Here is a 57,671-nt window from a genome sequence, read left to right as displayed (position 1 = left end):
CGAACTGACTATCGGTCTCGAAATCGCCATCGATACTTTGGTAGTTGAAGTTGTCGGCGATAAAGAAATTCAATCTAGAATTCGGACTGTATTCGATGACACCAGCGGCCCAATTTCCACGGTCTTGTTGGCTCCAAAGGTGTTGTAGTGCGAAGCGAAAGGATTGTCCTTTTCCGAAACGATAGGTTGCTTCTCCCACACCGGTAATGGCTTTAATGTCGCCTTGTACACCAAGTGGTCCACCAAGTGAAACCCCTTTGTCTATAATGACACTTTGAAATGTTGCCACGGTGCTCCAAGCACTGCTCCAGCGATTCTTAACTTCAAAATTTATATCGCGGAAATAGCGGTCGCCATCACCTATAAATTTTACATCGTACGAAAGGTCTTCGTTGAATTCAGTCTCTAAACCACCCCAATAGGAGAAGTTACCGGCAATCTTGGTATTCACTTTCCCGAATGGGCTCTCTTTCGGGAAGGAATAATAGACATCTACCTGTGCTCCAACTTCACCAGCACGTTGCTCGAACCCTTCGGTTAGCAAGCGCGGTTGTGCATTGTATACATAAATATTGGTAAGCATATAATCCTGTTGCTTGGTAAGGGCAGGAGTGTAGTTAATAAGCTGTTGGTTGAACTGGTTTCCTTCGACGGTACGATCGGAATAAAAACTAAAGTTTTCCAATCTTCTAAAAGTAGCGTTTATTCCTAGTCCGCGTTGTGCATACCCCATATTTACCTGAAGTGCTGTTCCATCGTATAAACGATCTGAGTCGAATAAGCCTTCATTGGCAATGACATCTTCTTCCTTATAGCCTACTTCAACACCTCCGTAAAACTTATCGATAACAAAATCTGCTCTAGCGCTGTAGGCATTTACGGTAGAAGGAATCGTGTCGTTGGCATTGGTGTCTTGGTAACGGCCTACATAGCTTACGCCAGCGCGAAGATCTACCTCACCCGTTTTCAATGCTGAACCTAGGTCGAATGCTGCATCCAAACCCTGAATAACGCCTTCAGAAAGTTCGAAGCCTACACGTTGTTGTCCATATACGCCCGTAAGGTCGATAAAATCGGTCGGTGAAAATTTCACCCGAAGTCCGTGCAACGCACTATTGATACCTAACTGACGGTCTTCCCACGTTCTTAATAAGAGACCATTTCCAAATTGTTCATAAAAGTAACCACCCGTTACATCAAGACTTTTGTCTCGATAATTCAGAAAATAAGTGGCAATGCCGTTGCCGCCATCGTAGTCGGGGGCATATCCTAACAATGCGTTTGGTAAGTAGGATTCGTACTGAACGCCTGCGGAAAAATCGCCGTAGGCATAATTCAATTGAAAATAGTTATTGGATCGGAAGGCCTCGTCGGGAGCGATGAATGGGAGTCCGTCATCGTCTAGAAGCCATTGGGAATTCGATTCTAGGCCACCATAGAAATAGCCTTTGTCTTGTGCGAAAAGCAATGAGCTTCCCAGAAGGGCAATGCCCACTAAGAATTTTTTCATGAGGTAGGTTAGTTAGATTGTATTAAAAAAGGAGTTTACTTAGAGTGTTCTTGCACTTTTTCGTATAGTTCGTATTCGGCGCCCGGATTATATCCCGAATGGCGGTATACAATTTTACCGTCCTTTACCAATAATGTGAGCGGAACGGTAGCAGCACCCAATGCTCTTTTAAGATCGTTGTTGGTGTCCAGCAAAATTGTGTAATCCCAAGCCTTCCCATTAATTAGTGGCTTTACGCGCTTTACGGTTCGACTATCGTCTACCGAAACAGCGATTAACTCGACATTAGTCTCGTCTTGCCAATCTTCATATACTTCATTGATGGCATCCAATTCTTTTAAACAGGGAACGCACCATGTGGCCCAAAGCGACACTATTTTAACATTGCCATCGCTTGCCAATTCATTAAGTGTTGTAGTGGCGCCATCAAGTGTTTCTAAGCGAACATTCGGTAATTCATCTTGTGCATATGTGAACGTAGCCATACACAATGTGAGAAGGATAAGTATTTGTTTCATGGAAAAATTGTTTGATTGCGAAAGTATCAATAATTAATTAAAAGTCATATTATTTTACAATAATCACTTTACTTTTCTGTTCCTTTGTAAGTGAAACGTAAAAATCGTTCCAAAATTGATATTTTTACAATTCTATTGAAAATTTTTAAACCTTATGAAAATTACAAAGCTTATTCCCCTTTTACTATTGACATTTTTGGCGGTTGTCGCCTGTAGTAAGGATGAGGATTTTTCAGGCAATGACGAGGCTGTTACAATCGTAGACGAGAATGCCGGCCTTGTTGTTCGTAGTAGCTCACTTCGTAATCAAGAAATACCATTTCGTGTTTTTAATTCGAGTGAAGAGGAGGTAACAGATGTTGCTACTTTTTATGTAGATGAAGCTGAAATAGAGGGCTCGATATTTACTTCAGCCGATGAAGGTACATTCGAAGTATATGCGCAATACGAAGAAGATGGTGCTACTATTGAAACCGAACCTACCCCATTTTCTGTTATTATACCAAAGCGGAAAATAACGATAGAGGATTATACAGGAACTTGGTGTGGCTATTGCCCCCGAGTTACGGCATCAATTGAAGAGGTTCACGAGGAGACAGAGCACATTAGTGTGGTTGCGATTCATAACGACGATGAAATGGCGCTTCCATTTGAACAAGATTTGCGCGCTGAGTTTGATGTAACGGGCTTCCCTGCAGGTCGAATTAATAGAACCGTTAATTGGATTAACCCGCATGATCCTCAAGATGTGCTTAGCATTGCTGGTCAACCAGCACCCATGGCTATCGGAATCGAGTCGCAACTGTCAGGAAATGATTTAGCGGTAAAGGTGACCGTTGCTTCAGAAAATGAACTTTCAAATGCCAAAATGGTGGTGTATTTGGTTGAAGACGGGCTGCTGTATAATCAGGTGAACTATTACGACAATGACGAAAGTAGTCCGTATTTTGGACAAGGAAATCCAATTGTAGATTTCGAGCATAACGATGTGTTGCGTGCTAGTCTTAGTAATATTTTTGGTGATGCACTACCTGCCATTGCAGCGCTAGAGGAATACGCTAAGAATTATAGTATTTCACTATCTAGCGAATACAATACGGCCAACCTGCGTTTGGTGGTTATGTTGGTAGACGAGAACAATACAGCCATGAACTCGCAGTATGCCGCCATCGACTCGGCAAAAGGATTTGAATAGTCTATAGTATTAATTCTTCGTAAAATAAAAAAGCCCAGCTACTTTAGCTGGGCTTTTCATATGGATTAAAGTCTTATCCTAGGAATGGGTATCGATAATCGGTTGGCGAAACAAAGGTTTCTTTCACCATACGTGGCGATATCCATCGGTAGAGGTTCAACTTGCTACCTGCCTTATCGTTGGTTCCACTTGCTCGTGCACCACCGAATGGCTGCTGACCAACAACCGCGCCCGTGGGCTTATCGTTGATATAGAAGTTGCCGGCTGCGTTTTCCAAAATCTTTACGGCTACATCCAAGGCATATCGATCTTCACTGAAAACAGCACCCGTTAAGGCATATTCTCCTGTTTCTTCTACCAAGTGCAAAGTTTCTTCCCAGGCATCATCTTCATATAGATAAATAGTGACTACCGGGCCGAAAAGCTCGGTGCACATAGTAGTATACTTTGGATTGGATGTAACGATAACCGTTGGATCAACAAAGTATCCTTTCGATTTATCGTAATTTCCACCCGCAATGATTTCGGCATCCTTGTCCTTTTTCGCTTGGTCGATATACTTCGCAAGCTTGTCGAAGGAACCTTCGTGAATAACTGCCGTAATGAAATTGTCCATATTTTCAGGAGAGCCCATCTTGAAAGAATTGATATCGCCTACCAAATAATCCTTTACATCACTCCAAATGCTTTTAGGGATGTAGCATCTACTAGCGGCACTACATTTTTGACCCTGGAATTCGAATGCACCTCTTGAAATAGCTGTCGCTACCTGAAGTGGATTAGACGATTTATGCGCAACGATAAAGTCCTTTCCACCTGTTTCTCCAACAATTCGTGGATAGGTTTTGTAGTTGTGGATATTGTTTCCAATCTGTTGCCATAAATTGCGGAATACCGTAGTGGAGCCCGTGAAGTGAAGGCCGCTAAAATCAGGACTGTTTAAAAGCGTTTCACTAATCATCACCGGATCGCCCATGACCATATTGATAACACCGGGAGGTACACCTGCTTCTTTGAAGACATCTAAAACCACCTTGGCAGAATACACTTGACTATCGCTGGGTTTCCATATAACAACGTTCCCCATTAAAGCAGCACTGGCAGGAAGGTTTCCCGCAATTGCCGTAAAGTTGAAAGGTGTAATGGCGTATACAAATCCTTCTAACGGACGATACTCCAAACGGTTCCATGCGCCTGAAGTACTTTCAGGTTGTTCGCTATAGATTTCCGTCATAAACTGAACGTTGAATCTTAGAAAGTCAATCAACTCGCAAGCTGCATCAATTTCCGCTTGATAGATGTTTTTGGACTGCCCCAGCATGGTAGCAGCGTTTATTTTTGCTCGATACGGACCAGCGATCAACTCAGCGGCACGTAAAAAGATAGCCGCACGATTTTCCCATGGCATGCTCGCCCATTTTTGTCGTGCTTCCAATGCAGTGTCAATGGCTTGCTCTACATGCTTTTTCTTCGCCTTATGATAGGTTCCCAAACTATGCTGGTGATCGTGTGGAGGAGACATGGTTTCGGTATCGCCGGTTGCAATATCTTCGCCATTGATGTAAAGCGGCACATCTACTGTGCTATTGTACATTTCCTTATATGCTTTTAAGACCCGCTCGCGTTCTGGTGAACCCGGCGCATAGTCCATAACAGGCTCATTTACGGCAATCGGTACTTCAAAGAATCCTTTGTCCATATGTTTATTTTTTTAGATTATCGATTAGAAACTCCTAAAACGATAGGAATTCAGAGCGCAAAGGTACGTTTTTTCAGCGATTTGCCATGTAACTACAGTCACAGTCTGAAACATCTATTGTATCGAATCTAGCTGAACAAGCTATCACTCCATTTACATTTCATTACTCCCTAAATAATGAGTATTTTTAAGGAACACCAATTGTTAAAGTAGGCGAAACCATGTGTACATTAACGTTCATACCGAAACCAAATGATGGTTTTATCTTGACATCCAATCGAGATGAAGCACCGGAGCGCGATACCATTCCTCCACAGCTCTATAAAGAGGAGGGTGTTCAATTGCTGTATCCAAAAGATGCGGTTGCGGGAGGAACGTGGTTGGGCGTAAGTGCGAAACAACGGGTTGTGTGTTTGCTTAACGGAGGTTTCGAGCCGCATGAACGTAAAGACGACTATAGGATGAGCAGAGGAGTTATTGTAAAAGACGTGCTGGTCTCCTCAGATGCCATGCAAACCTTAAAGGAATATGATTTTGAAGGAATCGAGCCTTTTACGCTGGTGTGGGCCGATTGGAGAGAACAGCTGCATTTATATGAATGCGTATGGGACGAAGTAGAGGCGCATTTTTCTGAAAAGCCTATCGCGCCACAGATTTGGTCTTCTTCCTTATTGTACACCCAAGAAATGAAACAAAAACGTGAAGATTGGTTTTCAAGTTTTTTGTTTGAAAACCTAAAGCCCACGCCCCCTGAATTGTGGGAGTTTCACCATACGGCAGGTGAGGGATCTTCTCACTTCGATTTGGTGATGGACCGGAACTTTGTTAAGACAAAAAGTATTACTCAAATTGTGAAAGAAGATGCAGTAAGAATGAAATATAAGGATCTTCATTCAGATGTTAATAAAACAATCGAACTTTCCTAATTTACTGCGAATTCAGCATGAAGTTTGAACCGCGGAACCGCTACTCTAAATTCTTCTTCCGTCAAGGTATTTCGCATTACGTAATGTCCTTTCATCGAGCCGTGGGGCGCTTTTAATAAACAGCCGCTGCTGTAAACATGGTGTGTGTCTGGCTTCAGCACGGGCTGTACGCCTACGACACCTTTACCTTCGACGGTTTCCGTTTTCTTTAGGGCATCCTTAATTTTCCAATAGCGTGAAATAAGTTGAACGGTGTCCTTTCCTTGGTTTTCAATGGTAATAGTATACGAAAAGGCATAGCCCACTTGAGCGTTCGTACGAACCGTTCCCTCAAAACGGGTCTGAACCGAAACCTTTATGCCATGCGTAACCTTTTGTACCATACTAGTAGAATGCTGCCGAAGCAGAAAAGAAAATAAGGGCTGCAATCGTAGCGCTTACCCAAAATACAATGTTTAAAAATACAAATTTTAATATTGTAACAATTCTGGACTGTTTGTAGAAATTGCGTAAGGCCTTGTAAAAGTAAAAAGGGCCAATGATAATGAAGAGGATGCTTGCAAAAATATCATTTCCTATAAGCAGGTCTGGTAGGGTAGAAATTAGCATTCCCAAAAAGACAAAACTGAAAATATGAAACAGGAAAATGATATGCTCTATATAGGTGAATTTTTTCCTGGAATACAATAACCAAAAAGCGATCGCAAAGAAGGGCGTAAAGAAAAACACAAAGAATGGTGTTTTGTTCATCAAATAGTTAACAAAGCCTGTGGGATTTTCTTCTACACGTTCAATCGATTCATTCTTTTTGTACAGCCAACGGTTGTAAAAAGTATCTTCGTGTTGAAGACTATCCAATGCTATATGCGAATCCTTAATTTCGTGCGATTTATAGAAATCGCGATACGTTTCAAATCGTTTAGCGTTTCGTTTAAGGAAGCTCATGCGTTGCAAGGAATCTTCACTAAAGTAAACAATCTCTTCCTCCTCCGTATCTTCGGGAATAGTATCCCTTACGTTCTCATTTTGTTTATCAACTACAGTATCGCTAATAATTGCTGTTTCTTTTTCAGGTGAATCAGTGGTCGCTTGTGCCAAAGCGATAGAATCTCCAAATGCACCAGTCATTTCTTCGTTTTCACCTTCATCCAACAAATAGCGATCGTCGCCATACGAATAACTGACTCCTGCTTCATCTTTAGTTTCTGTTTTGAAGAAATTGTTCTCTTCAGGCAGAAATGTATTGATAAGTCCTTGTAAAATGAAATAGATGATCGAAACACTCAAAAAGAACCGAAACGGATTGGCATAACGCATTCGTTGCCCCCGCACATAGTTTCGGGTTATCGTTCCGGGTTTGAAGAGAAGGTCCTTTACCGTATGCCGCAGCCGCGAGTCGTAACTAACGATACTATTTATGAATTCGCCAAAAAAGTCGAAAGCCGAAAGCTGTTTCGTACTATTAAGCTGCGAGCAGTAAGGGCAATAACGATCGCTGAGGTCCAACGGATGGCCACAGTTCAAACATTCGGTGCCTCGATATTTTTGCGCTAGGCGTTTACTGCTAGCAACAATTTTATTTTTTTGTCCCATGCAACTGGGATTTTCAGGTTAGTTGTTAGTAATGGTGGTCGAGTTTGCTTTTCCCATGCCTATAAGTCGATCGAAACGAGCTCCTAAATTTCGGTAATATACGAGTACTGTATACGCATTTTCAGTCTGCCAAAAATTACCACTAATAGCGCCTTCGTCTATAGAGCCATCTCGATTTACCAATACATATTTATAATCGTAATATCCCTGCTTAAAAAGCCGGCTGTTTCGGTACGTATCACTCTGGGGGTCGTACCTCATATATGTCGAGCCATCGATGGTGAAATTGTTGAAGGCTCCATAAATATGAATTTCCTTTTCACCTATATCCTCAAAATACTGAAGATTGAAATGCATGCGGACATAATCGGCTTCAATCGAATTGCTGTTTTGGGCATCGATGTTGCGAATGACGAAATTCCCGTTAACGTCCGGATTATAGGTGTACACCCGATCGGCTCTTGAAATATCGGTAAAAATATAATTCTCGTATAAATCTGTTAAATCAACGCCGCGAATTCGGTTGGTGGCCGCTCGAATATCCTTATTGTCGAAACTGAGGTATTCGTTTCCACCCCAGAAAGAGGCTTCCGTATCATAGCGGTAGATTAATTCGTTGCCAATGGTATATTGGGGCTTCAGGTCTTTGATGCCTGTTTTGAGGTTGTTGTTTTGAATTACAAGTGTATTAACCGTTTGCTTAGGATTCACCAAAAGAAGGGATGGCGAATTAATACTGAATTGAACCACTTGTTTCTCCTGAATATATTTTATATCGCGCATACGCTTCACTTCAACCCTAACATTCGCTATTTGCTCCATTACCATAAACTTGCGGGAAAATATTGGGCGTCTATTTTTGTCATAAATAGTAATAAGATAATTACCGCTTTTGGTTACAGCCCGGGTTTCGCGATTGGGAATCGTAAGATAATAATGTGAAAAAATTTGAAGCGTGTTTAAGGAATTTTCATAGGTTTCAATGCGAACATCATCGAAGCCATTTAAATACTCCCCTTTCGACAAGTCGCTTTCAGTCCAATCAAAATTATGATGGGTAATCTCATAGTAGTAATCGTCTTCTTGTCCGTTCAGCGCATCGAACGACATCTCGAAGCTTTCACCCAACCGCATAATCGGCAATTGGCCTTCTACAGAACTTCCCCTGAATTTAATAGTCCGGATGTAATCTGGCGCAGGGAGTTCTTGAACCTGTGCCAACGCAACGGTGGTAAATAAAAGCCCTAGGCTAAGCAGGAGAGCGAAATATTTCATAGGAATATCGTTTATGGGCTAAAGATAATCAAATTTTGTGCCTCGCATTTTTTAGGAGAACGGATAGTTCATAGCTACGTAAATTTATAGGTTTTTTATTGTGTGGTGGTGGTATAAATTTATAAATTTGCACACCCGAAAAATACCTCTATAGAGGTGTGTGGGAAAACCATAATCGTAACATAACTATCCTATGTCAAAAGACATTAAGATTAAAAAAGGTCTTGACATCCGTTTAAAAGGAGTGGCGGAAAAAACACTTTCCAATGCGCCGCGTTCGCGAACCTTCGCGATAAGACCTTCGGACTTCCACCTAGTAAAACCTAAAATGGTTGTAAAGGAAGGTGGAAAACTTAAAGCAGGAGATACCGTTTTTTATTCCAAAGAGCACGAAGCTATTAAGTTTGTTTCACCGGTTAGCGGAACACTAACCAAAATTGAGCGTGGAGCAAAACGTGTCATTTTGCGCATCATCATAGAAGCCGATACGCAGGATGAATATACCGACTTCGGAACGCTGGATGCAGGTAGCGCAGATACTGAGGCTATCAAAAATAGATTGCTAGAAGCGGGTTGCTGGCCATTTATTCAACAACGGCCCTATGCTGTTATCGCAGATCCGGAGACCGCTCCTAGAGATATCTTTATTTCCGCGCATGCTACAGCTCCGCTAGCAGCTGATTACGATTTCACCTTACAAGGAAAAGAAAAGGAATTGCAGGCAGCGATTACGGCACTTTCAAAGTTAACCGAAGGAAAAATCCATGTCGGGGTTGGCAAGAACGGTCAATCTCCATTGGAAGGTCTCAATGGCGTGGAGCTTCACAAAGTTTCAGGTCCGCATCCATCTGGCAACGTAGGAACCCTTATCGGAAAGATTGCACCAGTGAACCGCGGTGAAACCGTTTGGACAATCACTCCGCAGGATTTGGTGATTATGGGTGAATTGTTCTTGACCGGAAAATTCAATGCAGAACGTATTATTGCATTGGCGGGTTCTTCGGTAAAGGCGCCAAAATATTACAAAACTAAAATCGGTTCGGAAGTTTCAACCTTTATTTACGACTCGGGTCTGAATGAAGAAAATGTACGTGTTATTAGTGGAAATGTTCTTTCTGGTACCGAGATTTCTCCGAAAGGGTATTTAGGCTATTACGACGATGTAGTAACGGTAATTCCTGAAGGCGACGACTATGAATTCTTTGGATGGAACAAGCCGGTTTTCAATAAGGTTTCTGCATCGCGAGCGCTAACCTTCTCTTGGATGCAGCCGAACAAAAAATACGAACTCGATACAAACACGAATGGCGAGCACCGAGCTTTTGTGGTAACTGGAAACTACGAAGAAGTATTTCCGCTCGACATCTATCCTTTACAGACCTTAAAGGCTTGTATGGTTCAGGATTTGGACCAAATGGAAGCCTTGGGAATGTACGAGGTGGCACCAGAGGATTTTGCACTAACGGAATTCATCTGTGTTTCAAAACAACCACACCAACAAATCATTCGTAACGGATTGGATTTAATGTACAAAGAAATAGGATAACGCTATGGGATTGAAACAAAAATTACATACGCTTAAGGAGAAATATAAGGGTAAGAAAATGGCTCCGGCCTTTAACGCCTTGCATACCTTCTTGTATCTGCCCAATGAAACCACCCATGGTGGAACACATATTAAAGCAGCAGACGACCTGAAGCGTACTATGAATACCGTAATCTTGGCACTGGTACCATGCTTGATTTTCGGAATATTTAACGCTGGGTACCAACATTATGCTGCACTCGACAATACTTTGCGGGCAGCACCCTTGGCAAATTTCTTCACCTGGGATAACTTCTGGATGGGGTGTATGACCGTCCTTCCATTGGTAATTGTCTCCTATGTGGTTGGTTTGGCCGTAGAATTTTTATTCGCCGTCATCAAAGGTCACGAGGTGGAAGAAGGATATTTGGTAACGGGAATGTTAGTGCCGCTTATTGTGCCGGTCGATATTCCGTTGTGGATGTTGGCAGTAGCCGTTATCTTCGGAGTGGTCATCGGAAAAGAGGTGTTTGGGGGTACCGGAATGAATATCCTAAACCCAGCCCTTACCATTCGGGCATTCTTGTTTTTCGCTTATCCAACTTGGATGAGTGGCGATAAGGTATGGGTACATGGTGCCGCAGAGCGAGCACAAGAAATTGCAAATGGAGCAAACGTAGACGCTATTTCAGGAGAAACAATCTTAGGTAGCTATGCGCAAAACCAAGAAGTAGTGTACAGTCTTTCCGATATGTTCTGGGGCTTTATTCCAGGATCTGTGGGAGAGACCTCTAAGATATTGATCATTTTAGGAGCTGCCATCTTGATTTTTTCCAAAATAGGAAGTTGGCGAATCATCTTCAGTACACTAATTGGCGCCCTGACCATGGGATTGATCTTCAACGGAGTGGTGAATATGGGATGGATTGGCGAGTCTTCTAATTTCTACGGGTTAATGAGTGTTCCGTTCTGGCAACACTTAATTATTGGAAGTATCCTGTTCGGGGCCGTATATATGGCTACCGACCCAGTAACGGCTTCACAAACGAATAAGGGGAAATGGATTTACGGATTCTTGATTGGATTGATCTCTATCCTGATTCGCGTATTTAACCCAGCCTATCCTGAAGGAGTATTCCTAGCAATTTTGTTGATGAACGTGTTCGCACCAACTATCGACCACTATGTGTTGCAAGGAAATATTAAGAAACGAATGAAACGTCTAAAAGTTAAAACTGCGTAAGCATGGCGATTAACACAGATAAAAACAGCTATACCGTCATTTTTGCCATTATCATGGTAATCGTGGTGGGCTCGATACTAGCCGGTTTTGCAAATGGGTTGAAACCTACCATCAAAGCTAACGAGCGATACGAAAAGCAACAAAACATCTTATATGCAATGGGTGTGAACGAAAATGAAGGTGCTAACGATGTGGCCTTTATTCCAACCGATCGCGTAGAGGACACGTTTAAGGAATATATCACGCGTCAGTTGGTGATTCAAGGTGGTGAAGTTACCGAAGACGACGAAGCCTACCTAATCGATATTGATAAGGAGAAAACCAAGGCTAAGAAAGACGATAGTTACGAGCGTCGTTTGCCATTGTTTATCGGTGAAATGGAAGGAAAAGAAGTATACGTAATTCCGGTTCGAGGAAAAGGACTTTGGGATGCTATCTGGGGTTATGTAGCCGTAGATAAAGGTATGACCGTCCAAGGGGTGTATTTCGATCACAAAGGGGAAACACCTGGTCTTGGAGCTGAAATCAAGCAGCGCTATTTTATGGACGACTTTACTGGTGAAAGCTTCCTAGATGGTGAAGCCTTTGAAGGAATTGACGTAGCAAAAGGAAACAACGATCCTAAGAATACCGATACGAGCGACAATGAAGTAGATGCACTTGCCGGAGCTACGATTACTGGTGACGGGGTATCTGCGATGTTGCGACAGGACATTAGAATGTACGTGCCTTATTTTAAATCATTAAACTAAAAAGTATGGGCCTTTTATCTAAAAAAGACAGCAAACTTATCATGGATCCCTTGGCGGATAACAACCCGATTACTATTCAGGTATTGGGTATCTGTTCTGCCTTGGCGATTACCGCACAATTGAAGCCCTCTATCGTAATGGCCATCTCGGTGATGTTCGTTATGGGGGTTGGAAACATTGTGATTTCCTTAATGCGAAATATCATTCCATCGAAAATACGAATCATCGTTCAGCTAATCGTAGTGGCAACACTCGTAATTATCGTTGATCAGGTGTTGAAGGCCTTCGCCTACGAACTGAGTAAAGAGCTTTCGGTATTTATCGGTCTGATTATTACAAACTGTATCATCATGGGACGTTTTGAGGCGTTCGCACTCGGAAATGGTGTGTGGCGTTCATTCCTTGATGGTATCGGTAACGCAGCAGGATATGGAGTCATCTTGATCGTCGTTGGATTCTTTCGGGAATTGCTTGGATCTGGAACCTTATTCGGCTTCCCAGTGCTAGGAAGTCCTGTCGATAAAACAGGATTGTATGCTATTGGATACGAAAACAACGGATTTATGGTATTGCCTCCTATGGCCTTGATCGTAGTAGGAATCATTATCTGGGTACAGCGTAGCCGTAATAAAGACCTTATAGAAGAAAATTAATAAATTCTGAATTCTGATTACTGAATTCATAATTAACAACATATGGAACATTTAGAGTTATTTTTTAAATCGGTTTTTGTGGACAATATGGTGTTCGCATATTTCCTAGGTATGTGTTCATACCTTGCGGTTTCAAAAAAGGTGAGTACCGCTGTAGGATTGGGAGCTGCCGTAATTTTCGTATTAACGGTTACCGTTCCACTAAACTGGTTATTAGACCAATATATCTTGCAAGAAGGAGCATTGGCTTGGTTAGGCCCAGAATATGCCGACTACGACCTTAGCTTCCTTTCTTTTATTCTTTTCATCGCAACCATCGCTACCATGGTACAGTTGGTAGAGATTGTGGTTGAAAAGTTTTCGCCTTCCCTATATAACTCATTAGGTATTTTCCTTCCCCTGATCGCCGTTAACTGTGCGATTTTAGGAGGATCCCTTTTCATGCAGTCGCGAGACATCGCGAGCTTCGACCTTGCATTGAATTACGGTTTTAGCTCTGGAATCGGTTGGTTCTTGGCTATCTTGGCTATTGCTGCTATCCGTGAAAAAATTCGCTACTCGAATGTGCCTGCTCCGTTGAGAGGACTGGGAATTACGTTTATCATTACAGGCCTGATGGCGATTGGATTTATGAGTTTCGGAGGAATGTTGACCGGTGGTGGTGAAGAAACTACTTCACTGGAAGGAAGTGGAAATAATGTCGGAATGCAAGTAGAAAGCAATAACGAATCAACAGAAACTGTAGAGGTTTCAACACTAATATCAGAATAGTATGTTTTTAGCAAGTACATTGGGGGTTATCGTCGCTACGGTAGTAGCTTTCTTGGTGCTCATCTTATTGTTGGTGGCCCTGTTGCTGTTTACCAAGCAGAAACTTTCCCCATCTGGTCCAGTGACCATTACTATTAATGATGAAAAGAAAATCGAAGTACCTTCGGGTGGTACATTACTTTCAACCCTTGGGGGTGAAAAGGTATTCTTGCCTTCAGCCTGTGGAGGTGGTGGAACCTGTATTCAGTGTGAATGCCACGTTTTGGAAGGTGGAGGTGAAGCACTTCCAACCGAAACGCCACACTTCACTCGTAAAGAGTTGAAGGATGGTGCTCGTTTGGCTTGTCAGGTGAAGGTGAAGCAGGATATGAACATTCATATTCCTGAAGAAGTCTTCGGTATTAAGAAATGGGAAGCTACCGTTGTTCGAAACTATAACGTGGCCTCCTTTATCAAGGAATTTGTAGTTGAAATTCCTGAAGACATGAATTATAAGGCGGGTGGATATATTCAGATTGAGATTCCACCCTGTGAAGTGAAGTTCGAGGACATTGATATCACGGCACACCCTGAAGAACATGAAACCCCTGATAAGTTTCAGGATGAGTGGGACAAATTTAACCTATGGCCATTGGTGATGAAAAATACCGAGTTGGTCGAGCGCGCCTATTCTATGGCTTCATACCCGGCGGAAGGACGTGAAATTATGCTGAACGTACGTGTCGCTACGCCACCATGGGATCGCGATAAGAACCAATGGATGAATGTGAACCCAGGTATTGCGTCTTCTTATATCTTCAACTGTAAGAAAGGAGATAAGGTAACGATTTCTGGTCCGTTTGGTGAATTCTTCATCAACCATAGCGAAGCGGAAATGCTTTACGTAGGAGGTGGTGCTGGAATGGCGCCGATGCGTTCGCACTTATATCACTTGTTCAAAACCTTGAAAACAGGTAGAAAAGTGACGTATTGGTACGGAGGGCGTTCAAAACGTGAATTGTTCTATATTGAACACTTCCGTGAACTGGAACGCGAATTCCCTAACTTCAAGTTCTATATGGCACTTTCAGAACCGATGGAAGAGGATAACTGGAAGGTGAAGAAAGATATTAATGATGAAGCAGGCGATGGTTTTGTCGGATTTATCCACCAAGTGGTAATCGACAACTACCTAAATCATCACGAAGAACCAGAAGAAATTGAATTATATTTCTGCGGTCCTCCATTAATGAACAAAGCTGTTCAGAAGATGGGAGAAGACTTTGGAATCCCAGATGAAAATATCCGATTTGATGATTTTGGAGGATAAGCATCTATTCAGAATACAATATGAAAAAGCCGATTTGACTATCAAATCGGTTTTTTTATGCGCTATCTTAAATATTCCTATACATTTTTATGATAGTTTTAACAGAATAGGTAGCTTTGGGACAACCAAATAAATAATTTAAAACTATTCTGATGAAGAGCGCGAAACTATTGCTATTCATAGCAATGCTTGGCCTAAGTGTTTCTGCTGTGGCCCAAACCGAAACCCAGACCCTAAAACAGACCCCTCAAAAGCGGACAATGGTTGTACAGCAACGTACACCAAGTGTTCAAGTTGATGCAGGAAATAGACAATTAACACCAGAGAATCAAGCCTTTTATACTGATAATGGTGTCGTTAGATGTGCAACAGTAGAATACAATGAATGGCTTCGAGAACAGTATCCTAATCGTTCTACCGAGCAGGAATTCGAAGATTGGTTAGCACCTTTAGTAGAAGAATATAAAACGGAACAAGCGAATAGATCCAGCATGCCACCGGTTTATTATATTCCGGTAATTTTTCACGTTATAACAAGTGGCTCCGGCGCTACAAATCTCTCAGAATTTCTTATTAACGAGCAAATCGATCAGCTAAATATCGATTTAGCGAATATGGCCGGAAGTTCCTATGGAGTCGCCGCCGATGCTGAAATTATCTTTGTTCCAGCCGTAATAGATCCATTAGGAAATCCTCTTCCAGAACCGGGCATTAATCGTATCACTACGTATGGAGCAGGGCCACATTCGGACACCTACTTCGATAGTACCATCAAGCCAAATACTATTTGGGACCGAACGCAATATGCGAATGTTTGGACAGGTAATTTATCTGGTTTGTTAGGGTACGCGCAATTTCCAGATAATTCAACGTTACCGGGTATGCCTACCGATGGCGGACCGTCTTCAACCGATGGAGTTGTTATCCTACATACTTCAGTAGGCTCGGTTGCGAATCCAAATCCTGCAGGTGGCGTATATGCTGAAGGTAGAACGTTAACACATGAAATAGGACACTGGATCGGACTACGTCATATTTGGGGTGATGGCGGCTGTAGCGTAGACGATTATTGTAACGATACGCCAGTTGCTGGAAATGCGACCTCTGGATGCCCGGGGTCTAAGGACTCCTGTTCTGGTGGAGGTCCTGATATGATTGAAAATTATATGGACTATTCCTACGACTCCTGTATGGATACGTTTACAGCTGATCAGGTAGCGCGAATGCGAACTGTAATGGAAAACTCTCCGGGGCGTTTAGAATTACCGAATTCGCCGGCACTTGGAAATCAAGGACCAGAAATAGCCTTTACTATCACGGATGGTACTGTTCTGGAGGGTACGGCTTGCGGAACGATTAATGTGAATGTCCCACTTTCTATCTCTGAGGCTCCCTCTGCGGATGCAACAGTCAATTTTACGGCTACCGACGGTACGGCGACATCAGCCGATTATGGCATTGTAACCGGTAGTATTGTGTTTCCAGCAGGGAGCACAGCCGATCAAAATTTTACTTTCTCTTTAGAACCTGATGGTTGGATAGAAAGCGATGAAACTTTTTCTATAAATTTTACGGTTTCAACAGCTGGAGATGCAGAAGCTTCCTTAACAGCTAATACTCTTAATGTTACTATTGAAAATGACGATAGTGTACCCTTTGCAGGAGGAACAGGAACGCTCCTTTTCGAGGATTTCGAGGCGCCTTCTGGATGGTCGATTATCGACAATGATGGCGACGGAAATAATTGGACCATTCTCGGCGATCAGGGTTGGACACCACATCAGTATAGTGGTAATTGGGCAGCGAGCTTTTCTTGGGATAGTGTTCCGCTATCTCCAGATAACTTTATCATCAGTCCTGCATTTACAATTCCTCCATCAAGTTCAGCAGCCAGCGTAAGTTACATTATTGGTTCTGGAGATGATGGAACATACTTTAAAGAACATTATTCGGTCTATTTCACTACCGATGCTTCCTCTGTAGCGGCTATAACGGCTGGTGTGGTACTCGAAAACGACAGGGAAGTTCCGGCCAATGGTACCGAGCTTCGCTCACATGATTTAACAGCTTATGCCGGGCAAACGGGCTATTTCGTAGTACGCCACCACAACGTGACAGATGAATTCATTCTAGGGTTGGATAATGTGGAGGTGACTTACACTGCATCTGTGGCTGTTCAAACAACAGATAATTCTGCAGATCCTTATGCAGTGGATATTTTCGATGCGGGAACCGTTCATCCAGAGGATCCTAATTCGGGCGATGATATGGCAACTTTAGTGAATGCCACAAGCTTCGATTACGGGTGTACTGCAGTAGCTGTTACACGTGCAGGAAGCAGTGCGCAAGGCTATAATGGAAGTACGGGTAACAACCGTGTTACCGATAAACGCTATAGCATTGCCACCTCCAATACTACTACTAGTGGTGCCACCGATATAAGCTTCTTCTTTACCGAAGCAGAAATTGCAGGTTGGGAAACTACTACCGGCAATGACAGAGCCGATCTATATATGGCTCGTGAAGTAGAGGGAGCGATTGTAGAACTTGTTCCGGCTACAATTGGATCTATTGGTACGGAAGTTTCATTAAATGGTAGCTTTTCAGCTTTTGAAGGCGATTATTATTTCGGACTATCAACTGCTTTTGGCAGCTGTATAGGAACGACTACCTATAGTGGGGGAAATTGGGATAATGGAGCTCCAGATGCTACCATGACGGCCATTATTGAAGGAAACTACAGTACAGCCAGTAGTAACTTGGAAGCTTGCGAATTATTCGTGAATAGTGGCTCGCTTACTATTCCGGCCGCTACTTACGCTCAAGTTCAAAACAATATAACGATTGCCTCCGGTGCTACTATTACAATTGAACACGAAGGAAGTTTGGTGCAAATTGATGATGCGGCAACAGTTATTAATAATGGAACTATTTCGGTATTAAAGAATACCCCTATGATCGGAAATCGTGGTTTCATGATTGTTAGTAGTCCTATGACCGCTGAAACTCGTGATGGTGTTCATAATACCGCTATTCAGGTACGAAACCATATTACCGCTAATTTTGTTCCAAATCCGGGGGTTGCATCCGCATTCCCAGCGGCTGAAAATTTTGCCGATGATAATGGCGATAACTGGCAACAGTTTTCTGGAATACTTTCTGCCGGGGAAGGATTTTTGGTGATGCCACAAGCAACACCTACTATTGGAGCTCCTTCGGCTTATACTTTCAACTATACTCAAGGTACGCTAAACAATGGAGTGGTGAACTTCAATATAGAGTATAACGGAACTCAAAACGCCAGTCCGAATATTCTAGGAAATCCTTACGCTTCTGCTATCGATGCGGACATTTTCCTAGCCCAGAATAGTATGATCGATGTGCTTTATTTCTGGGAACATCTTTCTGAGCCTACGTCTTCTTACCCAGGGTATAATGCTCATAATTATAGTATGGGTGATATCTCAATGTATAATGGAATTGGCGGGGTAGCAGCAGCAAACGGTGGATCTGCGCCAACACAATACGTAGCATCGGGACAAGGCTTCGCAACAAAGGTAACTACAAGCGGAACCGCTGTCTTTAACAATAGTATGCGTGTCACAGGAAATAATGACCAATATCGCACGCCGGCAAATACCGTTGAAAGATTATGGCTAGAAGTTGAAAATACAGCCTATAACCTAAGGGGCAATACGCTAATTGGGTTTACCGATGCTGCAACAGATGGTTTTGATACTTCTTTCGACGCGAATAGATTACCTACTCCAATATCACTGTATAGCTATTTGGAGACGGGCGAGGAGCTTGGAATCCAAGGTCGACGAGCTTTTGAAGTTGAAGATGAAGTGATGCTCGGCTTTTCTACACAAGTTGAAGAGGATACGATATATCGAATTCGTTTGGGTGTAGTTGAAGGCACACACTTGGAAACAGCTTCGATTTATCTTATCGACCACTTGCAGCAAACAGTTACACCACTTACTTCAACAGACTATGAATTTGTGGCAAAGGAAGGCGATTATAAAGGACGCTTTACGCTTGTCTTTAAAGCGCCTGAATTAAATATTGAAAACAATGCTCTAAATGCTATTGCCGTATTCCCTAATCCATTCAGTTCTTCCTTTACCATTGCTTCACCTACTGCAGCAATAGAAGAAGTTGAAGTACGGGACGTACAAGGGCGATTAGTATTCCAAACACAGATTGAAATGGAGCAAAACGTTCAGTTGACTATCACAGATATAACATCGGGTGTGTATTTTATTCATATCAAAACGATACACGGAAATATAGTCAAGCGTCTGGTTCGACAATAGCCCCATAAAACATATACGCCAATAAAGCCACCTACAAAAAGGTGGCTTTTTCTATGAAATAATTTAGATAGAAGGACAGTTAATAATAGTATGAAAAAAATAGTATTGGCATTGGTTTTAGTGCTGCTCATCGCATATCTATTTTTCCCACAGCAAACTAAGACGTTTCAAAATGTTGCAAAAAGCTATATTCTACCTTCCAGTAATCTTTCGGAAGAAGGCCGTACAGTTCGTAGCCGGGTTACGCTTCCTGAGGGATGGACACGTTTTCAATTTGAAGAGGGAAGTTTTCAGGAATATCTTCAGAAGTTTCCTTTAAAGGAATTCGATTCAAAAATTATTAATTATGATGGTACGGTTTATCCGTATCAGAAAGGGCATGTTGGGGTTTTGGAGGTGTCTGTTCCGGATAACGGACTTCAACAGTGTGCAGATGCCTTAATACGATTACGAGCAGAGTATCTGTGGGAAAAGGGAAGACAGCACGAAATTGCATTCAATTTTACTTCGGGTCATCGCTGTTCTTGGAAGGCGTATGCGGAAGGGTTTCGTCCAAAAGTGAAGGGAAATAGTGTTTCCTTTCATAAAACAGCCACTCCTGATGCTTCCAAAGAAAATTTTTATCGCTACCTCAACCTAGTGTATACCTATGCTGGAACACAGTCGTTATACGATGAATTGAAGAAAGTGAAGAACGTCTCAGATCTTACTGTTGGCGACATGCTTGTATATCCTGGTTTTCCTGGGCACATTATTATAATAGTGGATATGGCGTATTCGGCAACGGGTAAAAAAATGGTTATTTTTGCACAGGGAAATACACCCGCACAGAGTGTGCACATACTTAGGAATATGAACAATTCCGATAGCAGTCCTTGGTATGAAGCACAGGTGCAAGGGGCGTTACGAACCCCAGCATATTTATTTGAAGAAACAACAGCAATACGCTTTAACCCATGAGTCTACCCTTAACAGAACAAGAATTACACAACCTAGCCATGAATATCGTAGGAAAGGAACTAGAGGAGGCTGGTTTTGAGTTCTTAGGAGTAAATTCAAAACTAAAAAGAGATCCACAATTTGTCGCTTTGAAGAACAAGGAGCTCCATTTTGTTATTGTACGTGCTGTTTCCTATCCAGATGAAGCCGATACCTACGACCCTGTTTTTATGCAAACGATAAAACAGCATGCCGATAAGTTTGAGGCGAAAACATACTATGCTGGAGTAGGATTGGGGCACGGTAGCGATTATGCGCAACCAGTCATCAAAAATGAATCCTATACCATGGTTTTTAACGGACTACAAGAAATTACATGAAATACTTCGGATTTTTTATCGTAACCCTGCTATTGCTTTCCTGTAATCAGCAACAAGATTCGCTACATATTATTCAAGGTGAAGCCTTCGGAACCGTTTATTCCATCAAATATTATGATGAAGGGAAGTCTGATATAAAAGCGGGTGTAGACGCTATCGTAACAAAAGTGAATGAATCGGTAAGTACGTACCTTCCGGATAGCGATATTTCAAAAATTAATCGCGGCGACAGTACTATCGTTATCGACAGTATTTTTAGGGAAGTATATTTGCTTTCGGAGGAAGTGTATCGAAAGTCGGATGGATATTTTGACCCTACCATCGGGGTGCTTCGGAATGCCTACGGATTTGGCGACGAAAAAGCCTTGAGAAAAATTGATAGTACTACGCTGGATTCGCTCATGCAATTTGTAGGGTTCGACAAGGTGAAACTAAAGCAAGATGGTACGATACAAAAAGCTTCGCCTGAAATCTATTTCGATTTTAATGCCATCGCGAAAGGATATGGAATCGATAGGATTGGGGCATATCTCGATGAGGAAGGTATTTCCAATTACTTAATTGAATTGGGAGGCGAGTTACTGGCAAAGGGAATCCATCTAGAAAAAGAATCGCCATGGAAAGTGGGGATCGAAAAAGTAGATTCCGAATTGGGAAATCGTGCCTATTCGGTAGCTATTCCATTGGAGGATAAGGCTATGGCATCTTCTGGAAATTATCGAAAATATAGAATTGATTCGGTAACTGGGCAGAAGTTCGTTCACACTATAGATCCCACGACCGGATCTGCCCTGCAAAGTGATGTAACGAGTGCTACGGTGTTGGCAAAAACCTGTGCGGAAGCCGATGCTTATGCCACCACCTTTATGGCATTGGGGTTGGAAAAATCCAAGCTATTTCTTAGTACCTTACCCCACATCGACGCCTATCTTACCTACAACGACACTGAAGGAAAGCAGCAAGTATTTGTTTCCCCTGGGTTTCAGAAATTGCTTTAAACGGTTAACGCTTTAAAGCGAAATGGCCTCTGATCGTCCTTCCATCTTCCAAAAACAATGTAAACCAATAGTCGTCGGACGGTTGAAGAATATTGTCATAATTTCTGCCATCCCAACCTTCTGTATTTGGAGGTAAATTCTTCAACACGCGTCCATAGCGATTAAAAATTCTGATTTCCGTAGCTGGAAACAATTCGATGTTTCGGATATACCAGGTATCGTGTGCACCATCGTTGTTTGGAGTGAAGAAATTTGGATAATCCAACACGAGCACTTCTTCCGATACCACTCCACAACCATTTTTGTCGCGTACGTAGATTCTATGAATACCAGTTTCCACGGGTTTAAAAGTAGGATCGTTTTGATAGTTGGCTTCATTGTCGAGTGCATATTCATAATCACCTTCTCCTACAGCCGTAACGGTAATCGAATTATCGTAGCGTGTAAAATCCTTCACCCTTACACCTTCTATGGTCGCGATATTCGAAACTGAAACGGATGTACTAATGGTTTCCGAACATCCATATTCGTTCGTTACGGTAACCGTATAGGTGCCGCCTTCTTCTACAAAAATGGCGCCTGCATTAGGACCTGAAGCTCCCGTATTCCATTCGTAATTTGCAAACCCACCTCTAACCTTTATTTTGAGTGGCTCCGTATCGTTTAAGCAATACTGATAGGTATCCTGTTCGAAATATGGTTCTGGTGTTGGGGTAACGATAAGTTTAAACTCCGTATAATCGCGGCAGCCCGTTTCATTCTCAATGAAGCTAACGTAAATGGTTTGTGGCGATTGGGTATTTTCAATACTAGTTGGTAACGGATTTTGTCCCAAAAACCGATCTTCCTCCGTTGCATAGTATCTGATAGTGAAATCTTCTGTGGCATTTTCACCTAAAATGATAGCAGTAAGGGGTGCAAGGGAAAATGTTTCAACACCATCATTATTGGTGTCGCATGCAGTAAGGTCTTCAGGATTAACAGCTGAAATAATTCTGTTGATTCGTCCTTCAAATGAAGTGGTATTGTAACAATCTGAATCCTCTTCCGAAGTAACCCTTACAAAATAGGTCTGTGGTGTTTCGGTCAATGTTATCGATTCACCTAAGGGGTTGCTATTCAAATCAGCATCTTCCTGGGTAGCGTGAAAGGAAAAAATGTACCCTGTAGGATCTGCAATTACCTCATCGATGATGGAAGTTATGCTATATTCCAATTCGAAACCGTAAGTACAAAGAATAACTTCAGAAGGTTCCAGCAATGTAGGGCCTCCAGTGCTTAATTCGAAGCTCGTGTAATTGGTACAACCATTGGGAGAGGTTACCCTAGCATAAATTGTTTGCGGATTGCTAATTGTCATATATGGACTCGACAGTGAATTAATGCCGATATTGGCATCATTAAGGGAGGTGTGATAGGTTACCGTAACATTTTGTTGACCATCGGCTACTGTAGGAGTAAATGCTTCAAGATTAAATTCAGTAAGACCATCTTGGGTGCCATCCGAATCGCATTTCGACTGATCTTCGACGGCTCCAGCCGTAACGCTATTCGGAAGTTGTGCAGTTCCAGTATAAAATAAACTGAATCCGCCCGAGCCAACCGCTCTATCTACCAAAAGATAATAGACATCGCCAACGCTGGCATCTATAAACTGTAAATATCCGTTTCCATCTTCCCCAGGACCTTCGGTAACATCGGTCTCATTCATGTTTAGTCCGGTTTCTGGTGGAACGCCAGCGTTGTCCGGATTTGTACTAGAACAGCGAATGGCGGCCCCGAGTTCCGTACAGTCAACTACAGGTCCGAAAATAGCAAAGTCGTAGTCGGCTCCATCGTCAGGTACAATGTCAAAAGTGAAACTACCGCTTCCAACTATGGTGAATTTAAACCAAATGCTGTGTTGGTCGAAATTGTAACAGCTAGGGATTTCATTTCCAGGTAAAGAGAACTCATCGAACCCAGTACCACTAGGGTCTAAGCCAATACTGGAATCGCCACAAATTACGAGGGCGTTAACACAATCATTTGGGTTTTGGGCATAGCTATGAAGTATTCCTATGCCGAGGAAAAGAATGAAAAAGAATCTCATATGTGAGGTTAGTCTAAAATCGTTGATGGACAAAGAAACAATTTATTTTTTACAAACGGGGAGTAATTCACCTTTTGCCAACCGATATCGGTCAATTTCCCCCTTTGAAAACTGCGATGTGTAATCTATTGCGTTCGCGGTAAAACCTACAGTTCCTAAAATATCGAAATAATCCTTTCCATATACGCGAACATGATCGTATTGCCCGAAAATTTTTGCCCGTTCCTTCGGGTCTGTAATTGTTGGGTCCTCAAAAGTCTTCTCACGGTCGTTCTCAAGGGGAACCTGTAAGATCGCAGTGCCGCCAGGTTTGAGAATGCGGTACAGTTCCCGCATTGCTTGTCGGTCGTCTGGAATATGCTCTAGCACATGATTACAAATAATAAAGTCGTAGCTGTTCTCTTTAAATGGAAGATTGCAGATATCGGCTTTTACATCGGCAATTGGAGAGTTAAGGTCGGTGGTTGTATAGTCTAGGTTCTTCAGTTGTTGAAACCGTTTTAAAAAAGCTTGTTCAGGTGCAAAGTGCAACACCTTCAACGATGCGGTGAAGAAATCGGTTTCGTTCTTGAGATAGAGCCAGCACAGTCGGTGCCTTTCAAGTGATAATGTTCCAGGAGCCAAAACATTTTCGCGTACCCGCTCATAACCATAGGGTAAGAATTTGCGATAAGACTTTCCGTCTATCGGATCGGTATAACGATTTCCTCTTAGAAAAAAAGCCACGAACGGACGTGCCACGTAACTCAATCGAATGAGCATAGGTCTGGGAAATAGATTAAGAATGTTTCTGAAAAGTGCACTCATGCTTCAAAAATCGTATCGAAAGGCTTTCCTAGAACTCATGCGGTAATTGAAATAGCTAAGATTCTTTTAGGATGCCGTTACAGGCTTCCGAAATTCATCTTCTTCAGTGCTTTTTATGCCTAATGCTTCATAAATATAGTCGAAAGTTGAAAGCAGCTGCGGCTTACCATCGACGATGGCAACATCGTGTTCGAAATGTACACTTGGCTGTCGATCTCTCGTTAGGATGGTCCAACCATCGGCTAATTGCTGAATGCGCTTTGTACCAAGATTAATCATCGGTTCGATGGCAACGGTCATGCCTTCCACGAATTTTTTTCCACGTCCGCGTTTACCGTAGTTCGGCATTTCAGGGTCTTCATGCATCGTTCGTCCAATTCCGTGTCCGACCAATTCACGTACCACGCCATAGCCATGTTTTTCGCAATGTTGCTGAATAGCATATCCAACATCACCCACTCGATTATTCACCTTGAATTCACGTATTCCGAGGTATAATGCTTCTTTTGTGACCTTCAATAATTTCTTAATTTCTGGAGCGACTTCACCTACTTCAAACGTATAGGCGTGGTCTCCGTAAAACCCATCTTTCACCGCTCCACAATCGATGGAAATGATATCCCCTTCTTCATAGGGTTTATCGTTGGGGATACCATGAACCACTTGCTCGTTGGGGCTCATGCATAAAGAATTTGGAAAATCATACAGTCCTAAAAAGCCCGGTTCTGCACCGTGATCGCGAATGAATTCCTCCGCCATTTTATCTAATTTCAAAGAGGTAGCGCCGGGTTTCACTTCACTAGCAAGCATTCCCAGCGTTTTTGAGACGATCTGGGCGGCATTGCGCATCAATTCTATTTCTTCAGCAGATTTTGGTATTATCATGATGTTGTTTTAAAAAGAGAGCCACCGCTTCTTCGATTTCTTTTGTGGTTGCTTTTTTTCTTCGCCAATTAAGAGGTGGTGAATTTCACCCCATCCCATTAAGCCTCCAATATTACGGTCGTCTATAAATAGATCCGCCTGAATTTTCCGGCTGTATTTTGGGTCAAATTCTTCTTCAGGGAAACTCTTGTTTACCGCATAAAACTTAATGCCTTGCTCTTCACAGAAAGCGACCGCTTCTTTCAAATGCCTACCACTGCGGTACGTCCACAGAATTAATCGATGTCCATTATCCCGCAATTTCTGTAGGGTTTCAACAGCAAAAAGTTTTGGCTTACCAATATTGGGATACTCGTCCTCCACTATGGTACCATCAAAATCGACCGCAATTGTGAGCAAATCTTTCATCTTATTCTTAAAAAATCAAAAGCAAGCGCAAAAGTACGAATATACAATGAGTTATTCCTCGTAGGGGTCTTTATATTCCGCTCCGCTAAGAATGGCATAAATGTCTTCTTCCAAAGTGTTTTGTGCATACTCTACAAAACGATCCATTTCTTCTCCATTCTTACTAAAAATAATGGTAGGGACGTAAGCGATATTGTATTCCTCTTCAATATTGGAGGGTGTCGTCTTCATGTCATCAACTGCATAGACCGTAAACTTGTCGTAATCGAAATCGGCTGCATCCAAAATTTTGTATAGATGTGGGATTTCACGCTGACTGTCGCTACACCAGGTTCCCATAAATACGGTAATGGAAACATCTTGTAACAAGGGTTCAATTTTGTTTACCATAGAACTGTCTACGGGTTGAACGTCGTAGGTACTCGTGAACCATCCAGAAAACGGTTCTTGTTGTAATCCGTTTCGGTTTATGCGTCCCAACATAATCGTATCGTATTCTTCATTTGGAACGATTTCGTTTAAGGGGTCGGCCATAGCAGCTTTTGCGTCGCTACCGCCCATGGCGTTGGTGCTATCGACTGCCGTTCCCTCCGAACCGTCGGTAGCTTTTTTTTGATTGTTACAGGCCCAAATGGAAAGGACTGCACATAAAACAATGGCGTATTTCATAAAATCTCGGGTTATATAAGTGAATGTTGTGTCATTTCTTCGGGCTGGTCGATGTCCATTAAATGAAGAATCGTAGGGGCAATATCGCCTAGAATTCCATTTTTAACCGATTTGACGTTGCCATCGACAACAATCAACGGCACGGGATTCGTGGTATGCGCCGTATTGGGAGACCCATCTTCGTTTCGCATTTTCTCACAATTACCATGATCGGCCAGTACAAGAACGGCATAATCGTTTTCCATGGCAGTATCGACAATTTGTTTTGTGCACATATCAACCGTTTCACAGGCTTTTATAGCAGCTTCAAAGACCCCAGTATGTCCAACCATGTCTGGGTTCGCAAAATTTAGGCAAATAAAATTGGCTGATTTTTGTTTTAGTTCAGGAACGATTTTGTCCCGAACTTCATAAGCACTCATTTCTGGCTGAAGGTCGTAGGTAGCTACTTTGGGTGAAGGGCATAAAATTCGGTGTTCGCCTTCAAAAGGTTTTTCTCTTCCTCCATTGAAGAAGAATGTAACATGCGGATATTTTTCAGTTTCGGCAATGCGAATTTGGGTTTTTCCATGTTGTGAAAGTACTTCGCCCAATGTATTCTTTAAATGTTCTTTTTTAAATAGAACATCGATACCCTTAAAAGTGTCATCGTAGTTGGTCATCGTTACATAGTGAAGCGGTAAGCGCTTCATGCCGTATTTTGAAAAATCTTTCTGGCTTAGCACTTGCGTTAATTGTCGTCCTCTATCAGTCCGAAAATTAAAGAAAACAACCACATCTTCGCTGTCAATGGTAGCGATAGGCTTCCCGTTCTTGGTGTGCACAATGGGTTTTATAAACTCGTCGGTAACGTCATTTTCGTAGCTTTTTTCTACTGCGGAAGTGATATCTTCAGCATCTTTTCCCTTTCCGTGGACCAATAATTCATAGGCCTCTCGAACGCGTTCCCACCTTTGGTCACGGTCCATGGCGTAATACCGCCCAATAACCGTTGCGATTTCTCCAGTCGTTTTGTCCAGGTGCTGTTGAAGGTTTTGTATATGGCCAAGTCCCGATTTTGGATCGACATCCCTTCCGTCGGTAAATGCATGTACGTAAACGTTTTCAAGTCCTGCTACTGAAGCAGCCGTAAGCAAACCTTTAAGATGGTCGATATGGGAATGTACGCCACCATCGGAAACCAAGCCGATAAAATGAAGTTTCTTTCCTTCTTTTTTGGCTTCTGAAAAGGCCTTTTGTAGCACTTCGTTTTTTTGAAGCGTGCCATCTTCAACAGCCTTATCGATTTTCGCTAAGTCCTGATATACGATTCTGCCCGCACCAAGATTCATGTGTCCTACTTCACTGTTTCCCATCTGTCCTTTTGGTAAGCCGACGTTTTCACCGTGAGTGAGTAATTGGGTATTAGGAAAACGATTATATAACGAATCGATATAAGGAGTGTTTGCTGCTGCTATCGCCGAGTTTTCGGGGTTTTCAGGAATTCCCCAGCCATCGAGAATAAGAAGCATTACGTTTTTGCTCATGATAACTAATTATGATTGCAAAGGTAGGCATTTACGAGGGAAAGCATATGAATGCTAATAGCTGAAAATGATCTACTTCTCCTCCGAATTCAAGAGCGATAGCGTCTTGTCGTACTGTTTTAGTAAATCTTCTTCCTTAATTACCACATCGGTCATCGATATAGATAGAAAGCGAAAGATCTTTTCAATCGATTCCTTGCTCTCGTCAAAGTCCATGGTAATAAGTCCCTGTAACATCAACATTCCGAATTCGTTATAGGAGTCTTGATGGGTGTAGGTGGTATTTAATGCTTGAATTTTATCGATAGATAGTTCGTTGATGATTCCTGTTTGAATACCGGTTTCAAAGGCACTACGAGGAAGTGTCATAGTATTGGTGCCTCTAAAAAACCCAGGGCCACTTATCGGCTTTGGGTGTTGAAGGTAATACCGAACACTGTCGCGTACCATACGGTGGTAATCTACTACCTGTTCTAACCGATTTTTGTTTGATGTCAATTCTGCTGAAATATTCTTGACAAGAGCATTTCGTTTTTCATTAGTTTGTTTTTCTGAAGAACAATCGGTAACTAGAAAACCCAAATAAACCCCTATCATAACAGGAATGATTTGTAATAGAAGTGATCCAAGGTGCTTCATAGAAGCAAGATATTCAAAATTTGGAAGTTACGGAAACTCATATTAAAACTGTTTCAGAATAGTAGCGTTTTAAAAAGGAGGTGATTCCAAAAATGAGAAACAAGCACGATACCGATGCTAGTACGGCGCGAATGGCATCGTAGATGAAGAAGCGGTCTAAATAGCCTTGAATTTCTTCGATAGGACGAACGCTAATATCCTTTGCGCCCAATTCACCCAAAATTGGATATATCAATAAAAAGGTGCCTAATCCTATTAAAAAATAGCATAGGAAATGAATCAGTAAAAGATTGCGAGCATTGCGATAGCGCCAAACAAGAATAATTGTAACAAGAAAGACGGGAATTGTAATCTGTCCCATCAACTGGAAAAAAGTGCCGGGATTTGCCTTGGAATAAAATAGATTTGTTGCTTCCAAGGAATAGGGAAGGTTTGAAATCCAGTTTGGGTATTGCGTGATAATAGTGAAAAGCATACCTCCAAAAAAGAAAAATGCCAGGGTGGCATATAGCCACAAGAAGAAAAGTCGAATTTCTTTCATATAGACATGTTTAAAACGTAATGTATTTCTAGTATCTTAGGATGATACATTAATGCACATTAGGGGAGAGTACTGCCAGTGCAAATGCTTTTAAAGATACTTCAAAAAATTGATATTCAGCAGGGTGCCATAAAAAAAACGAACCTAATTAGGTTCGTTTTTAAATTTCGGATGATAGTTTACAGTTAACTATCCATAATCATTACCGACTTCGCATTTACAAACTCTTTTACGCCAAAGCCACCATGCTCTCTGCCGTATCCGGAATCCTTTACACCACCAAAAGGCATATTCGGTTGTGCCAATCCAAAACCGTTTATAAATACCATTCCGGTGTCAAAATGTTTTTGGGCCAATTCCTTTGCTTTTTCGATATTCTTACTAAAAATTGCACCTCCTAATCCAAAGCGACTATCATTAGCGATGCGCATAGCATCTTCGGTATCTTTCGCACGAATCAAGGATGCTACTGGTCCAAAAAGCTCATCGTCGTAAGCCGGTTGCCCGGGCTCGACGTTTTCCAATACGGTAGCGGGATAATAGAAACCTTTTCGCTCCGGTATTTTACCACCACAAAGAATTTTCGCTCCTTTATCCACGCTTTTTTCGACCTGTTCATGGAGGGTTTTACGAAGGTCTTCCCTTGCCATAGGTCCCATTCTGGAATCTGAATCGGTCGGGTCACCATGATTTACGCCTTGCATCCGTTTTACGAAACCTTCCTTAAAATCATCATAGACTTCATCGACCACAATAAACCGCTTGGCAGCTACGCACGTTTCACCATTGTTATACACACGACCTACCACACATTGTTTAATTGCCTTGTCCATATCGGCATCATCTAATACGATGTAGGCGTCGTTACTTCCGAGCTCTAATACGGTTTTCTTCAGCTTTTCACCCGCAACCTTTCCGATATGCGTGCCAGCACCCGCGCTTCCTGTAAGGGTTACGCCACGTACAAGATCATTTTCGATAACGGCATCACTTTGGTCATGATCGATTAATAGAACCGTGAACAGGTGCTCTGGTAGTCCAGCTTCCGTGAATAATTTTTCTAAGAATAATCCTGTACCTGTTACACTTTCAGCATGTTTCAGCAATACGCCATTTCCTGCCATCAAATTTGCAATAGCATAGCGAATTACCTGATATACTGGAAAATTCCATGGCTGAATACCATAAATAACACCAATGGGAGAATAGGTAATGATTCCTTTTCCACCATCCGGCAGCTCGCGCTCTTCATCCTTTAACTCTTCAGGACCAGTTTCTGCGGTATGGTCGCAAATTCCTGCGCAAAGTTCCACTTCTTGACCACTTTGCTTCAGCAATTTTCCCATTTCGGTGGTCATCAATTCAGACAGTTCGTCTTTATTATCGCGTAGGGCTTTTCCGATGGCCTTAATTTTTTCAGCTCGCTCTTTGGCAGGAGTATGTCTCCATTTCAAAAAGGCTTCATGACAGCGTTGTATGGCATCTGAAGCCTGCTTGCTGGTCATTTGGGGATATTCTTTTATAGGGTCACCCGTAGAAGGGTTAATTGTTTTCATCATTTTCATAGTCAATTGTATTTAAAAGTTATTGGGAAACAGGAAATTCAGATTCTCTAGCGTTTGCAGGATAATCTAAATAACCTTTCTTCCCTTGTGTATAAAATGTGTCTTTGTCCCAATCGGTAAGCGGTACTTTTTTAGCAAAGCGTTCTACAAGATCGGGGTTGCTAACATATGGTTTTCCGAAAGCTACCATGTCGGCTTCACCTCTTTCAATAACGGCATTACCGCGTTCTTGGTTGAAATTTGTGTTGATCATTAAAATACCTTCGTAAATAGGTCGGTAGCGTTTTGCGATTTCCGTTTCGGCGAAGGGAACATCGCTTACATCGTTAAACGGTTCGCTAAGGTGAAGGTATGCTAGTTTGTATTCATTTAATTTTTTAATGATATAGTCGAAGGTTGGGATGGTTTCTTCATCCATCGTCATTCCAAAGATTCCGTGAAGCGATGGGTTCAGTCGAAGTCCGATTCTGTTTTCGGGCATTACTTCTTTGATGGCATTGATTACCTCAAAAAGGAATCGCGCTCGATTTTCAATACTACCACCGTATCTATCCGTTCGGTCATTAGAAGTTCTATTGAAAAATTGGTGAAATAAGTAACCGTTACTGCTGTGTATTTCAACACCGTCGAAACCTGCTTCCATCGCATTCTTTGCTGCATTCTGGAAATCCTTTACGGTCTGATCGATATCTTCCTGTGTCATTTCCTTGGGCGTAACCGTTTCCTTGAAACCTTCTGGGGTAAACGATTTACTTTCTGGATTGACTGCTGAGGGAGCGTGTGGTAGTTCGCCATTATGGAAGTCGGGATGAGACATTCGACCGACGTGCCAGAGTTGAATAAAGATGCGACCTCCAGAGTTGTGAACAGCTTCTGTTACTTTTTTCCAGCCCTCAACCTGTGCCTTTGAATGAATTCCAGGTGTATGTATGTAGCCAACAGCACGTTTGGAAACCTGAGAGCCTTCCGTAAGTATGAGTCCTGCGGAAGCACGTTGTTTATAATAGATAGCATGTAATCCTTCTGTGGGAGCTTTTTCTGGATTATCGGCGCGACTTCTGGTCATCGGAGCCATTACTATCCGGTTGGGTAGTTCTAAATCACCCATTTTTATGGGTTGAAGCAGGGGTTGGTCTTTCATTGAATTTTTTAATAAAAATACAACCGAACCCTTGTCTTTACACGCTTAGGGTGTGAAGCTTTTGGTAAAGTTTTGTGAAAGTATTCAAATGAAGGCGTGCTTTATAAGTAAGTACTGTCAAAAGCCTATTAGAGCCACTTGCAAGTTAAAAATGTAACTGTGAAGGTTTAGTGCTTTATTATTCGTTGAATGTTTAGAATAAAGTCGGAAAAGCTGAATGGAATTTCGGTTTGATTGAGCGATAGAATTATGGTAATTTCCTCTTTTGGATTATAAAACATGCCACTTCCCCAAAAACCTAGATGTCCATAATAAGTATTTCCTTCAAAATTGAAAATGTCGATTCCGTATCCATAATGTTCACCCTCAATCATTACGTTTAAGGTTGCTTCATTCGTGAACAATTGATTATCGAAAAGCGCTTGGATAAACGTCTTCAAATCTTCCGTATTCGATACTAGACCGCCTCCGGCCCAATCGAATGAGGTGTTGATATATTCGGTAACGTCCAACCCACCGAGGTAGGCATGCGCTTGTTCAATTCCTGTCGTTTTTTCTTCATAATACTCAAAGTACGTATTCGATAATGCGAGTGGTTCGATGATTCGTTTCCTATAATTTTCAGCTAGGGATTTGCCGCTGATTTTTTCAATACAAAGGCCTAATAAAAAGTAACCAACATCGGAATAAGCATAAGAAGTGCCCGGTTCGAATTTTGCGAGATCGTTGACATGGAATTCATAATATAATTCGAACAACTTTTCTGCGGACCATTGTTTCTGGGGATTGTTCATGACATGTGCATCAAACTTAGATCTTGCATCCTCGAAGATATCGGCTAAACCAGAGGTGTGCGATAGTAACTGTTTTATGGTGATTTGTTTACCAAACGATTTACCACCAAAGCGATGAAGGCTATCAAATTTGATAACGTTATGGTCCTTTAGGTAATGAAAGGCAGGTTTCTTAAGATCGATTAAACCTTCTTCAACCATTTGAAGAATAACGACCGCCGTAAACGTTTTTGTGATACTGGCGGTTTTGAACAGGTGCTCTTTTGAAGCTTGCACCTCCAAATCTATGGCAATACGTCCGAACCCTCGGTGATAAAGAAATTCAGCCACTTCGTTTTCCACATAGCATAGAATATTGACGACCGGTTGGGTCTCATTATCGCTGAGGGAACGAGTGAATAGGCTATCTAACTGTTCTGTTTTTTGCTGACGACTATTTTGGGAAAATAGGATTGATGTAAAAGCTAAAAATAGGAGGGATGCAATATTACTTTTCATTGTAAAACGATTTATATCGCAAAAGTATAGCAGCGATGATGATTGATTTTTGACCTAGATCAATTCCGAATGTTTTTTCCGTATCCTGCTCAATCGTTCCTTGCTAATTCCTAAATAAGAAGCGACATACTGCAAGGGGATACTACGCACTTCATCAGGTTGAATGGTAAGCAATTTTAGATAGCGGGTTTCGGCTGTTTCTACCCGAAAATCAATCGATCGAAGCACCAAAGTTTCGATATAAGTATTGTACATATATAATAAGAAGTCGTGGTAAACACCTTCTTTTTTGGCTACTTGTTCAAATTGGTCTTTGTACACCTTCACCACCGTACCTTTGGAAAGTGCCTCTATCGTATCTTTGCTCGGTTCATTGTTATAAAAGGAATACGGACAGGTGTCATATCGCCTTTAAAGGTAAAGCCAATCGTTACTTCCTTCTCATCTATATAGCGAAAGGTCCTGAAGCTGCCTGAAAGAATGTAAAAGAAAAAATGGCAGCGACCTCCTTCCGAAAGCAAAAGGTCTCCAGGATCGACCTGCTGTGTTCTTCCCTCTTCTATTAATTTAACAATCAAACTGTGGAACTTGGTATTTCCACCATCATAAAATTGATTATTCGGATTTATATACATAGTCCTTATTTGAGCATTCAATTAGCACAAAATTCAGCAAATAATTCTAATAAAGAATATTGTCTAAAATTCGGGCAATATTGCGCTCTTTCAACGACAATAACTTGTCGGAACGGAATACGGCGTACACTTCATTTTTTAACTGACTAAGCTCCGATTCGGAATACTCATGGTTTTCGATGGCGGTTTCAATTTTCTCGAGGCAAGCTTCTTCATCGTCTTGACAGAAATCGCGATATACCTTATCGAATGTTTTAGGATCGAATTTCGACTTTATCAAATCGATTTCTTCTTCTTTTTCAATAGCGTCGGCTTTCGCACAAAGCAACAAGATATAGGCTTTCAACTCAGTCTTTGTCCATTTCGATTCATCAGTTTTCATAGGAATTAATTTTCAGGTTATAATTCAATTAAAGCGTCATCAATACATAATAAATAACGATTATTAATAGGAGTAGAAGACCGATGGCAAGCAAGCGAATGGCGCGTTTCACATTTCTGAATTTCCAAGCGGCTATTTTTGAAATGATAAAAATCTGTTCGCCCAATTGGGAAAACAGTTCGGTTTCATCTAAACTGACCCTATGAAAGGTCTTGGAAAACTGTTTGATATCCCCAAATTTTGAAATCACATCCCCGAAAAAGAACATGTTCTTATCGTATTTTCCTTCAATCTTCGGCATAAAGCATCGTACACAATAAAAAATGGAAACAGCGGTACATAAAAACCAAAGTCCGATGAGCACATATAGAACTATGGTATTGGCACTACTTTGCCCAACTGAACCCATTCCTTGATAAATGAAATTTAGGAGAATACCATAAAACGAGAGGATAAGTCCTGCCTTTAGTTCAGAGGCTTTTATCAGGTTGGTAACATGGTTCATACTTCCCCAATAGTGATCTACAAGTTCTTCGGTATGGGAAGGCGCCGCATTTTCGGTAAGGACTTTTTCAGTTTCTTTTTCAGGGTGGTTGGATTCCATATGCTACGTTATTTATTGTTTATTCCAGAACTTGATAAATGGTTACAGGATTCGCTTTATTTTTAAGTGAAATGCTGCCCACTTTTTCACATTTAAACGACTCTTTCACCTGATGGTAGCATTCCTCTGAAATGATAATCTGGTTCGGTTTGGACGCATCCTGAAAGCGCGCTGCCGTATTTACGGTATCGCCAATAACCGTATAATCCAATCGCTTCAAACTTGCAGAGCCAATGTTTCCACAGACCATTTCACCGCTCTTTATTCCGATGGAAACTTGGGGTTTAAAGTTTTCGGCACCTTCCAACGGGGGTAAGTTGTTTATTTTAGTACAAACTGCCAACGCCGCATCGAGGGCACGATCCAAATGATACTCGCCGCGAAAAACCGCCATAATCGCATCGCCGATAAACTTGTCGATGTAACCTTCTTGGTTCATAATTTCCTGCACCATCGCATCAAAAAAGGTATTTATCATACGAACAACCGTATCGGGTGGTGCTGTTTCGCTGATAGCCGTAAACCCACAGATATCGATAAAGGCAACCGTGCCATCTATGGTTTCGTTGGCCATTAGTTTCGATTCGTATTCCCGATTTCCCATAAAATTCAACACGCTTTCATCTACATACATTTTCAGGATATTATTCTCCTTGATAGCCTGTAGTGTTTCTCGTAAGTGTTGTGCATGCTTCAATGTTTTTTGCATGGTGAGGGTCAGATCCTTGAAGTCTATAGGTTTGGTTATAAAGTCGAAGGCCCCTCGGTTCATGGCCGTACGAATGTTTTCCATATCCCCATAGGCCGATACGATGACCGATTTTATGAGCGGGCTCATTTCGTTTATTTTCGAAAGTAGGGTCAATCCATCCATTTCCGGCATATTAATATCGCTCATTACGATATCCATATCGGGTTGGTTCTGTAATTTTTCAAGTGCGATTTTGCCATTTTCGGCAAAAAAGAATTCATATTCCTGGGCACGAATTTCTTTCCGGAATTTTTGCTTGATTAGCGTTTCCAGATCGGCTTCATCGTCGACTACTAGAATTTTTGCCATACCTATGTTTTTAGTAATTTTTTCTTCAATAGCTTAAAATCAACTGGCTTCGTTAAAAAATCATCGGCTCCCAATCGTTTAGCCGTATTAAAATTATCATCGTCGCCGTAAGCTGTTATCATCATAACCGTGGGAGTGGGTTTATGCGGTCCGCTTTTAATCTTTTCCAATAATTCCAAACCGCTCATTCCAGGCATGTTGATGTCGCTCAGAATCAAAACAGCCTCATGCGTTAAGGAATCCAAAGTATTCAAGGCCTCTTCCCCCGAATAAGCGAACATAAAGGTCACTTCCTGGCTTCTGATTTCCTTTCTGAATCGCTGTAAGAAGAGGTCTTTTACATCTTTTTCGTCGTCTACCACTAGTATTTTCATAATCTTCATTTTAAGATTTTGGAATTTGTATGGTGAATGTGGTGCCTTTTCCTTTTTTAGTTTCCACAGTCAAATTGCCCCCATGTCCTTTGGTTACCACATCGTAACTCATGGATAAGCCAAGACCTGTACCTTTTCCCGTAGGTTTTGTGGTGAAAAAGGGTTGAAAGATCTTATCCAAGATACCTTTCGGAATACCATTGCCGTTGTCCTTCACTTTGATGGCGATATGCTTTTCTTCCTGATGTGTGGAAACCGAAACTTTTGGTTCATAAGAACTCTCTTTGACTTCACTTTTCTTTTCGTTCACGGCGTAAAAGGCATTTGTAATTAAGTTTAATATTACCCTACCTATATCCTGAGGTATCACCATCGCCATTCCTATACCGTCATCAAAATTGGTTTCTATAGTAGCATTGAAGGATTTGTCCTTTGCGCGTAGCCCATGATAGGCAAGACGGAAATATTCATCGGCCAGTTTGTTGATATCGGTGGGTTCCTTCTCTGCCGAGCTGCTTCGACTATGCTGAAGCATTCCCTTTACAATGGCATCGGCACGCTGACCATGATGATGAATCTTTTGAAGGTTTTGTTTAATGTCGGTAAGTAAGAGCTTGACTTCCTTAAAATCCCCATTTGCAATTTCTTCATCTACCTCTTCAATAAGTTCGTTGCTCACTTCCGAAAAATTATTGACGAAGTTGAGAGGGTTTTGAATTTCATGGGCAATGCCAGCGGTGAGTTCTCCTAAGGAGGCCATTTTTTCGGACTGAATCAATTGTCTTTGTGTTTCCTGAAGATCTGTTAGCGTTTTCTCCAACTGACGCTTTTCGGTAAGCAACGCAGCCGATTGCTCCTCCTTAATTAGAAGGTCGCTAAAGCGTTGGTAGGCGAAGGTGAATACGTTTCGGAACCGATCTAAAATATTCTTTTGATCCTTGGTAAGGGCACCAAAATTTGAAATACCAATGGCACCATTTCCGAAGGCATACAAAATATAGGAAACACTATCGGCTTTTAACAACCGCGGATCCTCTGCCTCTCCGTTTTTTCGACGCATCTCTATGAGGTCTTGAAGTTGTCGTCCTTCCAATACCATTTCGGAAAACCCGTCGGTGGTATTGGCAATTACCTGTAATTGTTCTTCCAACGTAGGATCATCGTCATACGACATAAGCGTAATCGTGCCGCCCATTTCATGCGAATAATCGTAATCTAAAAAGGTTTGTGCATCTTCATTGTTTACATCTATAAGTGCATTTCGAATGTCATCGAAACCTAGTTCCAGCAATTGTTCATAGAGTTCCTTTGTGATGGTAAGAAGGTCTTTCGATTCGTTCATGCTAAGCGCCACCGAACGCACTTTCTCCAAGGCTGCTTCAATCTTGGCTTCACGCGCCTGTGCTGCTGCTTTGGTTAAATCGATGTAACGTTTGTAGGCAAAGGTGAAGACATTCCGAAAGCGTTTTAAAATCTTCTTTTGGTCATCGGTCAAAACCCCAAAATTTGAAATTCCGATAGCCCCATTTCCAAAGGAATATAGGTTGTAGGTTAAATGGTCTGTGGAGTGAAGTCGCGGATCATCCCTTTCACCGTTCTTTAACCGTGTTTCGATTAATTCTTGCAGTTCGGCACCATGTAACTCGATTTCAAAAAAGGCATCATTACTAGATTGAACGATCCTTACCTGTTTTTCGATTACGGGGTCACCATAATAGGAGAGTTCGGTAATCGCACTGGACATATCATGCGAATAGTCGTAATCGAGGAATGTTTCATCGTCGTCGTTGTGAATATCGATAATAGCATTGCGGATGTCGGAAAATCCAAGTTCGAGTAATTGCTCGTATAAAATCTTAGCGATATCGAGCATATCGTCAGGTTTTTGAAGGCTTAGTGCCACCGAGCGCACTTTCTCGAGGGAAGCCTCAATTTTTGCCTCCCGCGCTTGCGCCTCGGCTTTCTGAAGGTCGAGGAAGCGGGTGTAGGCCAAATCGAAAACTTTAGCAAAACTGATGAGGGTATCAATAGATTCTTTTGGGGGATCATCAACCTTCCCTGCTAAACTGAAACCGATTTCACCATGACTAGTTCGAGCTATGATAAAGGTTAGTCCGCCAATATGCGCAATATCCTCTTCGGTGGGAGCATTAGGGTCGGCCAACTGATAGTGGCCATGGGTGTTCATATTTTCGATATAGTCCCACGCTTCCTCCGCATCTAGCGCCAATATAAAGGCAGGTTCTGTTCCCGCTTCCCACTTTGCCAAACTTTCAATATCGTCATGAACAAATTTGGGTATCGAAATTACCATTCCGATCCTACTGCCATCTTCGGAAGTCATCGACATATTGTACCTATCCTCCAGCCATCGCATGTGCCAGAAATAATCTGCATCGTGCCCTAATGATATGAATTCATTCCGCATTGCCACCACGATATCAAACAGATCTGAAGATTCCTGCATGGACGTTACTTGCGAACGGACACGTTCCAGCGCGCCTTCAATTTCGAGCGCTCTATTCTTGGCTTCCAACTCAATTGTACGGCGTTTAATGGCTTCCCGAAGTTTTTGATTCTCTTCACTTACCTTATCAAACCCAATGGTTTCACCTTTATCTGTTTTAGCATCGGGTGTAGAGAAATGCTGATAGATAAAGCGCCAGCCTTCCTTATTTTTTTTCAAAATATTTGAAAAGCGGAACCTACCGTAATACGTATAATCAGATTTGTTTAAAAACCAAGCATCAAAAACGTGGGTGATACAGATATGCTCACCAAATTTTTCTAGTATTCGTGTCTCATTTCGAAGGTCGCATTTGCCCGCCAATTGATCAGCCGTATTGGCAAAGAATTGGGTGGTTTCAGTTCGGTTTAAAAACTCCTCGTTATTGGTGGAACCAATGAAATGAAAGGTATCATCAAAATACGCATCGTAGGTAGGAACATCGCCATTTAGATATCCTTGCAGCCAAGTGTCGTACACCTGTAGTACTTCCGATTTTATTTTTTCTGACACTTTCATTATCAGTTAGTTGATGGTAGTGAAATTACGAATTCTGTTCCTTTCCCAAGCTCCGTAGCAACACGTAATTCACCGCCATGGGCTTTTACGATGTCATAACTTAGGCTAAGCCCTAATCCTGTTCCCTGGCCGGTAGGTTTTGTGGTGAAAAAAGGTTGAAAAATCTTCTCTTGGATTTCCTTCGGAATACCATTTCCATTATCCTTAATTGTAATTGAAACTTCTTTGCCATCTTTTTCCATTGCAGTGGCTACGATAACCGTCGGCTTGTAGTTTTTACCTTCCATTTTCTGGCGCTCGCGAACCGCATAAAAGGCATTGGTAAGAAGATTTAGCACCACACGCCCCATATCTTGTGGGATGATTTGGAGTGACGGTAGGTTTGGGTCGAAGTCGGTCTCTAAGGTAGCATTGAAGTTTTTGTCCTTTGCCCGCAAGCCGTGGTAACTCAATCGTAAATATTCATCGCAAAGCTTATTGAGGTCAGTAGCTTCTTTATTACCACTACTGCTCCGGCTATGCAGCAACATCCCTTTTACAATGGCATCGGCTCTTTGCCCGTGATGTTGAATTTTTTCGAGGTTATTCTTGATATCTTCAGAAATGGCGGTTATTTCAACTAGATCGCCTTTTTGAATCTCTTGCTGCATTTCCGTAATGAGTTCCCGACTTACCTCCGAAAAATTATTGACGAAGTTGAGAGGATTTTGGATTTCATGCGCAATCCCTGCGGTGAGTTCACCCAACGATGCCATTTTTTCAGATTGAATAAGTTGCGCTTGGGTAGCTTTTAGTTCATCGAAGGATTGCTGCAGTTTCCTATTAGAGGTTTCGAGGGCCTCCTTTTTTTGTTCCAATTCTGTGTTTAGCGATGCTAATGCCTTTCTCTTTTTACGGATATTGGTTATGGTGAAATACATTCCAAACAGAATGATACCGAGTAAAACTGCAATTCCGATATAGAGCAGTTGAATTTTTCGTTGCCTATCGATAGTAGCCTCTTGTTCTTCTATCGTTGCTTCCTTTTGGGCGGTTTCATACTTTATCTGAAGTTCCGATTCCAATTGCTCGATGGTCTTCTCAAGATTTCGAAACCTAGCTCCTGAAAATAGGCGCTCATATTTTAGCGCTTCTTCAAATTGACCTAAGGCTGCGTAGCTGTCTGATGCATGCATATAATTCTCGAAAAGATTTCTAGTATTTCCACTTTGCTCGATGATTTCTAAGGCTTCTAAGGTATAAGGTAACGCCTCTTCATACCTTTCCTGAAGCCTTTTTACGTGTCCGAGATTTCCGAGCGCAGAAATTAATCCCTGCGTATTGTTTTCGACTTTGGCAAGAGCATAAACTTTTTGATATTCAGCAATGGCCTCATCGAAACGCTCCATGTATTTGTAAATATTCCCGCGGGTATTATAGTTGGGAGCGATGATTTTTTCCGATTTCCCCGCAGCTTTCAGAACCGCAATCCCTTTGTTTATTTCCTCTAGGGCTGCTTCAAATTTTTCAAGGATTAAAAGGTTGTCTGCCTTATAGCGGTGGCTAATAGCGAGTTCTTCCGGCACGTTGTATTTTGACTGAATATCGATTGCTTTTTGGCAATATTCGGCGCCTTCGGCATATTTCTCTTGATAATAAAGAATGTCGCATAAGCGTGTATAGCTTTTTGCGATACCTAGGGAAAGTTGGTTTTTTTCAAATAGCTCGAGCGCCTTGAAATCCTGCTCCATAGCTTCAGTATAATACCCACGTTGCTTATAGGCGTCTTCCATTTCTAAATAGGTTTCGGCTTGAAGACTATCCAATTTCGCCTGTTGATAGATTTGCCTTGCCTTTTCAAAATAATAGAGGCTAGAATCCAGTTCAGGATTTGCCAGATGCCAATACGCAAGATGTCGATACGATTGCCCTAATAATTGATTATCCCGAGCCGCTTCAGAAAGCGCTACTGCGCGATGGACTAACGTATAAAGTTCTGTGGAATCTTGATTATCGCCTTGGAGACGGTCGCTGATATAAGGGATTAGCTTTTCGAGTTTATCGGTTGGGGGTGACTCTTGAGCCGTTGCGATACCATTTATAAATACCCAAAAGCAGCATTGTAGAAAAGAAAGTGAAAATCTCTTAAAATGGTGAAGCGAATCAATACGTATGTAAAATACAGTAGATATGGTCATACTGATACTCGTTTATTCCAAGTAGGTGCTGGAATGGTTTACTATAACTGGTTAGGGAGTACCAGACGTTGGGATATTTAAAGGTACTAAAAAAACTGAAGTGTAATGCTACAATACTTTGAAATTCAGTGTGTAAACACGTTTAAAATAGTGGCAAGAATTATATTGGCATAATGATAATGTGCAACAGTACTATTAGGCTATAGGTCGTTGTTAAAATCGTACCAAGCTGTCACGACACAATAGCCGGATTTTACAGCTACCTCATAAACAGTGTTTTCACCATAATCTTTCCATGTACGGTGATTGATTTTAGCCTTATTCTGTTGAATATTGGAAACTACCATATTCGTCTCCGAATAAGGGTCGAAGGTCTTCCATAAATGACATACCTCATTTCCATCACTATTCTCAAAAAAGTAGATTACTTTCGTACGCACATAGGTGCCACTTCTTCGAGAATACTGTTCCGTATCGTATTTGATATACGACATCCCATCATCGGTTGTACCGACCTCGTATTGGTCTCCAAAATTTTCAACAACTTCAGCTTGGGACCAACCGATTTGCGCGAAGACCAAGGGTGAAGTAAAAAACAAAAAAAGGAAAAGCGTAGTTTTTCTACATATATAGTTCATTTTTACTGATGTTATCGATATTCAACATACCTTTTGAAAATTGTTAGTTAGCGATAACAGTAAGTAGGAGGTACTAGCAAAAATGGGATATATCTAATGTAGTGATTTTTTTTAAAAAATTGTAATTCAATAGTATAAATTATAAAATAACAATTATTTCTTTAATTTTTGTGAATAATTTTGCTATTACTGTATTATAATGACTCTTTTCTTAATAAGTTGCTATTTTAAATGTGCTTGCTAACATTAATATTTGACTCCTTATTTCCAATCTGCAGTAATTCCCCTCGGCGCTTGCCAACTCTCTTGCCAATCCTTATCTTTGCGACTCTTATAAATGCACGATAAATACCATGTTTGATAATTTAAGCGACAAGCTCGATAAGGCAATGCACGTCCTGAAAGGACACGGCCAAATTACCGAAGTAAACGTAGCGGAAACCCTAAAGGAAGTGCGACGTGCACTATTGGATGCCGATGTCAATTTTAAAACGGCAAAGGAATTTACCAATACGGTAAAGGAAAGGGCTTTGGGGCAGGATGTTCTTACATCGCTTCAACCTGGTCAATTGATGGTGAAGCTCGTAAAGGATGAGCTTACCGAATTGATGGGAGGCGAAACGGCTGGTATTGACCTAAGTGGTGCTCCCACCGTTATACTAATGTCGGGACTCCAGGGTAGTGGTAAGACGACATTTTCTGGAAAACTAGCAAATTACCTGAAAAGTAAGAAAACCAAAAAACCATTATTGGTAGCATGCGATGTGTACCGTCCTGCGGCGATCAATCAGTTGCACGTAGTAGGTGGACAGATTAACGTGGATGTTTATAGTGAAGAAGGTAATATGGATCCTGTGGCTATCGCCAAAAATGCGATTCAACATGCGAAAGAAAATGGACACAATGCCGTAATCGTCGATACCGCAGGTCGCTTGGCCATCGATGAAACGATGATGACCGAAATAGCCAATATTCACCAAGCTATTACTCCAAATGAAACGTTGTTCGTGGTCGATTCCATGACAGGTCAGGATGCGGTGAATACGGCCAAAGCCTTTAATGATCGTTTGGATTTCGACGGCGTTGTCCTTACGAAATTGGATGGTGATACTCGCGGTGGTGCTGCGCTTTCCATCAAAAGTGTCGTAAACAAACCAATTAAGTTTATCGGTACGGGTGAAAAAATGGACGCTATCGATGTGTTCCACCCTGCACGTATGGCCGATCGTATTTTGGGGATGGGTGACGTGGTGTCGCTGGTAGAACGTGCACAAGAGCAGTATGATGAAAAGGAAGCCCGTAAACTTCAGAAGAAGATCGCAAAAAACCAGTTTGGGTTCGACGATTTTATGAGTCAGATCCAACAGGTGAAGAAGATGGGTAGTATGAAGGATTTGGTAGGAATGATTCCTGGTGCTGGAAAAGCGTTGAAGGGAGTCGATATCGACGATGATGCTTTCAAAGGAATTGAAGCTATCATTCAGAGTATGACACCTGAAGAACGAAGCACGCCGTCTGTACTAAATGGAAGTCGGAAGAAACGTATTGCTAAAGGTAGTGGGACCTCGGTTCAGGAGGTGAACCAATTGTTGAAGCAATTCAACCAAATGAGCAAAATGATGAAGATGATGCAAGGCGGTGGTGGCCGTAAGATGATGCAGATGATGAAGAATATGAAGTAGTAGGCGGTATGCTATAAGCAGTAAGCTATAAGCTTTAAGCTGTAGGCAGAAAGCGAATAGATTATTTGATATAAAAGTCTAATACGATTATTTTTAATCTCCTTATAGTTCTGAAACTCTGAAACTTTGAAACTTTGCCACTCAATACTACCATCTCAATTCTCAATACTAACATCTCAATACTTACCAAATGACAATCCTCGACGGAAAAAAAGTTAGCAACGATATTAAAAACGAAATCAAGGCTGAGGTGGATGCCATGAAAGCCAATGGCGAGAAAGTACCGCATTTAGCTGCCGTGATTGTTGGAGATGATGGTGCCAGCCTCACGTATGTGAACAGTAAGGTAAAGTCGTGCGAGCGCGTAGGATTTGAAAGCACCATGATTCGCTTGCCACATACTACTAGCGAGTTGGAATTGTTGAAGAAAATTAAGGAATTGAACAATAATGATGATATCGATGGCTTCATTATTCAATTACCACTTCCACCGCAAATAGATACCCAGAAAGTATTGATGGCAGTTGATCCTAGTAAGGATGTCGATGGATTTCACCCTGAAAATTTTGGTAGGATGGCCTTGGATATGAGTACTTTTATTCCCGCAACACCATTTGGAATTCTCGAATTATTAGAGCGTTATAATGTTGATACCAAAGGAAAACATACGGTGGTTATCGGTCGAAGCCATATTGTTGGTCGTCCCATGAGTATCTTGATGAGCCGTAAAGGTTGGCCGGGAAATAGTACGGTAACCCTAACTCATAGTAGCACTAAAAATATCGCGCAGATTACCACGCAGGCCGATATCATTATTTCGGCACTTGGGGTGCCCGATTTCGTCAAAGCTGAAATGGTTCGCGACGATGCCGTCATTATCGACGTGGGTATCACGCGTGTACCCGATGAAAATGCAAAACGTGGTTATGTTTTGAAAGGTGATGTTGATTTCGAAAACGTGAGTAAGAAGGCAAGTTTCATAACGCCTGTTCCAGGTGGTGTCGGACCGATGACAATTGCCATGCTCCTAAAAAATACGCTGCTCGCAAGGGAGCAGCGTAGAGAATAAGTTGATCTTTATGTGGTTTAGCTTTCAGTAGCAGCTTCTGCACGTTGTAAGCGCCAGTCCAAATATTTGTGAAGGTCGCTTTCAATCCATCCCATACCAATACTTAACACTGCTAAATCGTCAATATATCCCAATCCTGGGATAAAATCTGGAATCACATCCATGGGATTCAAAACGTACAGTAGTGCCAATGCAATGCTCGCGATGGTAAACCATGGAACACTAGGGTAACTTCCGCTTCGAACATCCTTCAACATAGAAAGCATAATCTTTCCAAGTTCGGCGTACTTTCGTAATGGACTTGCATTACTTAATTTTCGAGCGATGGCTTCTTCGTTCTCCATAACGATTTCAACATCGTCATCGTTTATCTTATCAACATTTTCCTTGATATTGTCTTCGGTGAATCCTTCATTCATCAGTGCAATATTAGACTGTGAGGAAGTGCTTCCCGAATCGGTGGGTTTCTTTTTTTTCTTATTGAATAGCATAGGTCATTTTTCTTTTATCTTTAGAAAAATAGAAAATCCAATGGAACTACTGTTTTAAAATTTTGTTATAAAATAAGGGAAATCGAAACTGCTATGGCAATCACTATGAATAGATATATCAACCAATACGGTCGAAGTTTTTTAGGATTTCGACCAAATGCTAGCACTGTAAGCCTATAATAGAAAGAGCGATTTTTTGCGATATGATTGTAGCTGTGATCACATGCTTTTTGAAACCAGCGGTATTTGTGATACCACGAATGCCAAATATTGCTTTTTTTACTATGAGTAAAACTTCTGAAAGCGGAATCCGGACCGCTAAAGACGGAACCATCTGTTTCGATGAGGCGGGATGCTTTTTTAAATTCCTTTAAGGGAATGTCAGGAAAATTGGAAGCGACCTCTTGATAGGTTTTATATGTAATGGAAGCTTCGGTAAGTTGTTGCCAGTGCGTGATCCAATACTTGCAGAAGCCACATTCTCCATCCCAGACCATCGTGTTTTCTACCGGTGGGTATTCGGTACGTTCAAACTTCTTGAACATATGCTATAACTTTTCTTCGGGAGTAGCCGGTTTCCCGTATTCTTCACGATAGATACGGACGATAATTAAAAACAAACTGATTAGGAGGGGCCCAAAAATAAGTCCGATAAACCCAAAAAGTGGTACGCCAACCACCACTCCAATAAAAGTGATGAGAGGATGAATATCATCGAGTTTTTTCAAGGCATACATTCGGAAAATATTATCGGTAGAGCCTACTACGATGAAACCATATAATAGAATTCCCCAAGCTTGAAAGGTATCGCCTGCAGATAGGGTAAGAATGAAAACAGGTAAGATTCCGACAAGCGTTCCGATAAAGGGAATCATTGAACCGATGGTAGTAATGACAAACCAAAAGAGTGGATCTTCAATACCAAAAATGAAAAAACCGATTAAGGCTACGACACCTTGTGCCAAGGCAACCAAGGGAATGCCAATGGCATTGGCGCGCACTTTAGCATTGGCTTCATTGCCAATGACCTTTAGGTTTTTATCGCTTATAGGAATATAATTGAACAATGAGGAACGCATCTGTTTCCTGTCTGTAAACATATAGTACAGCATAAAATACATTAACCCAATAGCGATAAACATATCGAATGTACCTCCGGCAAAGCTTTGCAATTGCGTTGATATCCAAGAAGAGATTTCGGAAGTGTTAATCTGTGAGGTGAGATCATATCCCAATCGACCTTCCCAATCATCCAATTGCGCCTTAAACGCTTGGATCACCTCTTCAGAATTCTTCACGGCGTTTCCAATTTTATTTCCAAGCATCAGGATAATACCAGATACGGGAAGTAATATGCCTACGAAAGAAATAAACATCAATAAAGCGGCAGCTAAATCGGGATTCCAACCTTTCTTCTTAGTTAGGTTCTTCATCCAACCACGCATCAATACGTAAATCGTAACGGCTCCCAAAACACCCGACAGGTACGGCATCATTTCACCAAAAATCAGGGCGCCTAAAAATATAATGAGTAGGAGCACAAACAGTTGTCGGATAATATTGGGTGAAATCGATTTCATCTATGTTGTGGCAAAAAGTTGGTCGTTATTCTTGAAGGCCTTAAATTCTAATGCATTACCTGAAGGATCCTTAAAAAACATAGTCATCTGTTCACCCGGTTTTCCTTCAAAGCGAAGATAAGGTTCAATGATAAAGGTAACATTTTTGTTTTTGAGTTGTTCGGAAAAGGTTTTAAATGTATTCCACTCTAGCACGACTCCAAAATGTGGAACGGGAACATTTTTGCCATCGACAGGGTTGATGGCCTCGGAAGTAATTTCTTCTTTTGGTTTATAGTGAATGACCAATTGATGGCCGAAGAAATTGAAATCGACCCAATGGTCGCTGCTTCGTCCTTCTTCACAACCTAATACTTCGCGATAAAATGTGCGACATTCTTCTAGGTTATAAACAGGGATGGCTAGGTGGAAGGGTTGTAAAGACATCAGTTGTTTTCGCGTAAGGCTTCGATTAATTCATCTTTGTTCATTTCGGAACGTCCCTCAATGTCGGCACTTTGAGCTTGTTCGTAAAGTTCGTCCTTGGTCCATTTTTCGTAGGGTTTAGACTGTCCACCTTTTTTTCCGGCATTCTCGGTATTTGCAATTCGGGCTGCTTTCTCTTTACTGTAGCCTTTGTCGCGCAATTCCTCGTATTGGTCTTTGTTTTTTATCCTGTCATCTGCCATTGTTGTCTTTTTTTGTTGAATAGTATTATTCGTCGGTATCCTTTTTTCGCTTTAATATACCGATGCCTGCGAAGAAGAAAATGACGCCTAAAATAATTAACGCCCACGGACTAATTCCGGCGCTCATACTTCCAAATACACTTAAAACTCCTATTACAAGTGCTATGGCACCTAAGATGGTAAAAACAAACCCTAAGATTTTGATCATAATTATCAGTTTGGTTATACCGAAAGTTAAAAAGAAAGCCCCGCGTAACCGCGAGGCTTAACAAAACATTTACAGCCAACCCTTATTCCTGATCGGTCGAAATCTCATAATCGGGTTCTTCAATATCCCATCCAATCATAAAATATTTGATGGTTGCTTCATTTGGAATCTGGCTCGCTTCAATCTTTGCGTCGGGATTGTATCGAAGGTTTTCCGGCAATTGTTTTTTATCGATTGTTAGATATACTTCCGAATCCTTCAAAAATACAATAACCGAATTGATGGCATTTTCCACTTTTTCGACGGTGTAATTATCCTTCACATCTTTAAAAGTGCTAGCTTTCGTAAGTCCTTTTTCAGTTTTATAGCGCGAATCGAATACCTGGATGTTATCAATGTACGATTCAGGATCATTTTCATCTTCGGGGGAAATCAACAATAATTTTTCACCTTCCTTGCTGTAGATTTCAACTTCACCTTGGGTATCAAGAGCGTTTTTCACCCTGCTTAACTTTACGATGGAGTCTTCAGCAAAAATGGAATCGACATGCTTCATTCGCATCTCTTTAGTAATCTTTCCTACGGAATCACCCGTAATTAAAAAAGGATCTTTTTCTTCAGTACAGCTAGCAAGAATAAATCCTGCTATTGCGATAAATAATATGCTTTTCTTCATAGCATTACATTGTTTTTGATGGTTATTTTAAGAGTTTTCCGAGTATACCCAAAACACTTCTGATAACAGTAGGGCTACTCAATACTTTTACAATCGGATTCTGGCGGGTACTTTTTCGAGACGACGACCTACTGCGAACCGCTTTTTTCTCTTTTTCAGCTTTTTCTTTTGCTTCTTCCTTTTCGGCAATATCGATTTTTTCGTTCAAAAGCTCGTAGGCACTCTCTCGGTCGACGGTTTCGTTATATTTGTCGATTAACTTTGAATCGTTTAGTAGGTCCTTCAGTTCTTTATCTTCCAACACATCCATTCTGCTCATCGGAGCACGCATGAGCGTTGCCGCTAATGGAGTGGGAATCCCTTTTTCGTTCAAAGCTGAAACCAAGGCTTCTCCAATACCTAACGAGGTAAGTACTTCATCGGTTTCGTAATAATCTGAAATCGGATAATTTTCCGCTGTAAGCTTAATCGCTTTTCTATCTTTTGCAGTGAACGCCCGTAACGCATGTTGCACTTTTAGTCCAAGCTGACTTAGTACCGCATCCGGTACGTCGGTAGGGTTTTGGGTTACAAAGTATAGGCCAACTCCTTTCGAGCGAATCAATTTTACGATACTTTCAATTTGGTCGAGTAGGGCATCGCTAGCTTCTTTAAAGATAAGGTGAGCCTCGTCAATAAAAATCACTAACTCCGGCCTGCCAGAATCACCTTGTTCTGGAAAAGTTGTGTAGATTTCAGCCAGAAGGCTTAGCATAAAGGTTGAAAAGAGATTCGGCCGATCTTGGATGTCTGTCAATCGAACGATATTAATATACCCACGACCGTTTTCATCGATGCGGAGTAAATCGTCGGTATCGAACGATTTTTCACCAAAAAACAAATCGCCCCCTTGTTGTTCCAATGCTACGATGCGACGAAGTATTGCGCCTGTTGAAGCTGAAGAGATACGACCATATGCTTCAGAAAACTCCTCTTTCCCCTCATTCGTGGCATACTGGAGAATTTTTTTGAAATCCTTCAAATCGAGCAACGGAAGTTTGTTATCGTCGCAATACTTGAAAATGACCGAAATAATACCTGCCTGTGTTTCACTCACGTCCAAAATTCGAGACAATAGGACAGGGCCGAACTCACTAACGGTAGCCCGTAAACGAACACCGTTCTGCTCTGAAAGCGACATTATTTCAACTGGAAACTTCTGAGGCGTGAAGGGGATACCTATTTTTTCGTGGCGTTCATCAATCTTACGATGACCAGGACTAGGCTGTGCGATACCACTGAGGTCTCCCTTCATATCCATTAATAAGACAGGAACACCTTTTTCGGAAAGATTTTCTGCCAGTACCTGTAAGGTTTTGGTCTTCCCAGTTCCCGTAGCACCAGCAATTAGTCCGTGCCGATTCATAGTTTTTAATGGAACTTTTACCAGGGCATTGGTCATGGTTTCGCCATCAAGCATAGCTGCTCCTAGCGTGATAGATTCGCCTTCGGTTTGGTATCCATTGGTGATATGATCAAAAAAAGCTTGTTTGTCTGCCATGATCCAAATTTTGGGTAAAAATACTATTTATACCCAACATACAGCTTGAAATTTGGCGCAATGAAAAAAGCAAGTATGGATCTAGCTTTTCTTTTCGATATAGATATTCGAGCTACCCACGCTACGCAAATTTACGATGTCCCCATTGCCTTCACGTACAATGGCAACTGTTATAACGTCGCCAGTTGTGACAGAGATAGTTTCGGTAATGTGAAGAGAAGCACTTCTATGGCCGCCATTATTTCGCATGTATCCAGTAGAACCGAAAGAACCCACCCCAGTGCCATTCACATTTATTCTTATTTCTGGTGCATTTCTAGCTGTACCAGAGGAGTTAAAAAGTGATACGTTGACTCGAATCTCGTAGCGGCCAGTTTCGTTGATGGTTATCTGATTGCCCCCAACAACATAAAGCGATGTGTTGTCGTTCCATTCCATAGTGCCGAAAACGGGAAGGTCGATTGCTGTATCTGGATTAACGTCTGTGGTGGTATCGGTATTGCTATACTTTACCGAATCTCCCTTTGTATCGGTGGATATTCGGGAAGTAACCGCAGCCCATACGGGAACTGTTGAAATCCCATCATTATACTCAATAGCATTAGTGTCGGTATTAAATAGCAGCAAACCAGTTGCCGGTGATGCAATCGCGTCTCTTTCTGCAGTCGTTAATCTTGGAAGCAATACGCCAGCATCTGTAGAAGAAATATCAAGAATTGCGGAAGTATCAGGAGTCGTGGTTCCGATACCTACTTGAGCTAAAGTCGATATTGTTGTGAATAATCCTAATAGTATAACAGGTAGAATTCTGTATGATAGAAGTTTCATAATAGGGAGCTTTTGGAACAAATCTAATCGGCTTGTCATTTTTTGAGAAGACTTCAAACTTTTATTTGTTAAATTTTCGATAAAATGAAAGATTTTTCGTTCAAATCACATGTATAAAATTGTAAGTTGACTTTTGCTAGGATAAAAAATGCTGTTGCCGTAGGTTTGTGTATTTTTGCGCCATGAATGAAGCCGTGAAACAAAAGGTTGAAAGAGGAGTAATGCTTCCTTTGATGGAGGAGTTTTATACCATACAGGGAGAAGGCTTCCATAAAGGAACGGCTGCCTACTTTATTCGCGTGGGAGGCTGCGATGTAGGCTGCCATTGGTGCGATGTAAAGGAAAGTTGGAACCCAGATATTCATCCACCTTCAGAAATCACTTCAATAGCAGAAAATGCTGCCCACTATTCAAAAACGATTGTCATTACCGGTGGAGAGCCATTAACCTGGGATATGGGTCCTTTAACATCGCTTTTGAAGGAAAAAGGCTTGGATATTCATATCGAAACATCGGGAGCCTATGACCTTACCGGAACATGGGATTGGATTTGTCTTTCGCCAAAAAAAATAAAGCTTCCAAAACCCGACATCTATAACAGGGCTAACGAGTTAAAGGTTATAGTGTATAACAATAGCGATTTCGATTTCGCAGAAGAACAAGCAGAGAAGGTTGCTAAGGATTGCATTCTATATCTTCAACCCGAATGGAGCAAGCGAGACAAAATGATTCCGAAAATAGTGGACTATGTCATGAAACACCCCAAATGGAAGGTGTCACTTCAAACACACAAATACCTTAATATTCCATAAAAAATCCCATCGAAGTGGGATTACTACTATTCAATAGCTAGCGGCATTAATTTGCCAGTATAAAGGGTATTTCCACATAGGTGCTGTCCCATCCAATCATTAAGGTGGTACCGTTGCTTTCCGGCCTAAATACCATCGACAAAGATTCCGTAGGTGCTGCTGCGGTTTTAGCCTCTACATTCATGCGCGCTAGATCCTTTTCTTTCTTATAGCTGTAAGCACCCCAAACATTCGTATCACCGTTGATAATGATCGTCCATTCGTCTTCATTTGGAACCGTGTATAGGGTATAGGTGCGTGGTGTTAAGGTGGTGCCATTAAACTTCATTGTTTTGTACAATGTGAGTTCGGTTGCTTCATTCGCTCCAGTTCGCCATACTTCACCATAAGGAACCAAATCCCCAAAGATATCACGTCCTTTTTTCTGCGGTCGGCTGTAAATCACGCGTGCAATAGGAGGTGTATTTCGATCGGCTCTTGCCATGGTGAGGTCCATCGGGCTTGAGTCCATTTTAGGGAAGGTTTGCGCTTCGGCACTTGAGAAGCTTATTAGTAGAAAAAAGACAGGTAGGAACAATAAATTCTTCATAGTTTTTTTGGTATTAAAGTCGATTAATTAGGATCGAACTTACAGTAAAGAAACGCCTAATTACAATTCATAGTATGCCAATTTCATACCAAAATTGCATGGTTTTCAATTTGTATCCTTTTTACGGACCGTTTTTCCACATTTTTTGTTAATAACTTACCCCTTCCAACTAGCCCAAACCCCCAATAATATAAGGGCTTTTGTTATATTTGTTTGGATTCAAATTTGTTTGAAAAACAACCTAATTTTATGAAGGACGAAAAAAATATTAAAGTGTATGGTGCCGATAGTATCCAGGCACTTGAAGGGATGGAGCACGTACGCATGCGACCCTCCATGTATATTGGCGATGTAGGTGTCCGAGGGCTGCACCATTTGGTGTACGAAGTTGTGGACAACTCCATCGATGAAGCAATGGGAGGCTATTGCGATACCGTGCAGGTCTGGATTAATGAAGATAATTCCATTACGGTAGAGGATAATGGCCGAGGAATTCCAGTCGATTTACATAAAAAAGAAGGTGTGTCTGCGCTTGAGGTTGTTATGACTAAGATTGGTGCCGGTGGTAAGTTTGATAAGGACTCCTATAAGGTTTCAGGTGGTTTGCACGGGGTAGGTGTTTCCGTGGTAAATGCGCTTTCCGAAAACCTTAAAGCCACTGTACATCGCGATGGTAAAATTTGGGAACAGGAATACGAGCGCGGCAAACCGCTATATCCTGTTAAGTCGATTGGTGAAACGGATAAACGTGGGACTATCGTAACTTTCAAACCTGATCCACAAATATTCCAACAAACTCTAAATTATAATTATGATACGCTTTCTAGTCGAATGCGTGAGTTGGCGTTTCTTAACAAAGGACTTACCATTAGCATTACCGATAAGCGTAACGTGGAGGATAATGGTGAATATGTTAGTGAAACGTTCCATAGTGAAGAAGGCCTAAAGGAATTTATCAAATTCTTGGATGAAACCCGTGAACCTGTTATCAAGGAAGTCATTTCTATGGAAGGGGAAAAGAACGACATTCCCGTTGAAGTAGCCATGGTTTACAACACTTCTTTTAATGAAAACCTTCATTCCTACGTTAATAATATCAATACCCATGAGGGAGGAACACACCTAACGGGTTTTCGTCGTGGACTAACAACTACATTGAAGAAGTATGCCGATGCTTCCGGAATGTTGGATAAATTGAAGTTTGATATCTCGGGTGATGATTTTCGGGAAGGATTAACAGCCATCGTTTCGGTGAAGGTTGCCGAGCCACAATTCGAGGGGCAGACCAAAACAAAACTTGGGAATCGCGAAGTATCAGCAGCGGTAAGTCAAGCGGTTTCCGAAATGTTGGAAAATTACCTAGAGGAAAATCCAAACGATGCCAAAACGATCGTGCAAAAAGTTATCCTCGCTGCACAAGCACGTCATGCCGCTAGAAAGGCCCGTGAAATGGTACAGCGTAAAACCGTGATGGGTGGTGCCGGACTTCCTGGTAAGCTGAGCGATTGCTCTGAACAGGATCCGGAACAATGTGAAGTATTCCTTGTCGAGGGTGACTCGGCAGGAGGAACGGCCAAACAAGGTCGTGATCGTAATTTTCAAGCTATTTTACCGTTACGTGGTAAGATTTTGAATGTTGAAAAAGCGATGAGTCACAAAGTTTTCGAAAATGAGGAAATTCGAAACATTTTTACAGCTTTAGGAGTTACCGTTGGTACCGAAGAAGACAGTAAAGCATTAAACCTTGAAAAACTTCGCTATCATAAAATCGTAATTATGTGTGATGCCGATGTCGATGGTAGTCACATTGCAACATTGATTCTTACCTTCTTCTTCCGTTATATGAAGGACTTGATCGAAGCAGGTCACGTGTATATCGCTACGCCTCCACTATACCTGTTGAAAAAAGGTAAGAAATTGGCGTATGCTTGGAGCGATGAAGAACGTGCGAAGCTAAATGAAGAAATGGGCGGCGGCGCGAGTATCCAGCGATATAAGGGTCTTGGTGAGATGAACGCAGAACAACTTTGGGACACTACCATGAATCCTGAGTTCCGAACGTTACGCCAGGTAACCATCGATAATGGAACTGAAGCCGATCGAATTTTCTCAATGTTGATGGGCGATGAGGTGCCACCACGTCGTGAATTCATCGAGAAGAACGCAAAATATGCAAATATCGACGCTTAATACGAAGCGTTAAATCTTTCAGAACAACCCGTGCCAACTCGCACGGGTTTTTTATTTTTCAGAAAACCTAACGTCATGAAAACGAAATCCCTACTTTTTATTTGCACATTAGTTCTCACAATTTATCCGTCGTCTGCCCAGGAAAACCTGGAAGATATACTCGCTGCTGGTGTTGCTGATGCCAAACGCTTTGCATCGGCATATATGGGGCCGGGCTTCGATGGCGCTGTTCACAACACGGCTAACGGATGGGTACAATCTGCAGAGGTTAAGAAGCCATTGAAATTTGATATTTCTGTTGTTGGGAACGCTTCCTTTATCAAGGAAGATCAAAAATCGTTTTTATTGGATGAAAACGACTATAACAATCTATATTTCCGAAACGGACCGAATGCCCAGGGGGTGGCCACCGCCTTTGGAGAAAACGATCCCGATATCTTAGTATATGCTGAAGTAACCGACCCAACGGGACAGTTTACCGAGGAAGTAGAATTCTTTTTACCACAAGGTCTAGCATCTGCCGACCTAAATATTCTACCAACAGCGTTTTTACAAGCACGATTGGGAATCTTCAAGGCGACTGAAGTGAAGTTTCGGTACTTTCCAAAAATAGAACGGGAAGATGTTGAAACTGGTGTTTTGGGTTTTGGACTGCAGCATGAATTTTCACAGTGGTTAGCCCCTGAAAACACTTTTCCAGTGGCGCTTTCAGGAGTTATTGCCTACACCAACCTTAGCGGGAATTATGATTTTACCGATGACGAGATCATCGATGGTGATAACCAAAAATTTAATGTCACTCAGAATAGCTGGTTGTTTCAACTACAAGCTTCAACTAAAATGAAAATCTTCAATGTGTATGGTGGAGTAGGATATGTTTCCGGAACCTCAGAATTTGACGTACTGGGAACATATCGGGTGGAGGCTGGAATCCCGCTTGTGGAAAATACAGCTACCTTTACCGATCCGTTTTCTATCGATCAAAAAACTTCGGGATTACGTGCATCGATAGGAGTTTCCCTTCGTTTAGCATTTTTTGGGCTGCATGCCGATTACAATATTGCGGAATATAATACCGCTTCCGTGGGGGTTCACTTCGGAATTTAATAATTTGTTATCACAATTTCAGGCAGATAATCGTACTTTTGCACTCGGCTACCCCTGTTGGTAGCGACCAATCAATTTCTCATTCAAAAAATATATAGATAATGAAAGTTACAGTAGTAGGAGCAGGTGCTGTAGGTGCAAGTTGTGCCGAGTACATTGCCATTAAAAATTTTGCTAGTGAAGTAGTTTTAGTAGATATTAAGGAAGGATTCGCCGAAGGAAAGGCGATGGACTTGATGCAAACCGCTTCTTTAAATGGTTTCGATACAAGAATCGTAGGGTCGACTAACGATTACAGTAAAACTGCCGATAGCGACATTTGTGTTATCACTAGTGGTGTACCACGAAAGCCTGGAATGACACGTGAAGAGCTTATCGGAACTAATGCCGGTATCGTAAAATCGGTTTCTAGCAGTTTATTGGAACATTCTCCTAATGCCATCATCATCGTGGTAAGCAACCCAATGGACACAATGACCTACTTGGTTCACAAAACAACCGATCTTCCTAAGAACCGAATTATAGGAATGGGTGGCGCATTGGATAGCGCACGTTTTAAGTATCGCTTGGCAGAAGCGCTGGGTGCTCCAATCAGCGATGTCGACGGAATGGTAATCGGTGGTCATAGCGATACCGGAATGGTGCCACTAACCCGTTTGGCTACTCGTAATAGCGTTCCCGTAACTGAATTCATTTCTGAAGATCGCCTAGATCAAGTAAAAGAAGATACGAAGGTTGGAGGGGCAACCCTTACCAAATTATTAGGAACTTCGGCTTGGTATGCGCCAGGTGCCGCCGTAAGCGGATTGGTACAAGCGATTGCTTGCGACCAGAAGAAAATTTTCCCATGTTCTACCTTGTTGGAAGGTGAATACGGATTAAACGATCTTTGCATCGGTGTTCCTGTTGTGTTAGGACGAAACGGTATCGAAAAAATTGTCGATATCGAATTGAACGATGCAGAAAGAGACCACCTAAAGACAAGTGCTGAAGGTGTTAGCAAAACCAATGGTTTGTTGGAGCTATAAAAAGTTTTTCATGTAGTTGAAATAAAAAAGCCTCCGAATTTCGGAGGCTTTTTAGTATACAAGTAGAAAGCATTAGCCGCATTTCGAAGAGCCGCAATCCTTACAGGTCAGGCAACCTTCTTGATAGATAAGTTGCGACGAGTTACAGTTATCGCACTTCTGCTTACGGGCCAATGTACCGTCGGCAACATAGCGTTTCAACGCTCGTGCCACACCATTTTTCCAAGTGTTGATGCTTTCGCTATTTAACTGAAGGCTATTGATAAGCTCGATGGCTTTGTCAATTGGCATACCATGACGGAGCGTACTGGAGATTAACTTTGCATAGTTCCAGAACTCTGGGTCGAATTTATGCGACAGGCCTTCAATCGTGGTCTTATAGCCACGCTTGTTTTGATATTGGAAATCGTAGCGTGACGTACCGTCTTCATTTCGATTTTTGATAATCAACCCTTCATTCACCCAACGAGGAATAAGAATACCATCCTCATCATCGGCTAAACCAGTGAAAATTTCATATGGCTGGTCTTCAATCAAGCCGATAAAAGCAATCCATTTTTCCTTATTATTCTGAAACCGAACCACGTCAGCTTGTAAGATCTGTGGACGTTTGGTCGGGAATTTGGTCAACGTTTCTTCCTCTTCAGTTTTCTTTTCATCATTGGAAATAAGAACCCCGCTTCGAGAACCATCGCGATACACGGTTACACCTTTACAACCGGCCTGCCAGGCTTCCAAATACAGTTCACCTACCAATTCTTCACTTACATCATTCGGAAGGTTAATGGTAACACTGATACTGTGGTCTACCCATTTCTGAACACGACCTTGCATACGCACTTTGTTCAACCAATCCACGTCGTTACTGGTGGCTTGGTAGTATGGCGATTTCTTTACCAAAGCATCCAATTCAGCTTGTGTGTAGTTTTTGTTGGTATCATGACCTTGTGCATGCATCCATTCCTTAAAACGGTGGTGGAACACAACGTATTCTTCCCAAGAATCGCCTACTTCGTCTACAAAATCAACACGAACATTCTTATCGTTCGGGTTCACCTTACGGCGACGCTTATAAACAGGAAGAAATACTGGTTCTATTCCAGACGTCGTCTGCGTCATCAAACTGGTAGTTCCTGTT

At 41.8% G+C, this 57,671-nt stretch carries 55 protein-coding genes (2 of these 55 cut by a window edge); 18 read left to right on the top strand and 37 right to left on the bottom strand.

All coding sequences use genetic code 11. The features are described 5' to 3' along the window. Positions 1-1,510: the 5' portion of a DUF6029 family protein gene (locus I4Q58_RS11440; RefSeq protein WP_203296018.1), read on the bottom strand. Its footprint begins 167 nt before the window's first position; 1,510 of the gene's 1,677 nt are visible here — the first part of the coding sequence; it begins with the start codon at positions 1,508-1,510; its stop codon lies beyond the left edge, outside the window. 35 nt (positions 1,511-1,545) lie between these two features. Beyond that, positions 1,546-2,028 (bottom strand): TlpA family protein disulfide reductase, encoded by a 483-nt coding sequence (locus I4Q58_RS11435; RefSeq protein WP_203296017.1) that lies wholly within the window; start codon positions 2,026-2,028, stop codon positions 1,546-1,548. A 154-nt stretch (positions 2,029-2,182) separates the two neighbouring features. Between I4Q58_RS11435 and I4Q58_RS11430 the strand changes: the two genes are divergently transcribed. Next, positions 2,183-3,223, top strand: a complete 1,041-nt coding sequence (locus tag I4Q58_RS11430) for an Omp28-related outer membrane protein (RefSeq protein WP_203296016.1) — start codon at positions 2,183-2,185, stop codon at positions 3,221-3,223. A gap of 73 nt (positions 3,224-3,296) precedes the next feature. Here the strand turns inward: I4Q58_RS11430 and pruA are convergent, their stop codons facing one another. Next, on the bottom strand, positions 3,297-4,922 hold the full coding sequence (gene pruA / locus I4Q58_RS11425; RefSeq protein ID WP_203296015.1) for an L-glutamate gamma-semialdehyde dehydrogenase: 1,626 nt from the start codon (positions 4,920-4,922) through the stop codon (positions 3,297-3,299). Positions 4,923-5,143: 221 nt separating this feature from the next. On the opposite strand from pruA, the gene I4Q58_RS11420 reads away from it, so the two are divergent. Continuing rightward, a complete protein-coding gene (locus I4Q58_RS11420; protein ID WP_203296014.1) occupies positions 5,144-5,848 on the top strand; it encodes an NRDE family protein in 705 nt (234 codons plus the stop codon). Here the strand turns inward: I4Q58_RS11420 and apaG are convergent. The 3 genes from apaG to I4Q58_RS11405 are packed head-to-tail and all read right to left on the bottom strand — an operon-like array spanning position 5,845 to position 8,716. After that, positions 5,845-6,231 carry a Co2+/Mg2+ efflux protein ApaG gene (gene apaG / locus I4Q58_RS11415; protein ID WP_203296013.1) on the bottom strand — a complete coding sequence of 129 codons (387 nt, stop codon included), beginning with the start codon at positions 6,229-6,231 and terminating at the stop codon, positions 5,845-5,847. The genes I4Q58_RS11420 and apaG overlap by 4 nt on opposite strands. Before the next feature lies 1 nt (position 6,232). Continuing rightward, positions 6,233-7,441 carry a DUF3667 domain-containing protein gene (locus I4Q58_RS11410; RefSeq protein ID WP_203296012.1) on the bottom strand — a complete coding sequence of 403 codons (1,209 nt, stop codon included), beginning with the start codon at positions 7,439-7,441 and terminating at the stop codon, positions 6,233-6,235. A gap of 18 nt (positions 7,442-7,459) precedes the next feature. After that, complete coding sequence (locus I4Q58_RS11405; RefSeq protein ID WP_203296011.1) at positions 7,460-8,716, bottom strand: type IX secretion system plug protein; 1,257 nt, start codon at positions 8,714-8,716, stop codon at positions 7,460-7,462. Positions 8,717-8,909: 193 nt separating this feature from the next. Between I4Q58_RS11405 and I4Q58_RS11400 the strand changes: the two genes are divergently transcribed. The 10 genes from I4Q58_RS11400 (at position 8,910) to I4Q58_RS11355 (ending at position 21,605) form a co-directional block, all read left to right on the top strand. Further along, the gene (locus tag I4Q58_RS11400; RefSeq protein WP_203296010.1) at positions 8,910-10,262 is read left to right on the top strand and encodes a Na(+)-translocating NADH-quinone reductase subunit A; all 1,353 of its coding nucleotides are present in this window, start codon (positions 8,910-8,912) and stop codon (positions 10,260-10,262) included. Positions 10,263-10,266: 4 nt separating this feature from the next. After that, positions 10,267-11,484 (top strand): NADH:ubiquinone reductase (Na(+)-transporting) subunit B, encoded by a 1,218-nt coding sequence (locus tag I4Q58_RS11395; RefSeq protein WP_203296009.1) that lies wholly within the window; start codon positions 10,267-10,269, stop codon positions 11,482-11,484. Between the two features lie 2 nt (positions 11,485-11,486). Then, positions 11,487-12,236, top strand: coding sequence for a Na(+)-translocating NADH-quinone reductase subunit C (locus tag I4Q58_RS11390; RefSeq protein WP_203296008.1), 750 nt, complete (start codon positions 11,487-11,489; stop codon positions 12,234-12,236). A gap of 5 nt (positions 12,237-12,241) precedes the next feature. Next, complete coding sequence (locus tag I4Q58_RS11385; protein ID WP_203296007.1) at positions 12,242-12,889, top strand: NADH:ubiquinone reductase (Na(+)-transporting) subunit D; 648 nt, start codon at positions 12,242-12,244, stop codon at positions 12,887-12,889. A 42-nt stretch (positions 12,890-12,931) separates the two neighbouring features. After that, entirely contained in the window at positions 12,932-13,660 is a 729-nt protein-coding gene (gene nqrE, locus I4Q58_RS11380; RefSeq protein ID WP_203296006.1) for an NADH:ubiquinone reductase (Na(+)-transporting) subunit E, read from the top strand. Between the two features lies 1 nt (position 13,661). Further along, entirely contained in the window at positions 13,662-14,969 is a 1,308-nt protein-coding gene (nqrF, locus tag I4Q58_RS11375) for an NADH:ubiquinone reductase (Na(+)-transporting) subunit F (RefSeq protein WP_203296005.1), read from the top strand. A gap of 152 nt (positions 14,970-15,121) precedes the next feature. Further along, complete coding sequence (locus I4Q58_RS11370) at positions 15,122-19,288, top strand: M43 family zinc metalloprotease (protein WP_203296004.1); 4,167 nt, start codon at positions 15,122-15,124, stop codon at positions 19,286-19,288. A 90-nt stretch (positions 19,289-19,378) separates the two neighbouring features. Continuing rightward, a complete protein-coding gene (locus I4Q58_RS11365; RefSeq protein WP_203296003.1) occupies positions 19,379-20,248 on the top strand; it encodes a DUF4846 domain-containing protein in 870 nt (289 codons plus the stop codon). Beyond that, a complete protein-coding gene (locus I4Q58_RS11360) occupies positions 20,245-20,607 on the top strand; it encodes a Na(+)-translocating NADH-quinone reductase subunit F (RefSeq protein WP_203296002.1) in 363 nt (120 codons plus the stop codon). The genes I4Q58_RS11365 and I4Q58_RS11360 overlap by 4 nt, the downstream gene beginning before the upstream one ends. Continuing rightward, the gene (locus I4Q58_RS11355) at positions 20,604-21,605 is read left to right on the top strand and encodes an FAD:protein FMN transferase (RefSeq protein ID WP_203296001.1); all 1,002 of its coding nucleotides are present in this window, start codon (positions 20,604-20,606) and stop codon (positions 21,603-21,605) included. Before I4Q58_RS11360 ends, I4Q58_RS11355 begins: the two co-directional genes overlap by 4 nt. Before the next feature lie 4 nt (positions 21,606-21,609). On the opposite strand, the gene I4Q58_RS11350 is transcribed toward I4Q58_RS11355, so the two are convergent. From I4Q58_RS11350 to I4Q58_RS11255, 20 genes are all read right to left on the bottom strand, one after another. After that, positions 21,610-23,697, bottom strand: a complete 2,088-nt coding sequence (locus tag I4Q58_RS11350; protein WP_203296000.1) for a T9SS type B sorting domain-containing protein — start codon at positions 23,695-23,697, stop codon at positions 21,610-21,612. 42 nt (positions 23,698-23,739) lie between these two features. Then, positions 23,740-24,504, bottom strand: coding sequence for a class I SAM-dependent methyltransferase (locus I4Q58_RS11345; protein WP_203295999.1), 765 nt, complete (start codon positions 24,502-24,504; stop codon positions 23,740-23,742). Between the two features lie 66 nt (positions 24,505-24,570). Continuing rightward, positions 24,571-25,389 carry a type I methionyl aminopeptidase gene (gene map / locus I4Q58_RS11340; RefSeq protein ID WP_203295998.1) on the bottom strand — a complete coding sequence of 273 codons (819 nt, stop codon included), beginning with the start codon at positions 25,387-25,389 and terminating at the stop codon, positions 24,571-24,573. A gap of 9 nt (positions 25,390-25,398) precedes the next feature. After that, entirely contained in the window at positions 25,399-25,797 is a 399-nt protein-coding gene (locus tag I4Q58_RS11335; RefSeq protein WP_203295997.1) for a BT0820 family HAD-type phosphatase, read from the bottom strand. 51 nt (positions 25,798-25,848) lie between these two features. Next, a complete protein-coding gene (locus I4Q58_RS11330; RefSeq protein ID WP_203295996.1) occupies positions 25,849-26,466 on the bottom strand; it encodes a thioredoxin family protein in 618 nt (205 codons plus the stop codon). Positions 26,467-26,477: 11 nt separating this feature from the next. Then, entirely contained in the window at positions 26,478-27,992 is a 1,515-nt protein-coding gene (gpmI, locus tag I4Q58_RS11325; RefSeq protein WP_203295995.1) for a 2,3-bisphosphoglycerate-independent phosphoglycerate mutase, read from the bottom strand. 72 nt (positions 27,993-28,064) lie between these two features. Next, on the bottom strand, positions 28,065-28,631 hold the full coding sequence (locus I4Q58_RS11320) for a hypothetical protein (RefSeq protein ID WP_203295994.1): 567 nt from the start codon (positions 28,629-28,631) through the stop codon (positions 28,065-28,067). 37 nt (positions 28,632-28,668) lie between these two features. Continuing rightward, a complete protein-coding gene (locus tag I4Q58_RS11315) occupies positions 28,669-29,172 on the bottom strand; it encodes a hypothetical protein (protein ID WP_203295993.1) in 504 nt (167 codons plus the stop codon). Between the two features lie 185 nt (positions 29,173-29,357). Further along, positions 29,358-30,737, bottom strand: a complete 1,380-nt coding sequence (locus I4Q58_RS11310; protein WP_203295992.1) for an NAD-dependent succinate-semialdehyde dehydrogenase — start codon at positions 30,735-30,737, stop codon at positions 29,358-29,360. A gap of 19 nt (positions 30,738-30,756) precedes the next feature. Then, a complete protein-coding gene (locus tag I4Q58_RS11305) occupies positions 30,757-31,878 on the bottom strand; it encodes an alkene reductase (protein WP_203295991.1) in 1,122 nt (373 codons plus the stop codon). Positions 31,879-32,045: 167 nt separating this feature from the next. After that, entirely contained in the window at positions 32,046-33,170 is a 1,125-nt protein-coding gene (locus tag I4Q58_RS11300; protein WP_203295990.1) for a serine hydrolase domain-containing protein, read from the bottom strand. A 54-nt stretch (positions 33,171-33,224) separates the two neighbouring features. Further along, positions 33,225-33,497: a cyclic nucleotide-binding domain-containing protein gene (locus tag I4Q58_RS11295; protein WP_203295989.1), complete on the bottom strand. Its 273-nt coding sequence runs from the start codon at positions 33,495-33,497 to the stop codon at positions 33,225-33,227. Positions 33,498-33,520: 23 nt separating this feature from the next. Beyond that, positions 33,521-33,805, bottom strand: coding sequence for a cyclic nucleotide-binding domain-containing protein (locus I4Q58_RS11290; protein ID WP_203295988.1), 285 nt, complete (start codon positions 33,803-33,805; stop codon positions 33,521-33,523). Between the two features lie 46 nt (positions 33,806-33,851). Beyond that, positions 33,852-34,187 carry a hypothetical protein gene (locus tag I4Q58_RS11285; RefSeq protein ID WP_203295987.1) on the bottom strand — a complete coding sequence of 112 codons (336 nt, stop codon included), beginning with the start codon at positions 34,185-34,187 and terminating at the stop codon, positions 33,852-33,854. Positions 34,188-34,215: 28 nt separating this feature from the next. Beyond that, entirely contained in the window at positions 34,216-34,791 is a 576-nt protein-coding gene (locus I4Q58_RS11280) for a Pycsar system effector family protein (RefSeq protein WP_203295986.1), read from the bottom strand. Positions 34,792-34,810: 19 nt separating this feature from the next. Beyond that, entirely contained in the window at positions 34,811-35,851 is a 1,041-nt protein-coding gene (locus I4Q58_RS11275; protein WP_203295985.1) for an adenylate/guanylate cyclase domain-containing response regulator, read from the bottom strand. 2 nt (positions 35,852-35,853) lie between these two features. After that, positions 35,854-36,225 carry a response regulator gene (locus tag I4Q58_RS11270; protein ID WP_203295984.1) on the bottom strand — a complete coding sequence of 124 codons (372 nt, stop codon included), beginning with the start codon at positions 36,223-36,225 and terminating at the stop codon, positions 35,854-35,856. 10 nt (positions 36,226-36,235) lie between these two features. Next, the gene (locus I4Q58_RS11265; protein ID WP_203295983.1) at positions 36,236-39,250 is read right to left on the bottom strand and encodes an ATP-binding protein; all 3,015 of its coding nucleotides are present in this window, start codon (positions 39,248-39,250) and stop codon (positions 36,236-36,238) included. Positions 39,251-39,252: 2 nt separating this feature from the next. Further along, the gene (locus tag I4Q58_RS11260; protein ID WP_203295982.1) at positions 39,253-41,427 is read right to left on the bottom strand and encodes an ATP-binding protein; all 2,175 of its coding nucleotides are present in this window, start codon (positions 41,425-41,427) and stop codon (positions 39,253-39,255) included. A 200-nt stretch (positions 41,428-41,627) separates the two neighbouring features. Beyond that, positions 41,628-42,065: a hypothetical protein gene (locus I4Q58_RS11255; protein WP_203295981.1), complete on the bottom strand. Its 438-nt coding sequence runs from the start codon at positions 42,063-42,065 to the stop codon at positions 41,628-41,630. Between the two features lie 353 nt (positions 42,066-42,418). Between I4Q58_RS11255 and ffh the strand changes: the two genes are divergently transcribed. Continuing rightward, positions 42,419-43,747 (top strand): signal recognition particle protein, encoded by a 1,329-nt coding sequence (gene ffh, locus I4Q58_RS11250; RefSeq protein WP_203295980.1) that lies wholly within the window; start codon positions 42,419-42,421, stop codon positions 43,745-43,747. Between the two features lie 190 nt (positions 43,748-43,937). Then, complete coding sequence (locus tag I4Q58_RS11245) at positions 43,938-44,816, top strand: bifunctional 5,10-methylenetetrahydrofolate dehydrogenase/5,10-methenyltetrahydrofolate cyclohydrolase (protein ID WP_203295979.1); 879 nt, start codon at positions 43,938-43,940, stop codon at positions 44,814-44,816. Positions 44,817-44,833: 17 nt separating this feature from the next. Here the strand turns inward: I4Q58_RS11245 and I4Q58_RS11240 are convergent, their stop codons facing one another. From I4Q58_RS11240 to I4Q58_RS11200, 9 genes are all read right to left on the bottom strand, one after another. Continuing rightward, positions 44,834-45,307 (bottom strand): YkvA family protein, encoded by a 474-nt coding sequence (locus I4Q58_RS11240; RefSeq protein ID WP_203295978.1) that lies wholly within the window; start codon positions 45,305-45,307, stop codon positions 44,834-44,836. 65 nt (positions 45,308-45,372) lie between these two features. Beyond that, positions 45,373-45,852, bottom strand: coding sequence for a DCC1-like thiol-disulfide oxidoreductase family protein (locus tag I4Q58_RS11235; RefSeq protein WP_203295977.1), 480 nt, complete (start codon positions 45,850-45,852; stop codon positions 45,373-45,375). Between the two features lie 3 nt (positions 45,853-45,855). Further along, entirely contained in the window at positions 45,856-46,887 is a 1,032-nt protein-coding gene (locus I4Q58_RS11230) for an AI-2E family transporter (RefSeq protein ID WP_203295976.1), read from the bottom strand. Then, positions 46,888-47,313, bottom strand: coding sequence for a VOC family protein (locus tag I4Q58_RS11225; RefSeq protein ID WP_394369336.1), 426 nt, complete (start codon positions 47,311-47,313; stop codon positions 46,888-46,890). Continuing rightward, the gene (locus I4Q58_RS11220) at positions 47,313-47,555 is read right to left on the bottom strand and encodes a DUF7218 family protein (protein ID WP_203295975.1); all 243 of its coding nucleotides are present in this window, start codon (positions 47,553-47,555) and stop codon (positions 47,313-47,315) included. Before I4Q58_RS11220 ends, I4Q58_RS11225 begins: the two co-directional genes overlap by 1 nt. Positions 47,556-47,580: 25 nt before the next feature. Then, positions 47,581-47,763, bottom strand: a complete 183-nt coding sequence (locus I4Q58_RS11215) for a hypothetical protein (RefSeq protein WP_203295974.1) — start codon at positions 47,761-47,763, stop codon at positions 47,581-47,583. A gap of 82 nt (positions 47,764-47,845) precedes the next feature. Then, positions 47,846-48,439 (bottom strand): hypothetical protein, encoded by a 594-nt coding sequence (locus I4Q58_RS11210; protein WP_203295973.1) that lies wholly within the window; start codon positions 48,437-48,439, stop codon positions 47,846-47,848. Positions 48,440-48,461: 22 nt separating this feature from the next. Further along, entirely contained in the window at positions 48,462-49,979 is a 1,518-nt protein-coding gene (locus I4Q58_RS11205; protein WP_203295972.1) for a helicase HerA-like domain-containing protein, read from the bottom strand. Between the two features lie 81 nt (positions 49,980-50,060). Continuing rightward, positions 50,061-50,807, bottom strand: a complete 747-nt coding sequence (locus tag I4Q58_RS11200) for a hypothetical protein (protein ID WP_203295971.1) — start codon at positions 50,805-50,807, stop codon at positions 50,061-50,063. Positions 50,808-50,989: 182 nt separating this feature from the next. Between I4Q58_RS11200 and I4Q58_RS11195 the strand changes: the two genes are divergently transcribed. Then, positions 50,990-51,619: a 7-carboxy-7-deazaguanine synthase QueE gene (locus tag I4Q58_RS11195; protein WP_203295970.1), complete on the top strand. Its 630-nt coding sequence runs from the start codon at positions 50,990-50,992 to the stop codon at positions 51,617-51,619. 46 nt (positions 51,620-51,665) lie between these two features. Here I4Q58_RS11195 and I4Q58_RS11190 read toward each other — a convergent pair whose 3' ends face one another. Beyond that, complete coding sequence (locus I4Q58_RS11190) at positions 51,666-52,208, bottom strand: DUF2911 domain-containing protein (RefSeq protein ID WP_203295969.1); 543 nt, start codon at positions 52,206-52,208, stop codon at positions 51,666-51,668. Between the two features lie 249 nt (positions 52,209-52,457). Between I4Q58_RS11190 and gyrB the strand changes: the two genes are divergently transcribed. The 3 genes from gyrB to mdh all read left to right on the top strand — a co-directional run bounded on the left by gyrB (position 52,458) and on the right by mdh (position 56,533). Further along, complete coding sequence (gyrB, locus tag I4Q58_RS11185; RefSeq protein ID WP_203295968.1) at positions 52,458-54,398, top strand: DNA topoisomerase (ATP-hydrolyzing) subunit B; 1,941 nt, start codon at positions 52,458-52,460, stop codon at positions 54,396-54,398. Positions 54,399-54,473: 75 nt separating this feature from the next. Beyond that, positions 54,474-55,505: a DUF6588 family protein gene (locus I4Q58_RS11180; protein ID WP_203295967.1), complete on the top strand. Its 1,032-nt coding sequence runs from the start codon at positions 54,474-54,476 to the stop codon at positions 55,503-55,505. 101 nt (positions 55,506-55,606) lie between these two features. Then, positions 55,607-56,533 (top strand): malate dehydrogenase, encoded by a 927-nt coding sequence (mdh, locus tag I4Q58_RS11175; protein WP_203295966.1) that lies wholly within the window; start codon positions 55,607-55,609, stop codon positions 56,531-56,533. A 72-nt stretch (positions 56,534-56,605) separates the two neighbouring features. Here the strand turns inward: mdh and I4Q58_RS11170 are convergent, their stop codons facing one another. Next, on the bottom strand, positions 56,606-57,671 hold the end of the coding sequence (locus I4Q58_RS11170; protein WP_203295965.1) for an adenosylcobalamin-dependent ribonucleoside-diphosphate reductase. Its footprint extends 1,487 nt past the window's final position; 1,066 of the gene's 2,553 nt are visible here — the last part of the coding sequence; its start codon lies off the right edge, out of view; its stop codon occupies positions 56,606-56,608.

Source organism: Luteirhabdus pelagi (assembly GCF_016827595.1).
GTDB lineage: Bacteria > Bacteroidota > Bacteroidia > Flavobacteriales > Flavobacteriaceae > Luteirhabdus > Luteirhabdus pelagi.
The sequence above is the reverse complement of the archived record's forward strand: the minus strand, read 5'-3'. Positions and strand labels throughout refer to the sequence as shown.

Excerpts from the sequence above, each read along its gene's own strand:
- I4Q58_RS11290 (WP_203295988.1), bottom strand. The coding sequence starts at position 33,805 with ATGTATATAAATCCGAATAATCAATTTTATGATGGTGGAAATACCAAG.
- I4Q58_RS11395 (WP_203296009.1), top strand. The coding sequence starts at position 10,267 with ATGGGATTGAAACAAAAATTACATACGCTTAAGGAGAAATATAAGGGT.
- I4Q58_RS11320 (WP_203295994.1), bottom strand. The coding sequence starts at position 28,631 with ATGAAGCACCTTGGATCACTTCTATTACAAATCATTCCTGTTATGATA.
- I4Q58_RS11235 (WP_203295977.1), bottom strand. The coding sequence starts at position 45,852 with ATGTTCAAGAAGTTTGAACGTACCGAATACCCACCGGTAGAAAACACG.
- I4Q58_RS11305 (WP_203295991.1), bottom strand. The coding sequence starts at position 31,878 with ATGAAAGACCAACCCCTGCTTCAACCCATAAAAATGGGTGATTTAGAA.
- I4Q58_RS11195 (WP_203295970.1), top strand. The coding sequence starts at position 50,990 with ATGAATGAAGCCGTGAAACAAAAGGTTGAAAGAGGAGTAATGCTTCCT.
- gpmI (WP_203295995.1), bottom strand. The coding sequence starts at position 27,992 with ATGAGCAAAAACGTAATGCTTCTTATTCTCGATGGCTGGGGAATTCCT.
- I4Q58_RS11390 (WP_203296008.1), top strand. The coding sequence starts at position 11,487 with ATGGCGATTAACACAGATAAAAACAGCTATACCGTCATTTTTGCCATT.
- I4Q58_RS11370 (WP_203296004.1), top strand. The coding sequence starts at position 15,122 with ATGAAGAGCGCGAAACTATTGCTATTCATAGCAATGCTTGGCCTAAGT.
- gyrB (WP_203295968.1), top strand. The coding sequence starts at position 52,458 with ATGAAGGACGAAAAAAATATTAAAGTGTATGGTGCCGATAGTATCCAG.
- I4Q58_RS11300 (WP_203295990.1), bottom strand. The coding sequence starts at position 33,170 with ATGAAAAGTAATATTGCATCCCTCCTATTTTTAGCTTTTACATCAATC.
- I4Q58_RS11230 (WP_203295976.1), bottom strand. The coding sequence starts at position 46,887 with ATGAAATCGATTTCACCCAATATTATCCGACAACTGTTTGTGCTCCTA.
- I4Q58_RS11190 (WP_203295969.1), bottom strand. The coding sequence starts at position 52,208 with ATGAAGAATTTATTGTTCCTACCTGTCTTTTTTCTACTAATAAGCTTC.
- I4Q58_RS11280 (WP_203295986.1), bottom strand. The coding sequence starts at position 34,791 with ATGGAATCCAACCACCCTGAAAAAGAAACTGAAAAAGTCCTTACCGAA.
- I4Q58_RS11330 (WP_203295996.1), bottom strand. The coding sequence starts at position 26,466 with ATGAAATACGCCATTGTTTTATGTGCAGTCCTTTCCATTTGGGCCTGT.
- I4Q58_RS11315 (WP_203295993.1), bottom strand. The coding sequence starts at position 29,172 with ATGAAAGAAATTCGACTTTTCTTCTTGTGGCTATATGCCACCCTGGCA.
- I4Q58_RS11365 (WP_203296003.1), top strand. The coding sequence starts at position 19,379 with ATGAAAAAAATAGTATTGGCATTGGTTTTAGTGCTGCTCATCGCATAT.
- I4Q58_RS11265 (WP_203295983.1), bottom strand. The coding sequence starts at position 39,250 with ATGAAAGTGTCAGAAAAAATAAAATCGGAAGTACTACAGGTGTACGAC.
- I4Q58_RS11310 (WP_203295992.1), bottom strand. The coding sequence starts at position 30,737 with ATGAAAATGATGAAAACAATTAACCCTTCTACGGGTGACCCTATAAAA.
- I4Q58_RS11210 (WP_203295973.1), bottom strand. The coding sequence starts at position 48,439 with ATGAAGAAAAGCATATTATTTATCGCAATAGCAGGATTTATTCTTGCT.
- I4Q58_RS11215 (WP_203295974.1), bottom strand. The coding sequence starts at position 47,763 with ATGATCAAAATCTTAGGGTTTGTTTTTACCATCTTAGGTGCCATAGCA.
- I4Q58_RS11270 (WP_203295984.1), bottom strand. The coding sequence starts at position 36,225 with ATGAAAATACTAGTGGTAGACGACGAAAAAGATGTAAAAGACCTCTTC.
- I4Q58_RS11180 (WP_203295967.1), top strand. The coding sequence starts at position 54,474 with ATGAAAACGAAATCCCTACTTTTTATTTGCACATTAGTTCTCACAATT.
- I4Q58_RS11225 (WP_394369336.1), bottom strand. The coding sequence starts at position 47,313 with ATGTCTTTACAACCCTTCCACCTAGCCATCCCTGTTTATAACCTAGAA.
- I4Q58_RS11360 (WP_203296002.1), top strand. The coding sequence starts at position 20,245 with ATGAGTCTACCCTTAACAGAACAAGAATTACACAACCTAGCCATGAAT.
- I4Q58_RS11245 (WP_203295979.1), top strand. The coding sequence starts at position 43,938 with ATGACAATCCTCGACGGAAAAAAAGTTAGCAACGATATTAAAAACGAA.
- I4Q58_RS11260 (WP_203295982.1), bottom strand. The coding sequence starts at position 41,427 with ATGACCATATCTACTGTATTTTACATACGTATTGATTCGCTTCACCAT.
- I4Q58_RS11355 (WP_203296001.1), top strand. The coding sequence starts at position 20,604 with ATGAAATACTTCGGATTTTTTATCGTAACCCTGCTATTGCTTTCCTGT.
- I4Q58_RS11420 (WP_203296014.1), top strand. The coding sequence starts at position 5,144 with ATGTGTACATTAACGTTCATACCGAAACCAAATGATGGTTTTATCTTG.
- pruA (WP_203296015.1), bottom strand. The coding sequence starts at position 4,922 with ATGGACAAAGGATTCTTTGAAGTACCGATTGCCGTAAATGAGCCTGTT.
- map (WP_203295998.1), bottom strand. The coding sequence starts at position 25,389 with ATGATAATACCAAAATCTGCTGAAGAAATAGAATTGATGCGCAATGCC.
- I4Q58_RS11275 (WP_203295985.1), bottom strand. The coding sequence starts at position 35,851 with ATGGCAAAAATTCTAGTAGTCGACGATGAAGCCGATCTGGAAACGCTA.
- I4Q58_RS11205 (WP_203295972.1), bottom strand. The coding sequence starts at position 49,979 with ATGGCAGACAAACAAGCTTTTTTTGATCATATCACCAATGGATACCAA.
- nqrF (WP_203296005.1), top strand. The coding sequence starts at position 13,662 with ATGTTTTTAGCAAGTACATTGGGGGTTATCGTCGCTACGGTAGTAGCT.
- mdh (WP_203295966.1), top strand. The coding sequence starts at position 55,607 with ATGAAAGTTACAGTAGTAGGAGCAGGTGCTGTAGGTGCAAGTTGTGCC.
- I4Q58_RS11430 (WP_203296016.1), top strand. The coding sequence starts at position 2,183 with ATGAAAATTACAAAGCTTATTCCCCTTTTACTATTGACATTTTTGGCG.
- I4Q58_RS11285 (WP_203295987.1), bottom strand. The coding sequence starts at position 34,187 with ATGAAAACTGATGAATCGAAATGGACAAAGACTGAGTTGAAAGCCTAT.
- I4Q58_RS11240 (WP_203295978.1), bottom strand. The coding sequence starts at position 45,307 with ATGCTATTCAATAAGAAAAAAAAGAAACCCACCGATTCGGGAAGCACT.
- I4Q58_RS11345 (WP_203295999.1), bottom strand. The coding sequence starts at position 24,504 with ATGAGTGCACTTTTCAGAAACATTCTTAATCTATTTCCCAGACCTATG.
- I4Q58_RS11410 (WP_203296012.1), bottom strand. The coding sequence starts at position 7,441 with ATGGGACAAAAAAATAAAATTGTTGCTAGCAGTAAACGCCTAGCGCAA.
- I4Q58_RS11385 (WP_203296007.1), top strand. The coding sequence starts at position 12,242 with ATGGGCCTTTTATCTAAAAAAGACAGCAAACTTATCATGGATCCCTTG.
- apaG (WP_203296013.1), bottom strand. The coding sequence starts at position 6,231 with ATGGTACAAAAGGTTACGCATGGCATAAAGGTTTCGGTTCAGACCCGT.
- I4Q58_RS11335 (WP_203295997.1), bottom strand. The coding sequence starts at position 25,797 with ATGAAAGATTTGCTCACAATTGCGGTCGATTTTGATGGTACCATAGTG.
- I4Q58_RS11435 (WP_203296017.1), bottom strand. The coding sequence starts at position 2,028 with ATGAAACAAATACTTATCCTTCTCACATTGTGTATGGCTACGTTCACA.
- I4Q58_RS11255 (WP_203295981.1), bottom strand. The coding sequence starts at position 42,065 with ATGAACTATATATGTAGAAAAACTACGCTTTTCCTTTTTTTGTTTTTT.
- I4Q58_RS11220 (WP_203295975.1), bottom strand. The coding sequence starts at position 47,555 with ATGGCAGATGACAGGATAAAAAACAAAGACCAATACGAGGAATTGCGC.
- I4Q58_RS11400 (WP_203296010.1), top strand. The coding sequence starts at position 8,910 with ATGTCAAAAGACATTAAGATTAAAAAAGGTCTTGACATCCGTTTAAAA.
- I4Q58_RS11350 (WP_203296000.1), bottom strand. The coding sequence starts at position 23,697 with ATGAGATTCTTTTTCATTCTTTTCCTCGGCATAGGAATACTTCATAGC.
- nqrE (WP_203296006.1), top strand. The coding sequence starts at position 12,932 with ATGGAACATTTAGAGTTATTTTTTAAATCGGTTTTTGTGGACAATATG.
- ffh (WP_203295980.1), top strand. The coding sequence starts at position 42,419 with ATGTTTGATAATTTAAGCGACAAGCTCGATAAGGCAATGCACGTCCTG.
- I4Q58_RS11200 (WP_203295971.1), bottom strand. The coding sequence starts at position 50,807 with ATGAAACTTCTATCATACAGAATTCTACCTGTTATACTATTAGGATTA.
- I4Q58_RS11405 (WP_203296011.1), bottom strand. The coding sequence starts at position 8,716 with ATGAAATATTTCGCTCTCCTGCTTAGCCTAGGGCTTTTATTTACCACC.